Annotated in this window: 42 protein-coding genes and 1 pseudogene; 31 read left to right on the forward strand and 12 right to left on the reverse strand. The window is 55.2% G+C overall.

Features of this window, described 5'->3' with window-relative positions; all coding sequences use genetic code 11:
* Window positions 1-108: 108 nt before the first annotated feature.
* The 4 genes and pseudogenes from EQV90_RS19210 to EQV90_RS19225 form a co-directional block, all read right to left on the reverse strand.
* Window positions 109-1,782, reverse strand: coding sequence for a hypothetical protein (locus EQV90_RS19210; RefSeq protein ID WP_240878551.1), 1,674 nt, complete (start codon window positions 1,780-1,782; stop codon window positions 109-111).
* Window positions 1,783-2,120: 338 nt separating this feature from the next.
* Window positions 2,121-2,333 carry a hypothetical protein gene (locus EQV90_RS19215; RefSeq protein WP_240878552.1) on the reverse strand — a complete coding sequence of 71 codons (213 nt, stop codon included), beginning with the start codon at window positions 2,331-2,333 and terminating at the stop codon, window positions 2,121-2,123.
* 69 nt (window positions 2,334-2,402) lie between these two features.
* Window positions 2,403-4,061 carry a recombinase family protein gene (locus EQV90_RS19220; RefSeq protein WP_240878553.1) on the reverse strand — a complete coding sequence of 553 codons (1,659 nt, stop codon included), beginning with the start codon at window positions 4,059-4,061 and terminating at the stop codon, window positions 2,403-2,405.
* Between the two features lie 45 nt (window positions 4,062-4,106).
* Window positions 4,107-4,784 (reverse strand): annotated as a pseudogene (locus EQV90_RS19225) (DNA-processing protein DprA); the annotation flags it as partial.
* 396 nt (window positions 4,785-5,180) lie between these two features.
* On the opposite strand from EQV90_RS19225, the gene def reads away from it, so the two are divergent.
* The 5 genes from def (at window position 5,181) to EQV90_RS19250 (ending at window position 9,883) form a co-directional block, all read left to right on the forward strand.
* Window positions 5,181-5,687 (forward strand): peptide deformylase, encoded by a 507-nt coding sequence (gene def, locus EQV90_RS19230; RefSeq protein ID WP_003437949.1) that lies wholly within the window; start codon window positions 5,181-5,183, stop codon window positions 5,685-5,687.
* Window positions 5,688-5,898: 211 nt separating this feature from the next.
* On the forward strand, window positions 5,899-6,858 hold the full coding sequence (gene fmt, locus EQV90_RS19235) for a methionyl-tRNA formyltransferase (protein WP_003437951.1): 960 nt from the start codon (window positions 5,899-5,901) through the stop codon (window positions 6,856-6,858).
* On the forward strand, window positions 6,855-8,165 hold the full coding sequence (gene rsmB, locus EQV90_RS19240) for a 16S rRNA (cytosine(967)-C(5))-methyltransferase RsmB (RefSeq protein ID WP_240878554.1): 1,311 nt from the start codon (window positions 6,855-6,857) through the stop codon (window positions 8,163-8,165). Before fmt ends, rsmB begins: the two co-directional genes overlap by 4 nt.
* Window positions 8,166-8,184: 19 nt before the next feature.
* Window positions 8,185-9,561: a Trk system potassium transporter TrkA gene (trkA, locus tag EQV90_RS19245; protein WP_003437955.1), complete on the forward strand. Its 1,377-nt coding sequence runs from the start codon at window positions 8,185-8,187 to the stop codon at window positions 9,559-9,561.
* A 10-nt stretch (window positions 9,562-9,571) separates the two neighbouring features.
* Window positions 9,572-9,883, forward strand: coding sequence for a hypothetical protein (locus EQV90_RS19250; RefSeq protein WP_003437958.1), 312 nt, complete (start codon window positions 9,572-9,574; stop codon window positions 9,881-9,883).
* A 72-nt stretch (window positions 9,884-9,955) separates the two neighbouring features.
* Here EQV90_RS19250 and EQV90_RS19255 read toward each other — a convergent pair whose 3' ends face one another.
* Window positions 9,956-10,843 carry a lysophospholipid acyltransferase gene (locus tag EQV90_RS19255; protein ID WP_003437960.1) on the reverse strand — a complete coding sequence of 296 codons (888 nt, stop codon included), beginning with the start codon at window positions 10,841-10,843 and terminating at the stop codon, window positions 9,956-9,958.
* 76 nt (window positions 10,844-10,919) lie between these two features.
* Window positions 10,920-11,477, reverse strand: coding sequence for a DNA-3-methyladenine glycosylase I (tag, locus tag EQV90_RS19260; RefSeq protein ID WP_240878555.1), 558 nt, complete (start codon window positions 11,475-11,477; stop codon window positions 10,920-10,922).
* 81 nt (window positions 11,478-11,558) lie between these two features.
* Here tag and glyQ point away from each other — a divergent pair, with 81 nt between their 5' ends.
* The 4 genes from glyQ (at window position 11,559) to EQV90_RS19280 (ending at window position 15,968) form a co-directional block, all read left to right on the forward strand.
* Entirely contained in the window at window positions 11,559-12,512 is a 954-nt protein-coding gene (gene glyQ, locus EQV90_RS19265) for a glycine--tRNA ligase subunit alpha (protein WP_003437964.1), read from the forward strand.
* Window positions 12,509-14,563 (forward strand): glycine--tRNA ligase subunit beta, encoded by a 2,055-nt coding sequence (glyS, locus tag EQV90_RS19270; protein ID WP_010656725.1) that lies wholly within the window; start codon window positions 12,509-12,511, stop codon window positions 14,561-14,563. Before glyQ ends, glyS begins: the two co-directional genes overlap by 4 nt.
* A gap of 8 nt (window positions 14,564-14,571) precedes the next feature.
* Window positions 14,572-15,108 (forward strand): D-glycero-beta-D-manno-heptose 1,7-bisphosphate 7-phosphatase, encoded by a 537-nt coding sequence (gene gmhB / locus EQV90_RS19275; RefSeq protein WP_029612713.1) that lies wholly within the window; start codon window positions 14,572-14,574, stop codon window positions 15,106-15,108.
* Between the two features lie 77 nt (window positions 15,109-15,185).
* On the forward strand, window positions 15,186-15,968 hold the full coding sequence (locus EQV90_RS19280) for a lysophospholipid acyltransferase family protein (RefSeq protein ID WP_003437968.1): 783 nt from the start codon (window positions 15,186-15,188) through the stop codon (window positions 15,966-15,968).
* A gap of 232 nt (window positions 15,969-16,200) precedes the next feature.
* Here EQV90_RS19280 and EQV90_RS19285 read toward each other — a convergent pair whose 3' ends face one another.
* From EQV90_RS19285 to dnaA, 6 genes are all read right to left on the reverse strand, one after another.
* A complete protein-coding gene (locus EQV90_RS19285) occupies window positions 16,201-17,823 on the reverse strand; it encodes an MFS transporter (RefSeq protein ID WP_240878556.1) in 1,623 nt (540 codons plus the stop codon).
* A gap of 95 nt (window positions 17,824-17,918) precedes the next feature.
* Entirely contained in the window at window positions 17,919-19,574 is a 1,656-nt protein-coding gene (locus EQV90_RS19290; RefSeq protein WP_010656724.1) for a GMC family oxidoreductase N-terminal domain-containing protein, read from the reverse strand.
* A 358-nt stretch (window positions 19,575-19,932) separates the two neighbouring features.
* Window positions 19,933-22,350 carry a DNA topoisomerase (ATP-hydrolyzing) subunit B gene (gene gyrB, locus EQV90_RS19295; RefSeq protein ID WP_003437974.1) on the reverse strand — a complete coding sequence of 806 codons (2,418 nt, stop codon included), beginning with the start codon at window positions 22,348-22,350 and terminating at the stop codon, window positions 19,933-19,935.
* A gap of 5 nt (window positions 22,351-22,355) precedes the next feature.
* Window positions 22,356-23,459, reverse strand: coding sequence for a DNA replication/repair protein RecF (recF, locus tag EQV90_RS19300; RefSeq protein WP_003437976.1), 1,104 nt, complete (start codon window positions 23,457-23,459; stop codon window positions 22,356-22,358).
* Between the two features lie 21 nt (window positions 23,460-23,480).
* Entirely contained in the window at window positions 23,481-24,584 is a 1,104-nt protein-coding gene (gene dnaN, locus EQV90_RS19305) for a DNA polymerase III subunit beta (protein ID WP_003437977.1), read from the reverse strand.
* 38 nt (window positions 24,585-24,622) lie between these two features.
* A complete protein-coding gene (gene dnaA / locus EQV90_RS19310; RefSeq protein WP_003437978.1) occupies window positions 24,623-26,131 on the reverse strand; it encodes a chromosomal replication initiator protein DnaA in 1,509 nt (502 codons plus the stop codon).
* Window positions 26,132-26,694: 563 nt separating this feature from the next.
* On the opposite strand from dnaA, the gene rpmH reads away from it, so the two are divergent.
* The 22 genes from rpmH to glmS all read left to right on the forward strand — a co-directional run bounded on the left by rpmH (window position 26,695) and on the right by glmS (window position 48,783).
* The gene (gene rpmH / locus EQV90_RS19315) at window positions 26,695-26,829 is read left to right on the forward strand and encodes a 50S ribosomal protein L34 (RefSeq protein ID WP_003213577.1); all 135 of its coding nucleotides are present in this window, start codon (window positions 26,695-26,697) and stop codon (window positions 26,827-26,829) included.
* A 16-nt stretch (window positions 26,830-26,845) separates the two neighbouring features.
* Window positions 26,846-27,247, forward strand: a complete 402-nt coding sequence (gene rnpA / locus EQV90_RS19320; protein ID WP_029612709.1) for a ribonuclease P protein component — start codon at window positions 26,846-26,848, stop codon at window positions 27,245-27,247.
* Window positions 27,240-27,485: a membrane protein insertion efficiency factor YidD gene (yidD, locus tag EQV90_RS19325; RefSeq protein ID WP_003437980.1), complete on the forward strand. Its 246-nt coding sequence runs from the start codon at window positions 27,240-27,242 to the stop codon at window positions 27,483-27,485. The genes rnpA and yidD overlap by 8 nt, the downstream gene beginning before the upstream one ends.
* Before the next feature lie 2 nt (window positions 27,486-27,487).
* On the forward strand, window positions 27,488-29,173 hold the full coding sequence (yidC, locus tag EQV90_RS19330) for a membrane protein insertase YidC (protein ID WP_003437981.1): 1,686 nt from the start codon (window positions 27,488-27,490) through the stop codon (window positions 29,171-29,173).
* 80 nt (window positions 29,174-29,253) lie between these two features.
* On the forward strand, window positions 29,254-30,630 hold the full coding sequence (gene mnmE / locus EQV90_RS19335) for a tRNA uridine-5-carboxymethylaminomethyl(34) synthesis GTPase MnmE (RefSeq protein WP_003437982.1): 1,377 nt from the start codon (window positions 29,254-29,256) through the stop codon (window positions 30,628-30,630).
* Between the two features lie 190 nt (window positions 30,631-30,820).
* Window positions 30,821-32,437: an ABC-F family ATP-binding cassette domain-containing protein gene (locus tag EQV90_RS19340; RefSeq protein ID WP_240878557.1), complete on the forward strand. Its 1,617-nt coding sequence runs from the start codon at window positions 30,821-30,823 to the stop codon at window positions 32,435-32,437.
* 502 nt (window positions 32,438-32,939) lie between these two features.
* Window positions 32,940-34,832, forward strand: coding sequence for a tRNA uridine-5-carboxymethylaminomethyl(34) synthesis enzyme MnmG (gene mnmG, locus EQV90_RS19345; RefSeq protein WP_010656722.1), 1,893 nt, complete (start codon window positions 32,940-32,942; stop codon window positions 34,830-34,832).
* A complete protein-coding gene (gene rsmG, locus EQV90_RS19350) occupies window positions 34,829-35,473 on the forward strand; it encodes a 16S rRNA (guanine(527)-N(7))-methyltransferase RsmG (protein WP_003437989.1) in 645 nt (214 codons plus the stop codon). The genes mnmG and rsmG overlap by 4 nt, the downstream gene beginning before the upstream one ends.
* An 18-nt stretch (window positions 35,474-35,491) precedes the next feature.
* Entirely contained in the window at window positions 35,492-36,283 is a 792-nt protein-coding gene (locus EQV90_RS19355; RefSeq protein WP_003437990.1) for an AAA family ATPase, read from the forward strand.
* 9 nt (window positions 36,284-36,292) lie between these two features.
* Window positions 36,293-37,165: a ParB/RepB/Spo0J family partition protein gene (locus EQV90_RS19360; protein WP_003437992.1), complete on the forward strand. Its 873-nt coding sequence runs from the start codon at window positions 36,293-36,295 to the stop codon at window positions 37,163-37,165.
* 148 nt (window positions 37,166-37,313) lie between these two features.
* Entirely contained in the window at window positions 37,314-37,721 is a 408-nt protein-coding gene (locus tag EQV90_RS19365; RefSeq protein WP_003437994.1) for a F0F1 ATP synthase subunit I, read from the forward strand.
* Between the two features lie 16 nt (window positions 37,722-37,737).
* Window positions 37,738-38,607 carry a F0F1 ATP synthase subunit A gene (gene atpB, locus EQV90_RS19370; protein ID WP_161719247.1) on the forward strand — a complete coding sequence of 290 codons (870 nt, stop codon included), beginning with the start codon at window positions 37,738-37,740 and terminating at the stop codon, window positions 38,605-38,607.
* Between the two features lie 119 nt (window positions 38,608-38,726).
* On the forward strand, window positions 38,727-38,984 hold the full coding sequence (atpE, locus tag EQV90_RS19375; protein WP_002555987.1) for a F0F1 ATP synthase subunit C: 258 nt from the start codon (window positions 38,727-38,729) through the stop codon (window positions 38,982-38,984).
* Between the two features lie 57 nt (window positions 38,985-39,041).
* Window positions 39,042-39,512: a F0F1 ATP synthase subunit B gene (locus EQV90_RS19380; protein ID WP_003437998.1), complete on the forward strand. Its 471-nt coding sequence runs from the start codon at window positions 39,042-39,044 to the stop codon at window positions 39,510-39,512.
* Window positions 39,513-39,524: 12 nt separating this feature from the next.
* Window positions 39,525-40,061 (forward strand): F0F1 ATP synthase subunit delta, encoded by a 537-nt coding sequence (locus tag EQV90_RS19385; RefSeq protein WP_003437999.1) that lies wholly within the window; start codon window positions 39,525-39,527, stop codon window positions 40,059-40,061.
* Between the two features lie 21 nt (window positions 40,062-40,082).
* Window positions 40,083-41,627, forward strand: coding sequence for a F0F1 ATP synthase subunit alpha (gene atpA / locus EQV90_RS19390; protein ID WP_003438001.1), 1,545 nt, complete (start codon window positions 40,083-40,085; stop codon window positions 41,625-41,627).
* 50 nt (window positions 41,628-41,677) lie between these two features.
* Window positions 41,678-42,538, forward strand: coding sequence for a F0F1 ATP synthase subunit gamma (gene atpG / locus EQV90_RS19395; protein ID WP_003438003.1), 861 nt, complete (start codon window positions 41,678-41,680; stop codon window positions 42,536-42,538).
* 27 nt (window positions 42,539-42,565) lie between these two features.
* A complete protein-coding gene (atpD, locus tag EQV90_RS19400) occupies window positions 42,566-43,945 on the forward strand; it encodes a F0F1 ATP synthase subunit beta (RefSeq protein ID WP_003438005.1) in 1,380 nt (459 codons plus the stop codon).
* A 56-nt stretch (window positions 43,946-44,001) separates the two neighbouring features.
* Window positions 44,002-44,421 (forward strand): F0F1 ATP synthase subunit epsilon, encoded by a 420-nt coding sequence (locus EQV90_RS19405; RefSeq protein ID WP_003438007.1) that lies wholly within the window; start codon window positions 44,002-44,004, stop codon window positions 44,419-44,421.
* Window positions 44,422-44,535: 114 nt separating this feature from the next.
* Window positions 44,536-45,903, forward strand: coding sequence for a bifunctional UDP-N-acetylglucosamine diphosphorylase/glucosamine-1-phosphate N-acetyltransferase GlmU (gene glmU / locus EQV90_RS19410; protein WP_003438009.1), 1,368 nt, complete (start codon window positions 44,536-44,538; stop codon window positions 45,901-45,903).
* A gap of 267 nt (window positions 45,904-46,170) precedes the next feature.
* The gene (locus EQV90_RS19415; protein ID WP_003438010.1) at window positions 46,171-46,938 is read left to right on the forward strand and encodes a DeoR family transcriptional regulator; all 768 of its coding nucleotides are present in this window, start codon (window positions 46,171-46,173) and stop codon (window positions 46,936-46,938) included.
* A gap of 9 nt (window positions 46,939-46,947) precedes the next feature.
* Window positions 46,948-48,783: a glutamine--fructose-6-phosphate transaminase (isomerizing) gene (gene glmS, locus EQV90_RS19420; RefSeq protein ID WP_003438011.1), complete on the forward strand. Its 1,836-nt coding sequence runs from the start codon at window positions 46,948-46,950 to the stop codon at window positions 48,781-48,783.
* The last annotated feature ends 152 nt before the right edge of the window (window positions 48,784-48,935 follow it).

Here is a 48,935-nt window from a genome sequence, read left to right on the forward strand (position 1 = left end):
AAGGTGCTCTTCCGCAAAAAATAGTGAACTGACAGGAGGAAAGGTCTGTTTTTCGATTAAGTCGGTGTTTTTTGAACCTCAGACAGCTAGACCGTTAAAAACGGCTGCTTACTTCAGACCTTCCTTAAAGGCTTGCGTAATAGGCTCTTTCGGAATCAAAAAATCCGTCTCGATAAATGCATCTAAGATTTCATTGGTACTGAGTTTTACGAGAGTTGCAGTCCTATTGTCAAACTCGTTCAAATCATCGGGTGCTCCTTTCATTTTCTTGTCGAACAATCCAAATGTGAATTTATCTTTCCCCCACGCTTGTAACCCCCACATGACGCTTAAAATATTACGAATGCCTTCGAATATTTGTTTTTTTGCACTATCTACAATAGCGTTATAACTATCCGATAAATTATTATAACGATGTTCTATCTCAGCAAGAGCGTCTGAAATTTCGTTGTAATAGATTGCATTAGGTAGTAACTCATTATTTTTACGTTGAAGTTCATCATTGTCGTTCGCAAGAGTTTCTTTTTCACTTCGAAGCGCTGGAAGAATATTATTTAATGCGGCAGTTTCACTTTGCGCATCGAGTAATTGTGTCGTCGCTGCTGCAAGGTCTTTCTTCTTCTGTTCTAGTCTCTTGTCGATTACCTCTTCTTCTTTAAGAGCATTAGAAGCATTTATTTGAGCACGTTCGTAATTGCCACTGAGGCGAATTGTCTCAGCATTATAAAAACTAAACTGTCTTTCAATTTTCGGCTTTTTAGCATCTTCTTCAATCAAGCGCATACGTGCGTTATTCTCTTTTGTTTTTTCAAGTTTCTTTGCTTCAACATCATATTTTGCAAGCATCTCGTTAGAATGTTGATAAAACAAAGTTTGAAAATATTGAGCCTGCACTTTTTTGGCAGAGTATGCGCGATTAGAAAAATCAAGAGGTATAGAATTAGGGTATTCGTCTTTTAATTTTTCGATATTTGCATTTACGAATTTCTTTTGAGCAGTGAGTAAATCATATTTGCCTGTACGCTTGTTTTTTGCATCTACAAATATGTGCGGGTGATTACCAATCTCGTCGCCGTGAAAGACAATTAATTTGATGGGGTAGTCAGGGAAGTTAACTTTATAAAAGGAGTGAATGTTAGATATTAAGTCAGTAGTGGATATTTCAACATTATTGCGCGATGGGATTTTGAAGAAAGCCTCTTGAATAAAAATCTTGTTTCGAGAAATATCAGATTTGTTTTCAAGTACTTTGTTGTGAAGCTCTAAAAACTTCTTAACCGTTTCTGTCTTTTGATTTTTACGTGCGAACTCAAATTGAGTTAATGTATTAATCTCACTTTCAACATCTATAAATTTCTTTTCTTCGAGAATTTTCGAAAGAAATATTCTCAGTGGGTCGCTATCATCTGTGATTGAGTTGAGCCATTTATTGACTTTGGCTTTGTACTTTCTTAGCGTGTCGAGTGTGTCAGAGTTTTTGTCTTTTGACTTCTGTTCGTCATTAATTTTTTCAAAAAAACTATTCTGGATTTTTATTTTTTGCTCTTCGTCAAGGCTGTCTAATCGAATCGGCTTAGAACCTAAATCGGGAGAGTAAATCAAATTTTTATGAGCGAGATTTTCGTCCCACTCCAATTTTTTGGTCGGGCTTATTTTGTTTTTTTCAGTTGGAGAAATACGTAACGAGTGAGCAAGGGACTTAAAAAGTTTGGCCTTTCCGTTACCATCATTTTGAAAATTTAGATGTTTGTAAATCATTGTTATTGTTTTTTTTGTAGCCATTATCTTCACCAGTATTTTGTTTTTTGTTTTCCTTTTGTGATTGGATTTAGAAAAAATTAAGAGCGATATAGCGATATTTTTTGTAAAGCCTTTCGAGAATTTGACTAAAAAATAATGAGGATTCCGATATTTTTTGGTCAGGTTCGTGTGATGGTTTTGCTCTTCGCTTTTGCTTTTGATTTTGCTTCTGTCTCCGACAGGACGAGTGAAACTTGGAGACTCATCTTTTGCGTAGCAAAAGTGTGGCGGAAAGTGTAGCGAGTTACTTATAACATCACATAAATAGAATAACATATTGGAATGACTAAACAGGGCATTAGCAAGAATTAGATATCTGACTATATGACTACAAACTTATAGCCAATGCTGTTCAATGCTTTTCGTATCGAATTGAAATCACTATCAAGATTGAGTTCAATGCTTTTGCTTCTTGCTATGGCTCTGATGCACTCGATAAATCCCTCCTGAGTTCCTTCATTGATGCAGACATTCAAGAGTGCTTGAATGTCTGCATCATCGTTTAGATAATCTTCAATTTGAAAGTCTTTCACAGGTTGCACTCCTAAAAACTGAGCCCTCTTAAATCGGAATTTCAATTCTGATTTAAGAGGGCTACGTGATTAATTAACTGTAAGGTCGAACATAGTTTGTAAATCGCCAAGCCCGAATTTTCCCAGAATATTTTTTAAAGGATAAGTTTTTATAGACCGTGCAACTCTCTCTCCTTTTGAATTGCGCATCTCAAAGTTTGTTTGCTTTGTAGATTTATCATGACTAACAAAAAATGAAATCTCATGATGCTTGAAGAACATATTTAGTTTTGCTCGGCCGTCGTCTGTCATGAACAAATCGATTATACTTTGACTGCTTTCAATCTCTAAACTTTCCACTTCGACGCTGGCTGTAAGAAGGTCTAACTCTATTTTTAATTTTTCTATTCGTACTTCTAGGTTAGAAATTTCTTTGAGCATTATCTGTGGAAGTTTGAAATCTGCCTCACTCAAAATAGCATTCAAACTGCTTAATTTTGTCCGGCATGATGTTAATTCATTTTGCTTTTTCTCGAATTCTATATCTTGGCTTGTATCAGATGATGCTAAGAGGTTTTCAACTCTTGAATTCAAGAATATCGCTTGCGTAGAAATTCCTTTATAGTCATTAGGGAAGTCATTTGCCAACCGATTAGCCATATTTATACATTCTAATAAAGAACCAAACACATACTCAAACCTAATATTGTCTACTGTGCAAATATGTTTTTGAATTCGAGCATTATCACATTTGAAAAACGGATATATTTTATCTTTGTATCTGCTGCCCCTGTGGTCATAGTAAAGCTTACCTCCACACTCAGAGCAGAATATGCAATGTTTAAAAATATTAAAATCTTGTTCCGTTCTCCGTCCTGACCAGTTTTTTTGCTTTCGGTTGCTCATAACGTCAATTACTTTATAGAACAAACTTGGCTTAATTAAGTTTGGGTAATAGTTTTCGATATAGCCAGTTAGGATTTTTCTGGCTTTCCCCTCTTGGGTGTATTCAATGCGATGCGTAGCCATACAGCCAATGACAGTTTTATTTTTGATGATTTTGTTTAGAGACCCGTTGCTCCATTTTCTATTGGATGTCTCATTTATTTTTGTTAGGGCGGTATTCATACCAAACTTCAACAAAAGTTCAAAAAGTTGCTTTATTTCTTTTTGTTCTTCTTCATGAATAACAAACTCATCATTTTCAACGCGCAAGCCATACGGTACGGACTTACCTTTCTTTATAATTATTTCTCCATTGGCTGCCTTTACCTTGCGCGCTTTCCAAGCAGACAAAAGACGATTAGATTTTGTTTCACTCTCTTCATTAGCCCGTTTCGCAATCAGGCTAATCATCAGCAGATTTTCAAAATCTCTTGAAGGGTCATTATATGAGTACGTTTTTTTATCTACGGTGGTGTAAATATTAATGCCTTTCTTCAAAATTCCTTGCAGTAGTTCTACGCCGTCAAGCACACGTTGGCGGGTTATCCGGTCGATGCTCTCCACGACAAGATAATCGCCTTTGTGGATAGCGCCACTCCCCATCCGGTCAAGCATCTCTTTAAAATTGCCAGAGCGAGCATTGTCGCCTCTGAATGCAGATTTACCCTTGTCGTATATGACTTCTACGACTTTCGTGCCTGTCGCGGTTTCAAAGAGGTCAAGGGCGGTCAACTGGCGGTTTTCGCTGTCGCCGGTGGCTTGAATTGCACTGGAATAGCGTACATACGCATAGGCTTTGGGCATGATAAAGCGTCTCAGAAATTCACTCTGAAAACTATATCACCCAATCATAATGCGGTTACGGCGCGGGAAGTTGGCCGGCAGTGGCCCGGCGTCCAGAGGGAACTCCGAAACCACCGCGCTGCCACTGGCAATCATCGCATCGGCCAGGGCGCGATGGCGCTGTGGATAAAGTTTTTCCAGGCCGGTGCCCAACACCCCCACAGTCTGCCCGCCAATGCCCAGCGCCGCTTCATGTGCAGCAGCATCGATGCCCGCCGCCAGCCCGCTGGTAATCACAAATCCGGCCCCGGCCAGACAGCGGGAAAAGGCCGCAGCAGTGTCCAGACCCGGCCTTGATGCACGTCGGCTACCGACCATCGCCAATTGCGGTTTTTCCAGAATGCCCGGATCTCCCGCCACGAACAGCAACGGTGGCGCATCGCTGAGTTCCCCCAACAGGGCCGGATAATTTGCCCGGTCGTGCAGCAGCACATGCTGGCTGGAGCTCTCAAGCCAGCGCAATGCAGCGCTGGCACCGTCACGAACTTGCGGGCTGCGCCTGGCCTGGGCACAGCCCGCCGGCAACCCCAGGGCGGACCAGGCACTGGCGGGCGCGCTCAGCGCCGAGCTGGCCGAACCGAATGCACTGAGCAGGGTGTAAAAACGCCGGGGCCCGACCTCGGGCAAACGATGTAAACGCAGGCGGGCTTCGAGTTCGGCAGGGGAAATTTCAGGCAGCGGCATGGGATCATCCTTGATCGGTTTGAGCGCCTTCAAAGACAGCACAACCTGTGGATAAGTCTGTTGACAAGTTGTTTGGAAAACGCCTGGAAAGACCCTCCTGAACGGCCGGTCTGCCCTTGAAATAGCACGTGGAAACCCAATTTTAGTGAAGTGACTGGCAGAGCCGGCGGCCATAGGTTTCAAACTGCGACACACCTTGGCCCGGGCCAGTCGCGGGCAGCCCGGCAGCTAGTCGTTTCATCCGTTGCTGAATCCCTTTATTATGTGCGTTCGCGTGAAACGCCAGAGCCCGAGCGGGCTATCTCTGAAGGAGACGTTTTGCACAGGTTGCCCGATGTCCTCAGGACCACCTGACAACCGTTTTTGAATCTTTCACACAGTGCATCAATCAAACTTATGGCTATTTTAAACATCCTCGAATTCCCAGACTCGCGTCTGCGCACCATCGCCAAACCCGTGGCGGTTGTGGACGACGAAGTCCGTCAGTTGATCGATGACATGTTTGAAACCATGTACGAGGCGCCGGGCATTGGCCTGGCCGCGACTCAGGTCAACGTGCATAAACGCATTGTCGTCATGGACCTGAGCGAAGACCGCAGCGAACCGCTGGTGCTGATCAACCCCGAGCTTGAAATGCTCACCGACGAGATGGGCCAGTATCAAGAAGGCTGCCTCTCGGTACCGGGTTACTACGAAAACGTTGACCGCCCGCAGCGGGTAAAAATCAAGGCGCTGGACCGTGACGGCAAACCTTTCGAAATGATCGCCGAAGGCCTGCTGGCCGTGTGCATCCAGCACGAATGCGACCACCTCAATGGCAAGCTGTTCGTCGATTATCTGTCTACGCTCAAGCGTGACCGGATCAAGAAGAAGCTGGAAAAACTGCATCGCCAGAACGCTTGATAGTCCTTATCTCAATTCTGTAGTCGCTGCCCAGGCACTAAGGCTGCGATCGGGCAGAGCCCGTAAAGCCAGCTATTCCCAAGTGCCTGGCATACCGAAGTTGAGTGATTGACGAGAGCTGCGTCGAACCTGATCGCAGCCTCGTACCTCGACAGCGACTACAGGCATCTATCGGGATTACTCCCGCCCCCCCATTCCAAGTGAGTAATTCATGACTGAGCCACTGCGCATCGTATTTGCCGGCACCCCGGAATTCGCCGCGGAACACCTCAAGGCGCTGCTCGACAGCCCTTACGAGATCGTCGCGGTCTACACCCAGCCGGATCGCCCGGCCGGGCGCGGGCAAAAGCTGATGCCGAGCCCGGTCAAGCAACTGGCGCTGGAACACCACATCGCTGTCATGCAGCCGCCCACGCTGCGGGCTCCCGAGGCTCAAGCCGAGCTGGCAGCCCTCAAGCCCGACTTGCTGGTGGTGGTGGCCTACGGTCTGATCCTGCCGCAAGTGGTGCTGGATATTCCGCGCCTGGGCTGTATCAACAGCCATGCCTCCTTGCTGCCACGCTGGCGCGGGGCGGCGCCGATTCAGCGGGCCATCGAGGCCGGCGATAGCGAAAGCGGCGTGACCGTGATGCGCATGGAGGCGGGTCTGGACACCGGCCCGATGCTGCTCAAGACCGTCACCCCGATCACCGGTGCAGACACAGGTGGCAGCCTGCACGACCGTCTGGCCGAACTGGGCCCACCTGCGGTGATTGAAGCAATCGCAGGCCTGGCAGCAGGCACGCTGCAAGGCGAAGTGCAGGACGACAGTCTGGCCACCTACGCCCACAAGCTGAATAAAGACGAGGCGCGCATCGACTGGAGCCGCCCGGCAGTGGAGCTGGAGCGTCTGGTTCGGGCTTTCAATCCGTGGCCGATTTGCCACAGCACACTCAATGGCGAAGCTCTGAAAGTACTGGCCGCCACTGTCGCCGACGCCCGGGGCGCACCAGGACAAATCCTCGCAGCGAGCAAAGACGGCCTGATCGTCGGCTGCGGTGAAGGCGCGTTGTGCCTGACACGTCTGCAATTGCCCGGCGGTAAAGCGCTGAACTTCAGCGATTTTTTCAACAGTCGCCGTGAGAAATTCGCCGTCGGCATTACCCTCGGTCAAACGGAAAGCGCGCAATGAATCCTCGTCTGGCCGCCGCCAAGGCACTGACTGCAGTACTGAACGGCAAAGCATCACTCAACAGCTCGTTGCCGCTGCAACTGGACAAGGTTGAGGCCCGTGATCGCGGCCTGACCCAGGATCTGGCATTCGGTACTGCCCGCTGGCAGCCACGCTTGTCGGCGCTGGCCAACAAGCTGCTGCAAAAGCCGTTCAAGGCGGCCGACGCCGATGTCGAGGCGCTGCTGCTGGTGGGTCTGTATCAACTGCTGTACACCCGCATTCCGGCCCACGCCGCCATTGGCGAAACCGTGGGCTGTGCTGACAAGCTGAAAAAACCCTGGGCCAAAGCCCTGCTCAACGCCGTGCTGCGTAATGCACAACGCGAGAGCGAAGCCCTGCTGACCGAGCTGGAGCACGACCCGGTGGTGCGTACCGCACACCCGCGCTGGCTGCAAAAATCCCTGAAAGCTTTCTGGCCGCAACAATGGGAAGCCATTTGCGCCGCCAACAACGCGCATCCGCCAATGATTCTGCGGGTCAACCGGCGCCATAAAACCCGTGATGCCTACCTGCAACTGCTGGTCGAGAGCGGTATCGAAGCTCAGCCCTGCGTGTTCAGCCAGGACGGCATTGTGCTGGCGGAACCCTGCGATGTACGCAACCTGCCGGGCTTTGCCGAAGGCTGGATCAGCGTGCAGGACGAAGCCGCACAACTGGCCGCCGACCTGCTGGACCTGGCGCCGGGCCAACGGGTACTCGATGCCTGCTGCGCCCCGGGCGGCAAGACCTGCCACATTCTTGAGGTCGAGCCAGAACTGGCCGGCGTAGTGGCGGTGGATCTGGAAGCCAAGCGCCTGGTACGGGTGCGGGAAAACCTTGAGCGTCTGGGCCTGAGCGCCGAACTGATTGCTGCCGATGGCCGTGACACCGCCACCTGGTGGGACGGCAAGCCTTTCCAGCGCATTCTGCTCGATGCACCGTGCTCGGCGACCGGGGTGATTCGTCGTCACCCGGACATCAAGCTGACCCGCCAACCGGATGACATTGCCGAACTCGCCACCCTGCAAGGTGAATTGCTGGACGCGATGTGGCCAACCCTGGAAGTCGGCGGCATCCTGCTCTACGCCACCTGCTCGACGTTACCGACCGAAAACACCGAGGTGATCGAGGCGTTCCTGGCCCGTACGCCGGGTGCGCGGGAGCTGGATATCGCCGGTCAGTTCGGCATCAAGCAGCCCCATGGCCGCCAGTTGCTGGCCCAGGAGGGCGGGCACGATGGCTTCTATTACGCCAAACTGATCAAGATCGCAGCCGCCCGCGGCTAATCGACAAAGGACTGACGGCATGAAAATCATCATCCTCGGCGCAGGTCAGGTCGGCGGCTCGCTGGCCGAGCATCTGGCCAGCGAAGCCAACGACATTACCGTGGTCGATACCGATGGCGATCGCCTGCGGGATCTGGGCGACCGGCTCGACATTCGTACTATTCAGGGCCGCGCCTCGCTGCCCAATGTGCTGCGTCAGGCCGGGGCCGATGATGCCGACATGCTGGTGGCAGTGACCAACAGTGACGAAACCAACATGGTGGCGTGCCAGGTGGCCTACACCCTGTTTCACACCCCGACCAAAATCGCCCGGGTACGTGAAGCCGCCTATCTGACACGGGGTGGCGAACTGTTCGATAACGACGCGATCCCGGTGGACGTGTTGATCAGTCCCGAGCAAGTGGTGACCAACTACATCAAGCGCCTGATCGAACACCCCGGCGCATTGCAGGTTATCGACTTTGCCGAAGGCAAAGCCCAGCTGGTGGCGGTCAAGGCGTACTACGGCGGCCCTCTGATCGGCCAGCAGTTACGCCAGTTACGCGAACACATGCCGAATGTGGATACGCGGGTAGCGGCAATTTTCCGACGTGACCGTCCCATTACGCCCCGGGGCGACACGGTCATCGAGGCAGACGATGAAGTGTTTTTCATCGCCGCCAAAGCCAACATTCGCGCAGTGATGAGCGAAATGCGCCGCCTCGATGAAAGCTACAAACGCATTGTGATTGCCGGTGGCGGGCAGATCGGCGAACGCCTGGCCGAAGCCATTGAAAACCGTTATCAGGTCAAGATCATCGAGATGAACCCGGCGCGTTGCCGGTATCTGTCAGATACCCTGGACAACACCGTAGTCCTGCAGGGCAGCGCTTCGGATCGCGACTTGATGCTCGAAGAGAACATCGCCGATGCCGACCTGTTTTTGGCCCTGACCAACGACGACGAGGCCAACATCATGTCCTCGCTGCTGGCCAAACGCCTGGGCGCGAAGAAGGTGATGACCATCATCAACAACCCGGCCTACGTGGACCTGATCCAGGGCGGTGAAATCGACATCGCCATCAGCCCGCAACTGGCGACCATCGGCACCTTGCTGGCCCACGTGCGGCGTGGCGACATTGTCAGCGTGCACTCATTGCGCCGGGGCGCAGCGGAGGCCATCGAAGCGATTGCCCACGGTGATTCGAAGTCGAGCAAAGTGATTGGCCGCCGGATCGGCGAAATCCACTTGCCGCCGGGCACCACGATTGGCGCAATCATTCGCGACGAAGAAGTGCTGATTGCCCACGACTCCACTGTGATCAATGCCGGCGACCACGTGATTTTGTTCCTTGTGGATAAAAAGCATATTCGCGACGTGGAGAAGCTGTTCCACGTGGGCCTGAGTTTTTTCTAAGGAGTCACGGATGCTCGAATCACTGGAAAAAATGCTGGCCAAGGGTGTGGATAACTCACTGCTGCGCTTCGGCCTGGGCAAGGGTTATCTCGACCTTGGGGAAAACCTCAAGGCGGCGGAGCATTTACAGCGCTGTGTGGAGTTTGATCCCAAATATTCCGCGGCCTGGAAATTGCTGGGCAAGGCGCATCTGGCGGCAGGGGATCGCGGGGCGGCCCGCACGGCGTGGGAGCAGGGGCTTGAGGCAGCCCGTGCCCATGGCGACAAACAGGCCGAGAAAGAAATGACCGTGTTTTTGAAGAAGCTGGATAAACAGCTTTAACACCACTGATCTGCGTAGGAGCGAGCTTGCTCGCGAGCCCTTCGCACAGCTCGCTCCTACAGATACAGCGGTCTAGTACCAGCGCGCCTCGCCAGGCGGACGCTTTTTGAAGCGCTTCATGCTCCACATGTACTGGCTCGGGTAAGCCCGTACATACTTCTCCACCACCTGGCTCATGGCTGCACACGAAGTTTCAGTGTCGGTGCTGTACATGGCTTCAGGGGCCGCCTCGAGAATCACCTTGAAACCCGAACCGTCCGGCAGGCGCAATGCGTGCAGGAATACCCCCACCGCTTTGCCACCCGCCAGCATGTTCGGCACGAACTTGCTGGTCAGGGCCATGGTGCCGAGGAATGGCACGAAAATACCGGCCGACTCAGCGGGTTCCGGGTCTGCCGGAATGCCTACCTGCCCCCCTTTGCGCACTTCCTTGATGACACTCAAAATGCCTTCTTTGGTCGACGCGGCCACGCGGTTGCCCAGCTGCACGCGCTGCTTGCGCAACAGTTCGTCTACCGCCTTGAGCTTGGGCGGACGGTAGAAAATGATCGGCTTGCACTGGCTGCAATAGAAGTGGTTGAGCACTTCCCAGTTGCCCAGGTGGCTGGTGATGCCGACGACACCTTTACCTGAGGCAAGGGCCTGCTTGAGCACGTCCAGGCCTTCGACTTCACGCACCAGGTCAATCGAACGCTGGGCGGGCCAGATCCAGGCGCAAGCGCTCTCGGTCAGGCTCTTGCCGATATCCTTGAGGCTTTGTCCCACCAGTTGTTCACGGGCCACCGGGTCCATCTCGGGGAAGCATTTGGCCAGGTTGATGCGCACCACCTCGCGCGAGCGATTGGGCAGTTTCCACATCAGCCAGCCGATACCGGAGCCGACCCGTTGAACCGCACTCCACGGGAGCATGGCGAATAACCGCAGAGCCCCGACCAGCAGGGCGCCTTTAAACTTTTCCACAGGGTTTTCTCTTTAAAAAAACGTTTTCTGCAGGGGCGAGCAAGCTCGCTCCTGCAGGTCTGTATTGGGCAGCATTCTAACCGCCGTTCGCCAGCTGAGCGTAGCGGTCACAGGTGGTGGCGTGATCCATGACCATGCCACTGGCCTGCATGAAGGCATAACAAATGGTCGGTCCGACGAACGTGAATCCGGCTTTTTTCAACCCTTTGCTCATGGCTTCAGCCTCGGCGGTGACGGCCGGAAACTCATGGCGTTCAGTGAAGTGGTTGATCTTCGGTTTGCCGCCCACAAAGGACCATAGATACTCGACCGGGTTATCCAGCGCCAGCCAGGCCCGGGCGTTACGCCTTGCCCCGGTAATTTTCAGGCGGTTACGGATAATCCCGGGATCGAGCATCAAGGCCTCGATTTCGGCATCGGTCATGGCTGCCAGACGCTGCACATCAAAGCCGAACATGACCTTGCGATAGTGCTCGCGTTTGCGCAGAACAGTGATCCAGGACAAACCGGCCTGGAACCCTTCGAGCAATAACAACTCGAAGAGCCCATGTGCGTCGCGCAACGGCACGCCCCACTCTTGATAGTGGTACGCCGCATACAGCGGGTCTTCTGGACACCAGAAACAACGTGGCATATAGGCTCCAAGGGGTGGAGGCGCGACCGAATCGGGTATACTCCCGCTCTTTAAATCGCAGCCCAAGAAACAGGTGAATTTGTGAGCCAGCCTACGCCAGCAGTGCGTACCTTCCAAGACTTGATCCTCGCCCTCCAGCAATACTGGGCCGAGCAAGGTTGTGTGGTGCTTCAGCCCTACGATATGGAAGTGGGCGCCGGCACATTCCATACCGCCACGTTTCTGCGCTCTCTGGGCCCGGAAACCTGGAACGCCGCTTATGTGCAGCCCAGTCGTCGTCCGACTGACGGCCGCTACGGCGAAAACCCGAACCGTCTGCAGCATTACTACCAGTTCCAGGTAGTACTCAAGCCCAATCCGCCTAATTTTCAGGAGCTGTACCTGGGCTCGCTGAAGCACATCGGCCTGGATCCGCTGGTGCACGACATTCGTTTCGTGGAAGACAACTGGGAATCGCCGACACTGGGCGCCTGGGGTCTGGGCTGGGAAATCTGGCTCAACGGCATGGAAGTCACGCAGTTCACTTACTTCCAGCAAGTAGGCGGCATCGAGTGCTACCCGGTAACCGGCGAAATCACCTACGGCCTCGAGCGTCTGGCGATGTACCTGCAGGGTGTGGATTCAGTCTACGACCTGGTATGGACTGACGGCCCGTTCGGCAAAGTGACCTACGGCGACGTGTTCCACCAGAACGAAGTCGAGCAGTCGACTTACAACTTCGAACACGCCAACGTCGACAAACTGTTCGAACTGTTCGATTTCTATGAAAGCGAAGCCAAGCGTCTGATCGAACTCGATCAACCGCTGCCGCTGCCAAGCTACGAGATGGTGCTCAAGGCATCCCACACGTTCAACCTGCTGGATGCGCGCCGGGCCATTTCGGTCACTGCACGCCAGCAGTACATCTTGCGTGTGCGGACCCTGGCGCGCTCGGTGGCCCAGGCGTATCTCGAAGCCCGCGCCAAGCTCGGCTTCCCGATGGCTCCACCTGATTTGCGTGATGAAGTGTTGGCTAAGTTGGAGGCTGCACAATGAGTGCTCAAGATTTTCTGGTTGAACTGGGCACTGAAGAACTGCCGCCAAAAGCCCTTAATACCCTGGCCGAAGCTTTCCTGGCCGGGATTGAAAAAGGCCTGCAAAGCGCAGGTTTGAAATTCAGCGCGAAAAAAGTTTACGCCGCGCCCCGTCGTTTGGCCGTGCTGCTGACTCAGCTCGAAACCCAGCAACCGGATCGCAGCATCAACATCGACGGCCCGCCACGCCAGGCCGCCTTCGATGCTGAAGGTAACCCGACCCAGGCGGCCCTCGGGTTTGCCAAGAAATGTGGCGTTGAACTGAGCGAAATCGATCAGAGCGGTCCAAAACTGCGTTTCAGCCAGGTCATCGTCGGCAAGCCGACCGCCAGCCTGCTGCCGACCATCGTTGAAGACTCGCTGAACGATCTGCCTATTCCCAAGCGCATGCGCTGGGGTGCCCGCAAGGTCGAGTTCGTGCGTCCGACCCAATGGCTGGTGATGTTGCTGGGCGATGAAGTCATCGACTGCACGATCCTGGCTCAGAAATCCGGTCGCGATTCCCGTGGTCACCGCTTCCACCACCCGGAAAATGTGCGTATCAGCGCTCCGGCCAACTACCTCGAAGACTTGCGCCAAGCCCACGTGCTGGCGGATTTCAACGAGCGTCGCGAGTTGATTTCCAAGCGTGTGGCCGAACTGGCAACCATGCAGGAAGGTACCGCAATCGTGCCGCCAGCCCTGCTGGACGAAGTGACCGCGCTGGTTGAATGGCCGGTACCGCTGGTGTGCTCTTTCGAAGAGCGCTTCCTCGATGTGCCGCAAGAAGCCCTGATCACCACCATGCAGGACAACCAGAAGTATTTCTGCCTGCTGGACGTTGATGGCAAGTTGCTGCCGCGTTTCATTACTGTGGCCAACATCGAGAGCAAAGACCCGCAGCAGATCGTCTCGGGTAACGAGAAAGTGGTTCGCCCGCGCCTGACCGACGCCGAGTTTTTCTTCAAGCAAGACAAGAAGCAGACTCTGGAAAGCTTCAACCTGCGCCTGCAAAACGTAGTGTTCCAGGCGCAACTGGGCAGCGTTTACGACAAGGCGGTGCGGGTTTCCAAGCTGGCAGCGTTGATTGCTCCGCGCATTGGTGGCGACGCACAGCGCGCAGCCCGTGCCGGCCTGCTGTCCAAGTGCGACCTGGCCACTGAAATGGTCGGCGAGTTCCCGGAGATGCAAGGCATTGCCGGTTACTACTACGCCCTCAACGATGGCGAGCCGCAGGATGTTGCGCTGGCATTGAACGAACAGTACATGCCACGCGGTGCTGGCGCCGAGTTGCCGGGTACACTGACCGGCGCGGCAGTGGCCATTGCTGACAAGCTCGACACCCTGGTCGGTATTTTCGGCATCGGCATGCTGCCTACCGGTAGCAAAGACCCCTATGCACTGCGTCGTGCAGCGCTGGGTATCTTGCGGATACTGATCGACAAGAAACTCGACCTCGACCTGACCGAAGCGGTGAACTTCGCTGTCAGCGCATTCGGCGCCAAGATCAAGTCGGCCGGCCTGGCTGACCAGGTGCTGGAGTTCATCTTCGACCGCCTGCGTGCGCGTTACGAAGATGAAGGCGTGGACGTCGCCACTTACCTTTCGGTACGTGCGTTGAACCCGACCTCGGCACTGGACTTCGATCAGCGTGTGCAAGCAGTACAGGCCTTCCGTCAATTGCCGGAAGCCGCCGCCCTGGCCGCGGTGAACAAGCGCGTATCGAACCTGCTGAGCAAAGTTGAAGGCACGGTTTCGACCCATGTCGAGGCGCGTTATTTCGATAATGCCAGTGAGTTCTCGTTGTTCTCGGCCATCCAGAAAGCCGACGAAGCAGTACAGCCAATGGCAGCTGCCCGCCAGTACAACGAAGCGCTGACACGTCTGGCATCGTTGCGCGAGCCTGTGGATGCGTTCTTCGAAGCGGTCATGATCAACGCTGAAGACCCGAGTGTGCGGGCTAACCGCTATGCACTGCTGGCGCGCTTGCGCGGTCTGTTCCTGGGCGTTGCCGACATTTCGCTGCTGGGCTAAGGGGTTTACTGTTGAAACTGCTGATTCTCGATCGGGACGGAGTGATCAATTATGACTCCGACGCTTACATCAAGTCTGTCGAGGAGTGGCTCCCGCTCCCTGGCGCGATCGAGGCCATTGCGCAGTTGAGCAAGTCGGGCTGGACCGTCGCGGTCGCGACCAACCAGTCCGGCATTGCCCGCGGCTACTACAGCGTCGCGACCCTGGAGGCCATGCATGAGCGTTTACGGGCGCTCGTGGCCGAGCAGGGTGGCGAGGTCGGCTTGATTGTTTACTGCCCTCACGGCCCCGACGAGGGTTGCGCTTGCCGCAAGCCAAAACCGGGCATGTTGCAGACCATTGCCGAGCATTACGGTGCTGATTTGGCCGAATGTTGGTTTGTCGGCGACAGTTTGGGTGACTTGCAGGCCGCACAAGCCGTCGATTCTCAGCCAGTTTTGGTAAAGACCGGAAAAGGCCTGCTGACTTTGGCCAAGAAGTTACCGGTCAATACCCTAATATTTGACGATCTGGCGGCAGTTGCCGCAGAACTTATCCACAAATAAAGCACCCCCGAACACCCGCCTGAACCCTAGGTGCAGGCCGGTTAAGCGGTGCTTTATCCGCAACGGTAAAAGTCGCTATGTCGATACTGCAGGCCATCAGAACCTTCTTCTTTTACCTGCTGCTGGGCACCAGCGCCCTGCTGTGGTGCTCACTGAGCTTTTTTGTCGCCCCGTTCCTGCCGTTTCGTGCGCGTTACCGGTTTATTAACGTGTACTGGTGCCGCTGCGCTCTGTGGCTGACCCGGGTGTTTCTTAACATTCAGGTTGAAGTGAAGGGTGCTGAAAATATTCCGCAACAGCCTTGCGTGATCCTGGCCAACCATCAAAGTACCTGGGAGACGTTTTTTCTCTCGGCCTACTTTCAGCCGTTGAGTCAGGTACTCAAGCGCGAGCTGCTGTATGTACCGTTCTTTGGCTGGGCGATGGCGATGCTGCGCCCGATTGCCATTGACCGCGACAACCCCAAGGCGGCGCTCAAGCACATCGCCAAAAAGGGCGACGAGCTGCTCAAGGACAACATTTGGGTGCTGATCTTTCCGGAAGGCACACGTGTGCCATTCGGTCAGGTGGGCAAGTTTTCCCGAGGCGGTACCGCACTGGCCGTAAACGCCGAGTTGCCGGTATTGCCGATAGCCCACAATGCCGGCAAATACTGGCCCAAGACAGGCTGGGCGAAAAAACCCGGCACCATTGAGCTGGTGATTGGCGAACCGATGTACGCCAATGGCACTGGGCCCCGGGCAATTGCAGAGCTCAATGACCGGGTGCAAGCCTGGAACGAGAGCACTCAGCGCGAAATGGGTTCACTGCCACCGGTGACGGCACCCACTGCAACCACAGACCAGGCAAATTGTGGATAACTTGTGCACAAGTTTTGGATTATCTTCATAAAACATCCGTAACTTAATGATTTATATACTTATTTCGCGGCATGACTTTTCAATGAAAAACGTGCATAAGTTTTTCCAGGCACTAAAAAAACCGGCTGATTAGCCGGTTTTTTTGTGCCTGACATATACCTGTCCTGTGTAGGAGCGAGCTTTTCAAGGGCTCGCAAGCAATCGAGCGTCGCTCCTGCAGGGTAATCGCCGTTTATATCTTGTCGATATCCACGTTTCGGGTTTCCTTCAGGCAGAGCATGCCCACTACCAGGCTGACCCCGGTGATCACCACCGGGTACCACAGCCCGTAGAAGATATCCCCGGTGTAGACCACCAGGGCAAAGGAGACGGTGGGCAAAAAGCCGCCGAACCAGCCATTGCCAATGTGATACGGCAGGGACATGGAGGTGTAGCGGATCCGGGTCGGGAACAGTTCCACCATCACTGCAGCCAGTGGGCCGTAGGTCATGGTTGCGATGAGCGTCAGCAGAACCATCATCAGCACCACCATCGGCTGGTTGACCGCACTCGGATCTGCCTTGGCGGGGTAGCCCGCTTCGTTGATCGCAGCGCGCATGGCCGCTTCGTCAAAGCCTTTGATCTGCGTCTCACCCACCGACACCTGGACATCAGTGCCCGGCGCCACGGCCTGGGAGGTGTAAGGCAGGCCCTGTTTGACCAGGAAGGTCTTGACCTTGTCACAGGGGCTGTCAAAACGCGCCTTACCCACCGGATCGAACTGGAAGGTGCAGGTTGCCGGGTCAGCCATCACTACAATCGGCGACTGACGGCTGGCCGTATCGATTTGCGGGTTGGCATAGTGGCTCAGGCCTTTGAACAGCGGGAAATACAGCACCGTGGCCAGCAACAGCCCGAGCATCAGAATGGGTTTACGACCTACGCGGTCCGACAGCCAGCCGAAAAAGATAAAGAACGGGGCGCCGATAACCACACTGATGATGAGCAGCATATTGGCCTGGGCCGGGTCCATCTTGAGCATCTGGGTAAGGAAGAACAGTACGTAAAACTGTGCCGTGTAAAAGGTCACGGCCTGGCCGGCGTTGATGCCGAACAGTGCAATCAGCACGATCTTGAGGTTTTCCCACTTGCCGAACGATTCCCGGATCGGCGATTTACTGGTTTTGCCTTCAGCCTTCATTTTCACGAAGGCCGGGGACTCATGCATGCTCATGCGGATCCAGGTCGAGATGCCCAGCAGCACGATGGACAGCAGGAACGGCAGGCGCCAGCCCCAGACTTCAAACTGGTCACCGGTCAGGTAGCGGCAGCTCAGTACCACCACCAGCGACAGCAGCAGCCCCAGGGTGGCAGTTGATTGAATCCAGCTGGTATTGAAACCGCGTTTGCCGGGCGCTGCGTGCTCCGCCACGTAGGTCGCCGCGCCGCCGTATTCACCGCCCAACGCCAGCCCCTGGAGCATGCGTAACAGCACGAGCATGATCGGTGCCGCAATGCCGATGCTGGTGTAAGTGGGTAGCAGCCCCACGGCAAAGGTCGATAAACCCATCAGAATGATGGTCATGAGGAAGGTGTATTTACGCCCGATCATGTCGCCCAACCGGCCAAATACCAATGCACCGAAGGGTCTCACCAGAAAGCCGGCGGCGAAGGCCATTAAGGCAAAAATGAACGCTGTGGTGTCGTTGACCCCGACAAAAAACTGTTTGCTGAGAACGGTCGCCAAAGCGCCATACAAGAAAAAGTCATACCACTCGAAAACCGTCCCGAGGGATGACGCAAAAATGATCTTTCGTTCTTCACGGCCGGTTGTTCCCTTGGCAGAAACAGCCTGTTGTGCAATTGAGTCTGACATGTGCAATGCCCTCAGCCCCATGAATGGGGCCACAGTGATTATTGTTGTTGTCCACTGTCGGTTGCGGATGACTGCGTCCGAAACCACGATCGCATTCAGGCGACCGGTGCTGCTTGTGTGCGGGTGTTTTCTGTTTCTCGTGTGTGAACAGGCGCCGCAAGAATCAGCTGCGCGGCCTTTTCGCCAATCATCAAGGTTGGTGAGCAGGTATTGCCTGAAACGATGAAGGGCATGATCGACGCGTCTGCCACCCTTAAGCCTGGCACCCCGTGTACCCGCAACTCGGCATCGACCACCGCGTCTGCGTCCTGCCCCATGCGGCAAGTGCCCACAGGGTGAAAGATCGTGGTGCCGATGCGCGCGGCAGCCTCATAGAGCTCCTGCTCGGTCTGCAACGCCTGACCCGGGAGGTATTCCTCGGGTGAAAAGACTTGCAGGGCAGGGCTGGCCACGATGCGGCGGGTCATGCGAATGGCATCTGCCGCGACCTTTAGATCATCGGGGTGGCTCAGGTAATTGGGATCGATAAGCGGCGCGTCGTCCGGGTTGGCCGAGCGGATATCAACCCGGCCACGGCTTTTGGGGCGCAAGTTGCACACCGAAGCGGTGAAAGCCGGGAAGCTGTGCAGCGGCTCGCCAAAACGCTCAAGGGACAGCGGCTGCACATGGTATTGCAGGTTGGCCGAAGGTTGATCCGCAGCGGATTTGACGAAAGCCCCCAATTGACTCGGTGCCATGGCCAGTGGACCACTGCGGTCGTAGGCATATCGCAGGCCCATGCCGATCTTGCCCCACAGGCTATTGGCCACCTGGTTAAGGGTGCGCGCCCTGGTCAGTTTGAAGATCAGACGCAGTTGCAGGTGGTCCTGCAGGTTACCGCCGACGCCGGGCAGTGCGTGCTGCACAGTTATCCCCAGGCTTTCCAGGAGCGGGCGAGGGCCGATGCCCGAGCGCTGCAAGATACCCGGAGAACCAATGGAGCCGGCACACAGGATGATTTCGCGACGGGCGGTAAAGGCCTGTTCGATACCTTGCCTGCGGGCGTTGACCCGGGTGGCGCGACCTTGATCAAGTACGACTTTGTCGACCTGCACATCGGTCAATACGGTCAGGTTAGGCCGTTTGAGTACTGGCCGTAAAAATGCCTTGGAAGCATTCCAGCGCACACCGGCCCGCTGGTTAACCTGAAAATATCCACAGCCCTGATTGTCGCCGCCGTTGAAATCGTCAACGGTGGCAATGCCGCTTTGCTCGGCGGCATCACGGAACGCATCCAGAATCGGCCACGAGTAGCGCTGTTGCTCGACCCGCCACTCGCCGTCAGCACTGTGCAAATCCGAGTTGCCGGCAAAGTGTTTTTCACTGCGTTTGAACAGCGGCAGTACGTCTTTCCAGGCCCAGCCCGGATTGCCCAGCTCGGCCCAGCGGTCGTAATCGCTCGACTGGCCACGCATATAAATCATGCCGTTGATCGACGAACTGCCCCCCAGCACCTTGCCCCGTGGATAACTCAGGCTGCGGCCTTGCAAACCGGCCTGGGCCTCGGTTTTGAAGCACCAGTCGGTACGCGGGTTACCAATGCAATAGAGGTAGCCCACGGGGATGTGAATCCACGGGTAGTTATCCTGGCCGCCCGCTTCGAGCAGCAGCACGCTATGACGGGGATCGGCAGACAGCCGATTCGCCAGCACTGAACCCGCAGGTCCGGCGCCCACCACGATAAAGTCGTACACCTTGCTGGCTGATGTCATGCATCACCTTTTTATTGTTCTTGTCCTGCACCATCGTATTGATTAATTCCGAGTTTGAAACGCGTGATTTCGCCCATGGCTTGTGCGTTTTTGCACTGCCCCCTCAAAAGTGCCGGGACGGGTATTGCGCTTCCCCAACTGCATGACCCGCAAAAGTCGCTGCAACCCAGCGACTGGATACTGGATACTGGATCAGCACCCGGTGCACCTTGCACAAATCTGTAAGGCTGCGGGTAGTGGGGATGTTTGCTGGAATTCTGTGTAACTGAGCATGGACTGTTATTGGCGCCACAGGATTTTTTCCCATAAAAAAAGCCAACGCTAAGCGTTGGCTTTTTTTGTACTGCTCGCTACACCATCAGAAGTCCAGGTTGGACACTGCCAGTGCGTTGCTCTCGATGAATTCACGGCGCGGTTCTACGGCGTCGCCCATCAAGGTGTTGAAGATCTGGTCGGCACCGACCGCGTCTTCGATGGTGACTTTCAGCATGCGACGCACGCTTGGGTCCATCGTGGTTTCCCAGAGCTGATCCGGGTTCATTTCGCCCAGACCTTTGTAGCGCTGGATGGTATGACGCTTGGTGCTTTCGGCCATCAACCAGTCCAGTGCTTCCTTGAACTCGGTCACGGCTTTTTTGCGCTCGCCACGCTGGATGTAAGCGCCTTCGTCCAGCAGAGTGCTGAGTTGAGCGCCCAGGGTCACAACGGTTTTGTAGTCGTTGCTGCCGAAGAAGTCACGGTTGAAGGTGATGAAGGTCGAGTGGCCGTGGGAGATCAGTTCGACTTCCGGCAACCAGACATTACGCTCGCGATCTTCGCGCAGGCTGGCCTTGTAGACCAGACCCGACTTCTCGACCAGACGCAGGCGGGCTTCGTATTTCACCATCCACTCCTGCATGGCAGCGTGGTCACCCAACTGCTCGAGGGTAACGGCCGGCAGGTAGATGAAGTGCTCGGTCAGCTCCTGTGGGTACAGGCGCGACAAACGCTTGAGCGTCTTCATTACCATGCGGAAGTCGTGTACCAGACGCTCCAGCGCTTCTCCGGAGATGCCAGGGGCATCTTCGTTCAAGTGCAGGCTCGCATCTTCAAGGGCCGACTGGGTCATGTACTCTTCCATGGCCTCGTCGTCTTTGATGTATTGCTCTTGCTTGCCCTTTTTCACTTTGTACAACGGCGGCTGAGCGATGTAGATGTAGCCACGCTCGATCAGTTCCGGCAGCTGACGGAAGAAGAAGGTCAGCAGCAGGGTACGGATGTGGGAACCGTCGACGTCAGCATCGGTCATGATGATGATGTTGTGATAACGCAGTTTTTCGATGTTGTACTCGTCGCGGCCAATACCGCAACCCAGTGCAGTGATCAAGGTGCCCACTTCTTGCGAAGAGATCATCTTGTCGAAACGCGCTTTCTCAACGTTAAGAATCTTGCCTTTCAACGGCAGGATCGCTTGGGTACGGCGGTTACGTCCCTGCTTGGCGGAACCGCCAGCAGAGTCACCTTCCACGAGGTACAGTTCGGACAGCGCCGGATCTTTTTCCTGGCAGTCGGCCAGTTTGCCCGGCAAGCCTGCGATGTCGAGCGCGCCTTTACGACGGGTCATCTCACGGGCTTTACGTGCTGCTTCACGGGCACGTGCCGCGTCGATCATCTTGCCGACGATCAGCTTGGCTTCGTTCGGGTTTTCCAGCAGGAAGTCGGAGAAGAAGCGGCCCATTTCCTGTTCAACAGCGGTCTTCACTTCAGAAGAAACCAGCTTGTCTTTGGTCTGGGAGCTGAACTTCGGATCCGGCACTTTCACCGAGATGATCGCGGTCAGGCCTTCACGGGCGTCATCACCGGTGGTGGCGACCTTGTGCTTTTTGGCCAGACCTTCTGCTTCGATGTAAGTGTTGAGGTTACGCGTCAGGGCAGAGCGGAAGCCCACCAGGTGCGTACCGCCATCGCGCTGCGGAATGTTGTTGGTGAAGCACAACAGGTTCTCGTTGAAGCTGTCGTTCCACTGCAGGGCGATTTCTACGCCGATGCCGTCTTCACGTTGAACACTGAAGTGGAACACCTGGTTGACCGGAGTCTTGTTGGTGTTCAGGTAATCGACGAATGCACGCAGACCGCCTTCGTACTTGAACAGCTCTTCTTTACCGCTGCGCTCATCCTTGAGGACGATGCCGACACCGGAGTTCAGGAAGGACAGTTCACGAATCCGCTTGGCCAGGATGTCCCAGCTGAAGTGGATATTTTTGAAGGTCTGATCAGACGGCTTGAAATGGATCTGGGTGCCGGTGGTCTCGCTCTCGCCAACGATAGCCATCGGAGCTTGAGGCACGCCGTGAACGTAGGTCTGTTCCCAGATTTTGCCGCTACGACGTACAGTCAGTACCAGCAATTCGGAAAGGGCGTTTACAACAGACACACCTACACCGTGCAGGCCGCCGGATACTTTGTAGGAGTTGTCATCGAATTTACCGCCAGCGTGCAGCACGGTCATGATGACCTCGGCTGCAGAAACGCCTTCTTCTTTATGCACATCTACCGGAATGCCGCGGCCGTTGTCGCGCACGGTGATGGATTCATCCGGGTGGATGGTGATGGTGATGTCGTCGCAATGGCCAGCCAGCGCTTCGTCGATGGAGTTGTCGACTACTTCGAACACCATGTGGTGCAGACCGCTGCCATCGTCGGTGTCACCAATGTACATACCGGGACGTTTGCGTACGGCATCAAGGCCTTTCAGCACTTTAATGCTCGTTGAGTCGTACGTGTTTTCTTCGCTCAATGCCTTCACTCCCGATGGTCGTGGGTCTGGGTGATACAGCCCTGTTCCACGTGGAACAGGGCAACTGGCGTTTCCGTCTGCCAGCCTTCCCTCAATAATTCGTGATCTACACAGGTAATAAATACCTGGCAGCGTAAGTCTTCCAACAAGCGACACAAGGCGTTGCGATGTTGCTCGTCCAGCTCGGACGGCAAATCATCCACCAGATAAATACATTGGCCGCGTCGGGCCTGGCTAACCAAGTGCCCTTGAGCAATACGCAATGCACAGACCACTAACTTCTGCTGCCCCCGCGACAGGATCTCTGCTGCGTTGTTTGAGCCCAACTTAAGGCGCAAATCAGCACGTTGTGGTCCGGCCTGGGTGTGACCCATTTGCTGGTCCCGGTGGACGGACGCGGCGAGTACGGCACTCAGCTCACGGTCTTTGTCCCAACCACGGTAATAGCTCAGCGTTAAGCCTTCGAGTTGTAGCAACTCGCTTAAGGTCTGCTCAAAGACTGGTTTCAAGGCTTTGATGTAGGCGCGGCGGTATTCATCAATTTCGGCACTGGCCAGGCACAGTTCCCGGTCCCAGGCCGCTTGTGAAACGGCGTCGAGTGTACCATGCCGCAGCCATGAGTTCCGCTGCCGCAGGGCCTTCTGTAGCCGCTGCCAGGTCGACATGAAGCGCGGTTCCACATGGAACACACCCCAATCGAGAAACTGCCTGCGGATCTTGGGGGCGCCTTCCAGCAAGCGGAAGCTGTCCGGGTTGATCAATTGCAGCGGCAGGATCTCGGCCAGCTGCGCCGCACTGCGTGCGTTCTGGCCGTCGATCCGAATTTGAAACTCCCCTTGCCGGTCCCGGGAGATACCCAGCGCGCTGTGCCCGCCCTCAGCCAGCTCGACCTGGCCAAAAACTGTACAGCTCTGTTGCTCGTGGGCAATTACCGGATTGAGCCGCACGCTTCGAAACGAACGCGCCAGCCCCAACAAGTGAATGGCTTCAAGCACGCTGGTTTTTCCGCTGCCGTTGGCGCCGTACAAGATATTGATGCGGGGGGAAGGGGAGAAGGTCACCGGGTGCAGGTTACGCACCGCGGTGACTGTGACACGACTGAGGGACATCTAGCTTGGGCTGTGCATAAGTTACAGGCGCATCGGCATAACAACGTAGGCCGAGTCGTCGTTGTCAGACTCTTGCACCAGGGCACTGCTGTTGGAGTCAGACAGGATCAGTCGCACTTGTTCAGTGGTCATTACGCCCAGCACGTCCAGCAGATAGCTTACGTTAAAGCCGATTTCCAGCGAGCCGCCGTTGTAGTCAACGCCCACTTCTTCTTCCGCTTCTTCCTGTTCCGGGTTATTGGCCTGAATCTTTAGCTGGCCATTGGCCAGTTGCAGGCGGATACCACGGTATTTCTCGTTGGACAGGATCGCGGTACGGCTGAACGCTTCACGCAGTGCCTGGCGATCACCAATCACGATCTTGTCACCGCCTTTGGGCAGCACACGCTCGTAGTCCGGGAACTTGCCGTCTACCAGCTTGGAGGTGAAGGTGAACTCGCCGGTGGTGGCACGGATGTGGTGAGCACCCAGAACGATGCTGACTTCACCATCCGGTTCGGTCAGCAAGCGCGCCAGCTCAAGGATACCCTTGCGCGGGACAATCACCTGGTGACGGTCCGGCTGGCCGATATCGGCTTTCATCGAGCACATGGCCAGACGGTGACCGTCAGTGGCCACGGCACGGATGATGCCGGCCGATACTTCCAGCAGCATGCCGTTGAGGTAGTAACGCACGTCCTGCTGGGCCATCGCGAAGCTGGTGCGCTCGATCAGGCGTCGCAGTTTGCTTTGCTGCAAGTTGCAGGTCAGCGAACCCGGGCCTTCTTCTACAGTCGGGAAATCGTTGGCTGGCAAGGTGGACAACGTAAAGCGGCTACGCCCGGCCTTGACCACCAGCTTGTTGTCGTCGAGCTTGATGTCGATCAGGGCATCGTTGGGCAAGCTTTTGCAGATATCCATCAGCTTGCGAGCAGGCACGGTGATTTCGCCTGGCTCAGCCGGCTCTTCCAGCTGTACCCGACCGACCAGCTCGACTTCAAGGTCGGTACCGGTCAGCGACAGTTGCTGGCCATCGACAACCAACAGCACGTTGGACAATACCGGCAAGGTCTGGCGGCGTTCAACAACGCCTGCGACCAGTTGCAGGGGTTTCAACAGGGCTTCGCGTTGAATGGTGAAATGCATGGTCTAGTCCCTTGCCTTAATAAGCTGCGCTGGTGTCATCAGGTTGTCAGAGTTCGCAGCAGGTTCTTGTAGTCCTCGCGGATGTCCGCGTCGGATTCCTTGAGTTCGTTGATCTTGCGGCATGCGTGCAAGACCGTGGTGTGATCGCGACCGCCAAACACGTCGCCGATTTCCGGCAGACTGTGGTTGGTCAGTTCTTTGGACAGTGCCATGGCGACCTGACGTGGTCGCGCCACCGAGCGCGAACGGCGCTTGGACAGCAGGTCCGAAATCTTGATCTTGTAGTACTCGGCCACTGTGCGCTGGATGTTATCCACAGAGACCAGTTTGTCCTGTAGCGCCAGCAGGTCTTTAAGGGATTCGCGAATCAGCTCGATGGTGATGTCACGGCCCATAAAGTGCGAGTGAGCGATGACACGCTTGAGCGCACCTTCGAGCTCACGCACGTTGGAACGAATGCGCTGGGCAATGAAGAACGCTGCGTCGTGAGGCAGGTCGACCTTGGCCTGATCGGCTTTCTTCATCAGGATCGCGACCCGGGTCTCAAGCTCCGGCGGTTCAACAGCAACCGTCAGGCCCCAGCCAAAGCGCGACTTGAGACGCTCTTCAAGACCTTCAATTTCTTTCGGATAACGGTCACTGGTGAGGATGACTTGCTGGCCGCCTTCAAGCAGGGCGTTGAAGGTATGGAAGAACTCTTCTTGCGAGCGCTCTTTGCGTGCGAAGAACTGAATATCATCGATCAGCAAGGCGTCCACCGAACGGTAGAAGCGCTTGAATTCGTTGATTGCGTTGAGCTGCAAGGCCTTGACCATGTCAGCTACAAAACGCTCGGAATGCAGGTACACGACCTTGGCATTCGGGTTCTTCTTCAGCAGGTGGTTACCCACCGCGTGCATCAAGTGAGTCTTACCCAGGCCAACGCCGCCATAAAGGAAGAGCGGGTTGTAACCGTGCTTGGGGTTATCCGCCACCTGCCACGCCGCAGCGCGGGCCAGTTGGTTGGACTTGCCTTCTACGAAGTTTTCGAAGGTAAAGGTGCGGTTCAGGTAGCTGGTGTGCTTGAGCGCACCTTCAACCTGAACAGTTCGCTGCTCGGCGCGTACAGGCGCCTGTTGCGAACTGGCACCCGCCATCGGGTCGAAGCTGGCACGCGAAGGTTCTTCGCTTGCTTGAGCCGACTGTTTAGGTGCGGGCGCTGACGCAGGAGCCGAGGCAGTCGGTGCGCTCGCCGGGGCCGGGGCTTGTTGAGAAGCCGCGGCCGCCAGCGGCGCATTGGGTGCTGCACGAGGAGCTGAACTGCGTTTGCTGCCTATTAATAAGGACAACGCAGGCGCCATGCCATTGCTGTGCTCATTCAACAGTTCGAGCAAACGGCTCAGATACTTCTCGTTGACCCAGTCGAGAACAAAGCGGTTGGGTGCATACACACGCAACTCGTCGCCTTCGGCTTCGACCTGTAGTGGACGGATCCAGGTGTTGAATTGCTGGGCAGGCAGTTCATCGCGCAAAAGCTCTACGCACTGCTGCCAAAGTTCCACTGACACGGATATCCCCTAAGTTGAAAGCCGGTGAGGCAAAAACAGGCGCCATTGTAGCGAGCACTCGCCCACTTATCCACATGTAGGTTGCCTGCCTATAAGGGGAGATTCGCCTTTTTGCTGTGAACAAAGCGACAAATGGTATGTGCATAAGGTCTGTGGATAAGCGGGCCTAAGCTCGTTGCACAAGTGGGGTCGAAACTCTGTGCATAACTGGCCTGTGGATAAATAGCCCTTTCGTGCACAGCTTATCCGAGGGTGCAGCACAGGCAGAGCACGGCTTCTCGACAGTGTTGTCATCCTCTGAGAACGTTGATTTATCTAGCCTCGAGCGAGTTATCCACAGAAGATGGCTTCCCTAAGTTTAATAAGCTTTATAAAAGAGCTTTAAATACTTCGTTTCTTTATTTTTATAGTTGGCTGGTGAAAGGGCTGTGCAAAAGGCCAAACATCTATTTAGCAGTAAACGTTGGTTGGAAATTGACCTATCGGCTTGCTTTCTCTAGAATCGCCGGTCTCTTAAAACGGGGGCCATTCCGGCCCGTTGTGGACGAACCAGGTAGCACGACATGAAACGTACTTTCCAACCAAGCACTATCAAACGCGCCCGCACTCACGGTTTCCGTGCTCGCATGGCAACCAAAAACGGCCGTGCAGTCCTGTCGCGTCGCCGCGCCAAAGGCCGTGCACGTCTGGCAGTTTGATAATCAGACAATGGTGGTGAGTCAGGACTTCAGTCGGGAAAAGCGGTTACTCACTCCCCGACATTTCAAGGCAGTCTTTGACTCCCCCACCGGCAAGGTTCCGGGGAAAAATCTCCTGCTCCTTGCGCGCAGCAACGATCTCGATCACCCCCGTTTGGGGTTAGTGATCGGTAAAAAGAGCGTAAAGCTCTCCGTTGAGCGCAATCGCCTTAAGCGTTTGATGCGTGAATCGTTTCGTCTCCACCAGGATTTACTGGTTGGTTGGGATATCGTTATCGTCGCGCGCAAAGGTTTGGGTGACGTAGAGAACCCCGAATTGATTCAGCATTTCGGCAAACTCTGGAAGCGTCTGGCCCGTAACGCGCCAGTTCCAGCGGTTAAAACCGAAACTGTAGGGGTAGGCAGTCCTGATGCGTAAACTGGTGCTCGTTCCGATCCAGTTTTATCGTTATGCCATTAGTCCTTTGATGGCCAGCCACTGCCGTTTCTACCCCAGTTGTTCCTGCTACGCGTTGGAAGCCATCGAAAATCATGGCGTTCTTCGCGGCGGCTGGCTGACCTTTCGTCGTTTAGGTCGCTGTCACCCGTGGAATCCCGGTGGTTACGACCCGGTTCCACCTATCCCTACCTCCCGTTCTTCTTCGATGGCCGAGTAATCATGGATATTAAACGCACGATCCTGATCGTCGCTCTAGCAGTCGTGTCCTACGTTATGGTCCTGAAATGGAACCAGGACTACGGCCAAGCTGCACTGCCGACTCAGAATGTTGCCGCCAGCAGCACCACCGCGCCGGCTTTGCCCGACACGGCTTCAGGTAACAACGCTTCCAACAGTGCCGATGTACCCAGCGCCAATGGCGATACCAGCACACCGACTGAAACTCCGGTTGCTGCAAGCAAAGATCTCATCCACCTGAAAACGGATGTTCTGGACATTGCGATTGATCCACAGGGTGGCGACATTGCCCAGTTGCGTCTGCCGCTTTATCCGCGCCGTCAGGACCACCCGGATGTTCCTTTCCAGTTGTTCGATAACGGCAACGAACGCACCTATCTGGCTCAAAGCGGCCTGACAGGTGTTGATGGACCGGATGCCCGCCCTGCAGGTCGCCCGGTTTTCAGCACAGATAAAAAGACTTATGAACTGGCTCCAGGCCAGGATCAGTTGGTCGTTGACCTGAAATTCAGCGAAAACGGGATCAACTACATCAAGCGTTTCACGCTCAAGCGTGGCCTGTACGATGTTCAAGTCAGCTATTTGATTGATAACGAGAGCGGCAAGCCGTGGAACGGCAACCTGTTCGCGCAATTGAAACGCGACAACAGCTCCGATCCTTCTTCCAGCACCGCCACCGGCACTGCGACTTACCTGGGCGCCGCCCTGTGGACAAGTTCTGAGCCGTACAAAAAAGTGTCGATGAAAGATATCGACAAGGGCCAGCTGAAAGAAACCGTTCAAGGTGGCTGGGTTGCATGGCTGCAACACTACTTTGTAACCGCGTGGATTCCTCAGAAGGGTGATTCCAACGTAGTTCAGACCCGTAAAGACAGCCAGGGCAACTACATCATCGGTTTTACCGGTCCAACCTTGACCGTTGAGCCGGGCAAAACAGGCGAAACCAGCGCTACCTTGTACGCCGGTCCGAAAAGCCAGGGTGTGCTCAAAGAGTTATCCCCAGGCCTGGAACTGACTGTCGACTACGGCATCCTGTGGTTCATTGCCCAGCCTATTTTCTGGCTGCTGCAACATATCCACAGCCTGGTAGGTAACTGGGGCTGGTCGATCATTTTCCTGACCATGCTGATCAAGGGGATCTTCTTCCCTCTGTCGGCCGCCAGCTACAAGTCGATGGCCCGCATGCGCGCTGTGGCACCAAAACTGGCCGCTCTGAAAGAGCAGTTCGGTGATGATCGCCAGAAAATGTCGCAAGCGATGATGGAGTTGTACAAGAAAGAGAAGATCAATCCGCTGGGCGGCTGCTTGCCGATTCTGGTGCAGATGCCGGTCTTCCTGTCCTTGTACTGGGTACTTCTGGAAAGTGTTGAAATGCGCCAGGCGCCGTTCATGCTCTGGATTACCGACCTGTCGATCAAGGACCCGTTCTTCATTCTGCCGATCATCATGGGCGCAACCATGTTCATCCAGCAGCGTCTGAACCCGACTCCTCCGGATCCGATGCAGGCCAAGGTGATGAAGCTGATGCCAATCATCTTCACCTTCTTCTTCCTGTGGTTCCCGGCTGGTCTGGTGCTGTACTGGGTTGTGAACAACTGCCTGTCCATCGCCCAACAGTGGTACATCACACGTAAGGTCGAAGCTGCTACCAAAAAAGCAGCCGAGTAACTTACTCTGGTGAGCACCACTCAAAACGCCCCCTAGTGGGGCGTTTTGCTTTCCATCACTTTTGTTTTGAGGCCTGTTTTATGAGTGTTGCTGCTGAAACCATTGCCGCTGTGGCAACTGCCCAAGGCCGAGGTGGTGTGGGTATCGTGCGTATCTCCGGCCCGCTCGCAAGCATCGCAGCCAAAGCATTCAGCGAGCGCGAATTGAAGCCGCGCTACGCCCACTACGGTCCGTTTTATGGGGAAAACCGCGAAGTACTCGATGAAGGCATCGCGCTGTACTTCCCGGGCCCCAACTCTTTTACCGGCGAAGACGTGCTGGAACTGCAAGGTCACGGCGGCCCCATTGTTCTCGATATGTTGCTGCAACGCTGTATTCAACTGGGTTGCCGCCTGGCACGCCCGGGCGAGTTCAGTGAACGCGCATTTTTGAATGACAAGCTCGATCTGGCCCAGGCCGAAGCCATTGCCGACCTTATCGAGGCCAGCTCTGCACAGGCGGCACGCAATGCCTTGCGCTCCTTGCAGGGAGCGTTTTCGCAGCGTGTGCATAACTTGACCGAACAATTGATCGGTTTGCGCATCTACGTCGAAGCTGCGATTGATTTTCCGGAAGAGGAAATCGACTTTCTGGCCGATGGCCACGTGCTGGGGATGCTCGACAAGGTTCGCCAAGAGTTATCCACCGTGATGCGCGAGGCAGGCCAGGGCGCATTGTTGCGGGACGGCATGACAGTAGTGATTGCCGGCCGGCCCAATGCAGGAAAGTCCAGCTTGCTCAACGCACTGGCCGGACGCGAAGCCGCAATTGTTACTGAAATTGCCGGCACCACCCGTGACGTATTGCGTGAACATATCCACATCGATGGCATGCCGTTGCACGTGGTAGACACTGCAGGTCTGCGCGACACCGATGATCAAGTCGAAAAAATCGGTGTACAACGAGCCCTCAAGGCCATTGGTGAAGCTGACCGGGTGTTGCTGGTGGTGGATGCGACTGCACCAGAGGCTGATGACCCCTTTGCCCTGTGGCCCGAGTTTTTGCAGCAGCGTCCGGACCCGGCCAAAGTAACCTTGATCCGCAACAAGGCTGACCTGACCGGAGAGGATATTCGTCTGCAGGTCTGTGACGATGGCCACGTGACCATCAGCTTGAGTGCCCGCTCCACAGATGCCGGAGATGGCCTCGAGTTGCTGCGCGATCATCTCAAGGCCTGCATGGGCTACGAGCAGACCTCTGAGAGCAGCTTCAGTGCACGCCGTCGTCACCTGGAGGCATTGCGCCATGCAAGTGATGCCCTGGAGCACGGCAGGGCACAGCTGACCCTGGCGGGTGCTGGTGAGTTGCTGGCGGAGGATTTACGTCAGGCCCAGCATTCCCTCGGCGAGATTACCGGGGCATTCAGCTCGGATGATCTGCTGGGACGGATCTTCTCCAGCTTCTGTATCGGTAAATAGACAAGATCCCTGTAGGAGCGAGCGGTTAAAAGATAGCGAGCAAGCTCGCTCCTACAGTTTTCGGTATAGTTTCCATTCCCCACATCCACAGAGGTGTTAGTCCAATGCGTCATTGATGCCGCCGCGATTCTTGCGGCCAGTTCTTATTCCCCTCACAGCAGGGGCAGTTCTGGGCATCTTTGGAGTGCATATGACTCACGTTCCCTATGTGACGCTGGAAAGCGTTTCTTATCAGCTACCCGACGGTAGCCCGCTGTTTTCTGACCTTGATTTGCACCTCGACCAACGCCCCACAGGCCTGATCGGGCGCAATGGCGTGGGCAAAAGTATCCTGGCGCGTCTAATCGCAGGGGATCTCTTGCCTGCCTCAGGTCGCTGTCTGCGCAACGGATCGGTGTATTACCTGGCACAGCAAGTCAGCCTTGAATCAGAGCGGACCCTGGCCGATCTGGCAGGCGTGCAGCCCATCCTCTGTGCCCTTGAGCGTATCGGGCAAGGCAGCACTGCCCAAGCGGACTTTGACTGCGTAGGAGAGCAGTGGAACATTCGTCAGCAATTGCTCGACCAGCTGCAGCAAAACGGACTCGCCCACCTGAATCCTTCGACCCCTGCTTCGGCGCTCAGTGGTGGCGAAGCCATGCGCGTAGCTTTGATGGGCGCTTTTTTGTCTGAAGCCGACTTTTTGATACTGGATGAACCCTCCAATCATCTCGATCGTCAGCACCGACAGGCTTTGTATCAACAACTGCAACGTTGGCCCGGCGGTCTGCTGGTGATCAGCCATGACCGCGAATTGTTGGAGTGCATGGAACGCATCGTGGAACTCTCATCCCTGGGACTCACCAGCTATGGCGGCAATTTCTCGTTTTATGCACAGGCCAAAGACCAGCAGCAACAGTCGGCCCTGCAACGACTGGAATCAGCCAAGGTTGAACGCAAACGCGAGGAGCATGCCCTGCGTGAGCAAAGGGAGCGCCTTGAGCGCAGGCAAGCCCGAGGCAAGCAACAGGCCAGTGGCAGTAACCAGGCGAAGATCCTGCTGGATCGGCAAAAGGAACGCAGTCAGACCAATAGCGGCAAACTGCGGCTGCAACAAAACGCTGCACATCAGGCCTTGTCTGCCAAGGTCCACCTGGCTGCAAGCCAGGTAGAAGACCAACAGAGCATTTTTGTGTATCCACCTGTACGCAGCCAAAACGTACCTTTGCAAATCGCAGAGCTGATAGATGCCCGTTTGCCCCGGGGGGCTGAGCCTCTGCAGCTGGTCAACCTGACCCTGAGTCGGGGCCAGCGAGTCGCCCTTGTGGGGCCAAACGGTTGCGGCAAGTCGACCTTGCTCAAGGTTTTGGCCGGGCAGCTTCCTATCATATCGGGCCAGGCTCACACCTTTGTGACAGCGGCTTATCTCGACCAGCATCTGACATTGCTGGAGCCCGGGCTGTCAGTGCTTGAGCAATTGCGCGCTCTGAACCAGGAGCTCAATGACAGTGAATTGCGTACGCGGCTGGCGCAATTAGGCCTTGACGCTAACCAGGTAAACCAGACTTGTGCACAGCTCAGTGGGGGTGAGCGGGTGAAAGCGGCAATGGCATGTGTGCTTTATGCACAACAGCCAGCACAGCTTTTATTGCTGGATGAACCGGCCAATCATCTCGATTTGCCCTCTATCCGGGCCCTGGAATCGATGCTCCAGCAGTACCGGGGGACTTTGATCGTGACCTCCCACGATGAAGCGTTTGTGGACGCTATCGGAATTACCCACAGGCTTGAGGCCTCGACCTCAGGCTGGCTGAATATCTCCGTCTGAAGGGGTTAATTTCAGGCATTTTTCGCTTTACCCAGCTACCGATCGTCAGGCCGCTTGATGAAACAGCCATTCGAGCGGCCTTCGGCTGCCTGTTTATTGGCTGGATTGCACAATAAACATGAAATAAGCCCTGTGCATAACCGCCCCTCAGCTCGGTGGGTAAGTAGGCCTGAAAACTGAAGATAACCACCCCTGTGGATAAGAGAGGTCTTTATCCACAAGCTTAAAGCACTTATCCAAACCCCTCATTGGCACCTAACCACAGATTTTTGAATCTCTGTACAGTATGAGTTTAATGGCCTTCAGCAATCTATCCACAGATAGGTCGCTCAGTAGTAATAAACATAAAAACAAAGCTTTATAAATTTCTTCTCTATTTATTTATCTATCTGGCCTTATCCACAGCTGGTTAAATTTTGTGCAAAGGGTTCTTTAAGAAGGGCGAAGTCCCTATACTTTGCGGTCTATCCAAAAACCCCTAGAAACAGGCACGAGGTGCGTGGTGAATTTCCCTTCCCGTTTTGCAGTGATCGTCATCGGCGGCGGTCACGCCGGAACCGAGGCTGCACTTGCTTCAGCACGTATGGGCGTAAAAACCCTGCTGTTGACCCACAACGTGGAAACCCTCGGGCAAATGAGCTGCAATCCTGCGATTGGCGGGATTGGTAAAAGCCATCTGGTTAAAGAAATCGATGCCCTCGGTGGCGCGATGGCGATTGCCACCGATAAAGGCGGTATCCAGTTCCGTGTACTCAATGGCCGCAAAGGCCCGGCAGTGCGTGCAACCCGTGCACAGGCCGACCGCATTCTGTACAAGGCGGCAGTACGGGAAATTCTGGAAAACCAGCCCAACCTGTGGATATTTCAACAAGCGGCTGATGACCTGATCGTTGAACAGGATCAGGTCCGTGGCGTAGTAACCCAGATGGGTCTGCGTTTCATGGCCGATGCCGTGGTTTTGACCACAGGCACTTTCCTCGGTGGACTTATCCACATCGGAATGCAGAACTATTCAGGCGGCCGGGCCGGTGATCCACCTTCGATCGCCCTGGCACAGCGCCTGCGTGAACTGCCATTACGGGTCGGTCGCCTGAAAACCGGTACACCACCGCGTATTGATGGTCGTTCAGTGGATTTTTCGGTCATGACCGAACAGCCTGGCGATACCCCGATTCCAGTGATGTCGTTCATGGGCAACAAGCAACAGCATCCGGCGCAAGTCAGTTGCTGGATCACCCATACCAACGCCCGCACCCACGAAATCATTGCTGCCAACCTTGATCGTTCACCGATGTATTCGGGTGTTATCGAGGGCATTGGTCCGCGCTATTGCCCGTCCATCGAAGACAAGATTCATCGCTTTGCCGACAAGGAAAGCCACCAGGTCTTTATCGAACCTGAAGGTTTGACGACCCACGAGCTGTACCCGAACGGGATTTCCACTTCCTTGCCGTTCGATGTGCAGATCCAGATTGTGCAGTCGATCCGCGGTATGGAAAACGCCCACATCGTGCGTCCAGGTTATGCCATCGAATACGACTATTTCGATCCCCGTGACCTGAAATACAGCCTCGAAACCAAGGTGATCGGCGGTTTGTTCTTTGCCGGACAAATCAACGGCACCACCGGTTACGAAGAAGCCGGAGCACAAGGTTTGCTCGCCGGCGCCAACGCGGCATTGCTTGCACAGGGCAAAGACAGCTGGTGCCCTCGTCGCGACGAGGCCTACATCGGGGTCCTGGTGGACGATCTGATCACCTTGGGAACTCAAGAACCGTACCGGATGTTCACCTCCCGGGCCGAGTACCGCCTGATCCTGCGTGAAGACAACGCCGATATGCGTCTGACCGAGAAAGGTCGCGAGCTTGGCCTGGTCGACGACGCCCGCTGGGCTGCGTTTTGCACCAAGCGCGAAAGCATCGCGCAGGAAGAACAGCGCTTGAAGAGCACCTGGGTTCGCCCGGGCACCGAACAGGGTGAAGCGATTGCAGCCCGGTTCGGTACGCCTTTGACCCACGAATACAATTTGCTGAATCTGCTGACCCGTCCCGAAATTGATTACGTCGGTCTGATCGAAGTGACAGGGCAGGGTGCAACCGATCCGCTGGTGGCCGAGCAGGTTGAAATCAAGACCAAATATGCCGGTTACATCGATCGTCAACAGGATGAGATTGCTCGTCTGCGGGCCAGTGAAAATACCAAACTGCCTGTGGATATCGATTACACGAACATCTCCGGACTGTCGAAAGAGATCCAGAGCAAGCTGGGTGCTACGCGTCCCGAGACGCTGGGCCAGGCTTCGCGCATTCCCGGTGTGACACCGGCTGCGATCTCCCTGTTGATGATTCACCTGAAAAAACGCGGCGCTGGCCGCAAGTTGGAGCAAAACGCTTGAGTTCGCTGGTTACCGCACAACATGCTGAAGAGTTATCCACAGGTGCACGCCAGCTGGGCGTCGATCTGACCGAGGCCCAGCACCAGCAGTTGCTGGGTTATCTCGCCCTGTTGATCAAATGGAACAAGGCCTACAACCTTACGGCTGTGCGTAACCCCGACGAAATGGTGTCGCGCCATTTGCTCGACAGTCTGAGCGTGATGCCTTTCATCGAAAACGGCCGCTGGCTGGATGTCGGTAGTGGCGGCGGCATGCCGGGGATTCCCTTGGCCATCCTGTTTCCCGGTTCGCAAGTGACCTGCCTGGACAGTAACGGCAAGAAAACCCGCTTCCTGACCCAGGTCAAACTCGAGCTCAAGCTGGATAACCTGCAAGTTATCCACAGTCGAGTCGAGGAGTATCAGCCTGCGCAACCGTTCACTGGAATTGTGTCCAGAGCTTTCAGCAGTATGGAAAACTTCAGCAACTGGACGCGTCACCTTGGTGACAGCGAAACGCGCTGGTTGGCAATGAAGGGCGTTCATCCGGCCGATGAGCTGGTAGCATTGCCGTCTGATTTTCGTCTCGATGGCGAACACGCCTTGACCGTTCCGGGTTGCCAAGGCCAACGCCATCTGCTGATACTGCGCCGCACGGCATGATTGGGAACGCAAGCAAGAATGGCTAAGGTATTCGCAATAGCGAACCAAAAGGGTGGTGTGGGTAAAACCACCACCTGTATCAACCTCGCAGCATCGTTGGTCGCGACCAAGCGCCGCGTACTGCTGATCGACCTCGATCCACAGGGCAACGCCACCATGGGTAGCGGTGTGGATAAGCATGGTCTCGAGAATTCAGTCTATGACCTGTTGATCGGTGAGTGTGATCTGGCCGAGGCCATGCACTACTCCGAACACGGTGGTTACCAGTTACTGCCAGCTAACCGCGATCTGACCGCGGCTGAAGTCGTACTGCTCGAAATGCAGATGAAGGAAAGCCGTCTGCGTACTGCACTGGCCCCGGTCCGTGAGAGCTACGACTACATCCTGATCGATTGCCCGCCGTCACTGTCGATGCTGACCCTGAACGCTCTGGTCGCTGCCGACGGGGTGATTATCCCCATGCAGTGCGAGTACTTCGCGCTCGAAGGCTTGAGCGACCTTGTGGATAACATCAAGCGTATCGCTGAGCTGCTGAACCCGAACCTGAAAATCGAAGGCTTGCTGCGGACTATGTACGATCCGCGTCTGAGCCTGATGAACGATGTCTCGGCCCAGCTCAAGGAACACTTTGGCGAGCAGCTCTACGACACCGTGATTCCGCGCAATATCCGTCTGGCTGAAGCGCCAAGCTATGGCATGCCTGCCCTGGCCTATGACAAAAATTCCCGTGGCGCGATTGCTTACCTTGCCCTGGCGGGCGAGCTGGTTCGTCGTCAACGTCGTACCTCCCGCACTGCTCAGCCAACTTAAGGAAATCCCATGGCCGTCAAGAAACGAGGTCTCGGACGCGGACTGGATGCTCTTCTGAGTGGTCCTACGGTCAGCTCGCTGGAAGAACAAGCGGTCAAGGTTGATCAAAGCGAACTGCAGCATTTGCCCCTGGACTTGATCCAGCGCGGTAAATACCAGCCTCGTCGCGACATGGACCCCCAGGCACTTGAAGAGCTTGCGAGTTCGATCAAGTCTCAGGGCGTGATGCAGCCGATCGTGGTGCGTCCGATCGCTGGCGGGCGTTTTGAGATCATTGCCGGTGAGCGCCGCTGGCGTGCAAGTCAGCAAGCGGGCAAGGACACCATCCCGGCGATGGTCAAAGACGTACCGGATGAAACTGCCATTGCAATGGCGCTGATCGAAAACATCCAGCGTGAAGACCTCAATCCGATTGAAGAAGCCGTGGCCTTGCAGCGTTTGCAGCAAGAGTTCCAGCTGACTCAGCAACAGGTGGCCGATGCTGTGGGTAAGTCCCGAGTGTCTGTGGCTAACTTGTTACGGTTGATTTCACTGCCGGAAGTGATCAAAACCATGCTGTCCCATGGTGACCTGGAAATGGGTCATGCCCGGGCACTCCTGGGTTTGCCTGAAAATCAGCAGGTTGAAGGGGCGCGACACGTTGTCGCACGTGGTTTGACCGTGCGTCAGACCGAAGCCCTGGTTCGCCAGTGGTTGAGTGGCAAGCAAGAGCCTGCCGAACCGGTCAAAACCGATCCGGATATCACCCGGCTCGAGCAGCGTCTGGCCGAGCGCCTAGGCTCTGCGGTGCAGATTCGCCACGGTAAGAAGGGAAAGGGTCAGTTAGTCATTGGTTACAACTCTCTGGATGAGCTTCAAGGAGTGCTTGCTCACATCCGCTGAAACATTTCCTCATGTAGCGCGCAGTCGGAAATCACTACCTGACAGTTGAATAGGGGCTTAAGCGCCCCTATACTCTGCGCGCATTTTGTCGGCACAAATTATGCCAAGTTTTTTTCTTTTGGCAGCCGACCTTTGAGGAGCAGTTGTGATGGAAACCCGCACGCCAAACCGCTTGCCGTTCCATCGCTTGGCGGTATTTCCAGTTTTACTGGCTCAATTTGTCGTTTTATTGCTGGCTGCTCTGGGGCTCTGGCAATGGCATGGAGTCGTAGCCGGATATTCAGGACTCTGCGGAGGCCTGATAGCTTTGCTACCCAATGTGTATTTTGCTCACAGGGCTTTCCGGTTTTCCGGCGCCCGAGCAGCGCAAGCCATCGTCCGGTCGTTTTACGCTGGCGAGGCAGGCAAATTAATTTTGACGGCAGTGCTGTTCGCGCTGACGTTTGCAGGTGTGAAGCCATTGGCGCCGCTAGCTGTATTCGGCGTCTTCGTGCTGACCCAACTGGTCAGTTGGTTCGCTCCCCTGCTAATGAGAACAACACTTTCGAGACCTTAGGGCGTTTGAGGCAACCATGGCAGAAACAACCGCTTCGGGCTATATCCAGCACCACTTACAGAACCTGACCTTCGGGCAGCTACCTGATGGTGGCTGGGGCTTTGCTCACACCGTTGCAGAAGCTAAATCAATGGGCTTTTGGGCGTTCCATGTCGATACTCTCGGCTGGTCGCTGTTTGTCGGTCTGATTTTCATCCTCGTATTCCGCATGGCGGCCAAGAAGGCAACTTCCGGTCAACCAGGCGCACTGCAAAACTTCGTAGAGGTTTTGATTGAATTCGTTGATGGCAGTGTGAAAGACAGCTTCCATGGTCGCAGTGCCGTCATTGCACCACTGGCGCTGACCATTTTCGTCTGGGTATTCCTGATGAATGCCATCGACCTGGTACCGGTTGACTGGATTCCTCAGTTGGCGATGCTGATCACTGGCGACCCGCACATCCCTTTCCGTGCCGTACCGACGACAGATCCAAACGCGACCATGGGCATGGCCCTGTCGGTGTTTGCACTGATCATCTTCTACAGCATCAAAGTCAAAGGCATCGGCGGTTTCATCGGTGAACTGACCCTGCACCCGTTTGGCAGCAAGAATATCTTTATTCAGGCACTGCTGATTCCGGTGAACTTCCTGCTCGAATTCGTGACGCTGATTGCCAAGCCAATCTCGCTGGCTCTGCGTCTGTTCGGCAATATGTATGCTGGCGAACTGGTATTTATCCTGATCGCCGTAATGTTCGGCAGCGGCCTGCTTTGGCTTAGCGGTCTGGGCGTGGTGCTGCAATGGGCGTGGGCTGTATTCCACATCCTGATCATCACCTTGCAAGCGTTCATCTTCATGATGTTGACCATCGTCTACTTGTCGATGGCACACGAAGATAACCACTAAGACCCGTCTCGGCGAGTCTGGCGCCCCCTGCTCCGGCATGGGGGTGTCGCAAAATGATTTTGTTTTACCGCTTTAATCTAAAAAACCTAAACCATACGACGTAAAAGTCGGGAGGAAAGATGGAAACTGTAGTTGGTCTAACCGCTATCGCTGTTGCACTGTTGATCGGCCTGGGCGCACTGGGTACCGCAATTGGTTTCGGCCTGTTGGGCGGCAAGTTCCTGGAAGGCGCAGCGCGTCAGCCAGAAATGGTTCCAATGCTGCAAGTTAAAATGTTCATCGTTGCCGGTCTGCTCGACGCCGTAACCATGATCGGTGTTGGTATTGCACTGTTCTTCACCTTCGCGAACCCCTTCGTTGGTCAACTCGCTGGCTAATCACTCGAATTTTCGAGTTGATTAGAGTGATGGACAACGAACGAGCGAGGTGTTGGCGTGAACATTAATGCAACCCTGATTGGCCAGTCCGTTGCGTTCTTCATTTTTGTACTGTTTTGCATGAAGTTCGTGTGGCCTCCGGTCATCGCGGCATTGCAAGAACGTCAGAAGAAGATTGCGGCTGGACTGGACGCTGCTAACCGAGCAGCTCGCGACCTGGAGTTGGCCCAAGATAAAGCGGGTCAACAACTGCGCGAAGCTAAGGCTCAAGCAGCTGAAATCATTGAGCAAGCCAAGAAACGCGGTACTCAGATCGTAGACGAAGCCCGTGAACAGGCTCGCGTTGAAGCTGACCGTGTGAAGGCTCAGGCTCAGGCCGAGATCGAACAGGAAATCAACAGTGTCAAAGACGCGCTGCGCACCCAATTGGGTAGCCTGGCCGTTGAAGGCGCTGAAAAGATCCTGGGTGCCACAATCGATCAAAACGCGCACGCGGAGCTGGTTAATAAACTGGCTGCTGAAATTTAAGCGAGGGCGATCATGGCAGAATTGACCACGTTGGCCCGACCTTACGCTAAGGCAGCCTTCGAGCACGCCCAGGCCCACCAGCAACTGGCCTCTTGGTCAGCCATGCTCGGCCTGGCTGCAGCAGTGTCGCAAGACGACACTATGCAGCGCGTGCTCAAGGCCCCGCGACTGACGAGCGCAGAAAAGGCCGCCACGTTTATTGACGTGTGCGGCGACAAGTTCGATGTAAAAATGCAGAACTTCATCAACGTCGTTGCCGAAAACGACCGTCTCCCGCTATTGCCGGAGATCGCCGCTCTGTTTGACCTGTACAAGGCTGAACAAGAGAAGTCGGTAGACGTAGAAGTGACCAGTGCTTTTACATTGGACCAAGAACAGCAAGACAAACTCGCCAAGGTTCTCAGTGCACGACTCAACCGGGAAGTGCGCCTGCAAGTTGCGGAGGATGCCAGCCTTATAGGTGGTGTCATCATCCGCGCCGGCGACCTGGTTATCGATGGCTCGGTTCGCGGAAAACTCGCAAGCCTTGCCGAAGCATTGAAATCTTGAGTTTGAAGGGGCAGCAGAGCAATGCAGCAACTCAATCCTTCCGAAATAAGTGAAATTATCAAGGGCCGCATCGAAAAACTCGATGTGACCTCCCAAGCCCGTAACGAAGGCACCATCGTCAGCGTATCTGACGGTATTGTGCGGATTCACGGTCTGGCCGACGTAATGTACGGCGAGATGATCGAGTTTCCGGGCAGCGTCTTCGGCATGGCCCTCAACCTGGAGCAAGACTCTGTAGGTGCTGTTGTATTGGGCGCATACACGACTCTGGCTGAAGGCATGAGCGCCAAGTGCACTGGCCGCATCCTGGAAGTTCCGGTTGGTAAGGAACTGCTGGGTCGCGTAGTCGACGCACTGGGTAACCCAGTTGATGGCAAAGGTCCGCTGAACAACACCGAGACTGATGCAGTCGAGAAAGTTGCTCCAGGCGTGATCTGGCGTAAGTCGGTAGACCAGCCTGTACAGACTGGCTACAAGGCTGTCGATGCCATGATCCCTGTCGGCCGTGGCCAGCGTGAGCTGATCATCGGTGACCGTCAGATCGGTAAAACCGCTCTGGCGATCGACGCGATCATCAACCAGAAGAACAGCGGCATTTTCTGTGTATACGTAGCGATCGGTCAGAAGCAATCGACCATCGCCAACGTGGTTCGCAAGCTGGAAGAAAACGGCGCGTTGGCTAACACCATCGTCGTTGCTGCCAGTGCTTCCGAATCCGCAGCGCTGCAGTTCCTGGCACCGTACTCCGGTTGCACCATGGGCGAATACTTCCGCGACCGCGGTGAAGACGCACTGATCGTTTATGACGATCTGTCCAAGCAAGCAGTGGCTTACCGCCAGATTTCCCTGCTGCTGCGCCGTCCACCAGGCCGTGAAGCTTACCCGGGCGACGTGTTCTATCTCCACTCCCGTCTTCTGGAGCGCGCATCCCGCGTATCCGAAGAGTACGTAGAGAAGTTCACCAACGGCGCAGTGACCGGCAAAACCGGTTCCCTGACCGCACTGCCGATCATCGAAACTCAAGCTGGCGACGTTTCCGCGTTCGTTCCGACCAACGTGATTTCCATCACTGACGGTCAGATCTTCCTGGAATCGGCCATGTTCAACTCCGGGATCCGTCCTGCAGTGAACGCCGGTGTTTCGGTATCCCGTGTGGGTGGTGCCGCTCAGACCAAGATCATCAAGAAGCTGTCCGGTGGTATCCGTACCGCTCTGGCTCAGTACCGTGAACTGGCGGCATTCGCCCAGTTCGCATCTGACCTGGACGAAGCGACCCGTAAGCAACTTGAGCATGGTCAGCGCGTTACCGAGCTGATGAAGCAGAAGCAATACGCACCAATGTCGATCGCTGACATGGCGCTGTCGCTGTATGCCGCTGAGCGTGGGTTCCTGACTGACGTCGAAATCACCAAGATCGGTAGCTTTGAACAAGCGCTGATTGCTTACTTCAACCGCGATCACGCCGAGCTTATGGCGAAGATCAACGTTAAAGGTGACTTCAATGACGAAATCGATTCTGGCATCAAAGCCGGCATCGAGAAGTTCAAGGCCACCCAAACCTGGTAAGCCGCAGCGGGAGCCGCAAGGCTCCCGCTTGCTAACCTGATAGGTGTTACATGGCAGGCGCAAAAGAGATTCGCAGTAAGATTGCGAGCATCAAAAGCACGCAAAAGATTACCAGCGCCATGGAAAAAGTGGCGGTCAGCAAAATGCGCAAGGCACAAATGCGCATGGCTGCTAGCCGTCCTTATGCGGAGCGCATCCGCCAGGTTATTGGGCATTTGGCCAACGCCAACCCGGAATACCGCCACCCTTTCATGATCGACCGCGAAGTTAAGCGTGTGGGTTATGTGGTTGTGAGCAGTGACCGTGGCTTGTGCGGTGGTTTGAATACCAACCTGTTCAAGGCTTTGGTCAAGGACATGGCGGTAAACCGTGAAAACGGCGTCGAGATTGATCTGTGCGTGGTCGGCAGCAAAGGTGCGGCTTTTTTCCGTAACTTCGGCGGTAACGTCGTCGCTGCAATCAGCCATCTGGGTGAAGAACCGTCGATCAATGATTTGATCGGCAGCGTTAAGGTGATGCTGGATGCTTACCTGGAAGGCCGTATTGATCGCCTGTCCGTGGTGTCCAACAAGTTTATCAACACCATGACGCAACAGCCTACTGTGGAGCAATTGATTCCACTGGTGGCGACCCCGGATCAAGAACTCAAGCACCACTGGGACTATCTCTACGAACCGGACGCCAAAGAGCTGCTAGACGGCTTGATGGTTCGTTACGTGGAGTCGCAGGTGTACCAGGCGGTGGTCGAGAACAGTGCAGCTGAACAAGCTGCGCGGATGATCGCGATGAAGAACGCCACTGATAACGCCGGTGATTTGATCAGCGATTTGCAGCTGATCTACAACAAGGCGCGTCAGGCTGCGATCACCCAAGAGATCTCGGAAATCGTCGGCGGCGCTGCCGCGGTTTAACGGTTCAAATATTCAGAGGATCCAGCTATGAGTAGCGGACGTATCGTTCAAATCATCGGCGCCGTGATCGACGTGGAATTTCCACGCGAAAACGTACCGAGCATCTACAACGCGCTGAAAGTACAAAGCGCGGCCGGAACCACTCTGGAAGTTCAGCAGCAGCTGGGCGACGGCGTGGTTCGTACCATTGCGATGGGTTCCACCGAGGGCTTGAAGCGCGGTCTGGAAGTCACCGACACTGGCGCAGCCATCTCCGTACCGGTCGGTAAAGCGACTCTGGGCCGGATCATGGACGTTCTGGGCAACCCGATCGACGAAGCTGGTCCGATTGATACCGAAGAGCGCTGGGGCATTCACCGTCCTGCACCGTCCTTCGCTGATCAAGCGGGCGGCAACGACCTTCTGGAAACCGGCATCAAGGTTATCGACCTGATCTGCCCGTTTGCAAAAGGCGGTAAGGTTGGTCTGTTCGGTGGTGCCGGTGTAGGCAAAACCGTAAACATGATGGAACTGATCCGTAACATCGCCATGGAACACAGCGGTTACTCTGTGTTTGCTGGTGTGGGCGAGCGTACCCGTGAGGGTAACGACTTCTACCACGAGATGAAGGACTCCAACGTTCTGGACAAAGTGGCACTGGTTTACGGTCAGATGAACGAGCCGCCGGGTAACCGTCTGCGCGTAGCACTGACCGGCCTGACCATGGCCGAGAAGTTCCGTGACGAAGGTAACGACGTACTGTTGTTCGTTGACAACATCTACCGTTACACCCTGGCCGGTACTGAAGTATCCGCACTGCTGGGCCGTATGCCTTCCGCAGTAGGTTACCAGCCGACCCTGGCTGAAGAGATGGGTACTCTGCAAGAGCGCATCACTTCGACCAAGAACGGTTCGATCACTTCGATCCAAGCGGTATACGTACCTGCGGATGACTTGACTGACCCGTCGCCGGCGACCACCTTCGCCCACTTGGACGCCACTGTCGTACTGTCCCGTGACATCGCATCCCTGGGTATCTACCCGGCGGTGGATCCACTGGATTCGACTTCGCGCCAGCTGGACCCGATGGTAATCGGCCAGGAACACTACGACACCGCTCGCGGCGTTCAGTACGTGTTGCAGCGTTACAAAGAACTGAAGGACATCATTGCGATCCTGGGTATGGACGAGCTGTCGGAAGTCGACAAGCAGTTGGTATCCCGCGCTCGTAAGATCCAGCGTTTCTTGTCTCAGCCGTTCTTCGTGGCAGAAGTCTTCACTGGCGCTTCGGGTAAATACGTTTCCCTGAAAGACACCATTGCTGGCTTCAAAGGCATCCTCAACGGTGACTACGACCACCTGCCAGAACAAGCGTTCTACATGGTCGGCGGCATCGAAGAAGCGATCGAGAAAGCCAAGAAACTGTAATTCCGGCGCCCGGTAACGGGCGCTAATCAGGTTGAGGCAATCAGATGGCTAATATGATGACAGTCCATTGCGATATCGTCAGTGCGGAAGGAGAAATCTTTTCCGGTCAGGTCGAGATGGTGATTGCGCACGGCAGCCTGGGTGATCTTGGTATCGCTCTGGGTCACGCTCCGCTGATCACTGAACTCAAGCCAGGTCCGATCCGCCTGATCAAAATGGGTGGAGAAGCCGAGGTGTTTTACATCTCTGGTGGTTACCTCGAGGTTCAGCCGAACATGGTCAAGGTTCTTGCCGACACCGTGCAACGTGCTGCCGACCTGGATGAAGCCTCCGCTCAGGCCGCCGTCAAGGCAGCCGAGAAGGCACTGAACGAGAAAGGCGCAGATTTCGATTACGGATCTGCTGCTGCACGTCTGGCCGAGGCCGCAGCTCAGCTGCGCACCGTCCAGCAAATCCGCAAAAAGTTCGGCGGCTAAGCCTCCTGCTTCATTGTGTGATTGATTAAAAAGGGTAGCCTCGGCTACCCTTTTTCTTTTTCCGCGAATTACTTCTGGTCGCAGCCGCTGACCACCCAGGATTGGTAGCCAGTCATGTCTCTCGATATCGTTATTCTCGCTGCAGGTCAGGGCACCCGCATGCGTTCGGCCCTGCCCAAGGTTCTGCATCCCGTCGCCGGAAACTCCATGCTCGGGCATGTTATCCACAGCGCCCGGCAACTCAAACCGAGAGGCATCCACGTGGTCATCGGGCACGGGGCCGAATTGGTCCGTGAACGCCTGGCGGCCGATGATCTGAACTTTGTATTGCAAGACAAGCAGCTGGGCACAGGGCATGCCGTCGCCCAGGCGCTGCCATTTCTGACCGCGCAGAACGTACTGATTCTGTACGGCGATGTACCCCTGATCGAGGTGCCGACCCTGGAGCGCCTGCTGAAACAGGTAGGCCCGGAGCAGCTGGGTTTGTTGACCGTTAACCTGGCGGACCCGACCGGCTATGGCCGCATCGTGCGTGACGCCGAAGGCAAGGTCTGCGCCATTGTCGAGCACAAGGACGCCACCGAGGCTGAACGTGCGATCACTGAAGGCAATACTGGCATTCTGGCATTGCCCACTGGACGTCTGGCTGACTGGATGAGCCGGCTGTCGAATAACAATGCACAGGGCGAGTACTACCTGACCGATGTGATCGCGATGGCAGTTGCTGATGGTCTGGTGGTGGCCACTGAGCATGCCCACGACCCGATGGAAGTGCAGGGCGCCAACGACCGTAAACAACTCGCGGAGTTGGAGCGTCATTACCAGCTACGTGAAGCCCGTCGCCTGATGGCCCTGGGTGTGACCCTGCGTGATCCGGCGCGCTTCGATGTGCGCGGTGAAGTCACGGTCGGGCGCGATGTCATGATTGATATCAACGTGATTCTCGAAGGCCGTGTGGTCATCGAAGATGACGTGGTGATTGGTCCCAACTGTGTGATCAAAGACAGCACCCTGCGTAAAGGGGTGGTGGTCAAGGCCAATAGCCATATCGACGGTGCCGTGATGGGCGAGGGCAGCGATGCCGGTCCTTTTGCCCGTTTGCGTCCGGGTAGCGTGCTTGATGCCCGCGCCCATGTGGGTAACTTTGTAGAGTTGAAAAACGCCCACCTCGGCGAAGATGCCAAGTGCGGTCACCTGACTTACCTGGGCGATGCCGAAGTTGGGGCGCGTACCAACATCGGCGCGGGCACCATCACCTGCAATTACGATGGCGCCAACAAATGGAAGACCGTGTTGGGAGCCGACGTATTTATTGGTTCGAACAACTCGTTGGTGGCACCTGTGGATATCTCCAGCGGAGCCACCACGGCAGCCGGATCGACCATTAATCAGGACGTAGCCGTCGAACAGCTGGCCGTTGGTCGGGCACGGCAACGCAATATCGATGGCTGGAAGCGCCCGGTAAAGCTGCCAAAGCCTTGATTTGAAGTTATCCACAAGCGAAAACAGTGTTTTTGTGGGTAAAACAGGTTGTCGTATAACTGTTTAAAATCAGCAAGTTAGCAAAAGCCTTATCCACTGCCTGTGGATAAGGCTTTGTTTTATCCGCGTCTATATCAGCCAATCGCCCCGCCCTGCGCCAGCTCAGCGAGTTATTCACTGCTTAAAAGCTACAAAAAATTGTTGACGCTGATTACGGGATCGGGTCTCATTGCTTTCGTTATCTTTCGAAACGAAACTTAGGCTCTCATGTCGAAACGCAATACGCCTCAACGCCGCCACAACATCCTGGCTTTGCTTGCGCAGCAAGGTGAAGTCAGTGTGGATGAGCTGGCCAAGCGCTTCGAAACTTCCGAAGTGACGATCCGCAAGGATTTGGCCGCACTCGAAAGTAACGGTCTGCTGCTGCGTCGTTACGGTGGTGCCATCACCATGCCGCAAGAGTTGGTGAGTGATCCCGCCCAGCCCGTTTCTCTTTATAAGCAAGCCATTGCCCGTGCGGCGGTTGGCCTGATTCGGGAACATGCGCGCATCATCATCGACAGCGGCACCACCACCGCTTCGATGATTCCACAATTGGGCCAGCAACCTGGTCTTGTGGTAATGACCAATTCGTTGCATGTCGCCAGGGCCCTGAGCGAACTCGAACATGAACCCGTGCTGTTGATGACCGGCGGTACCTGGGACCCTCATTCCGAGTCCTTCCAGGGCCAGGTGGCTGAGCAGGTGCTGCGTTCATACGATTTCGATCAATTATTTATCGGCGCTGATGGCATCGATCTGTTGCGTGGCACCACAACTTTTAACGAATTGTTGGGCCTGAGCCGAGTCATGGCCGAGGTCGCGCGTGAAGTGATTGTGATGGTCGAGTCCGACAAAATTGGTCGCAAGATACCCAACCTGGAACTGCCCTGGAGCAGCGTCCATACCCTTATTACAGATGATCGCTTGTCCATGGAGGCACGCGAACAGATTCAGGCCCGGGGCATAACACTGTTATGCGCCGCCCTAAGCTAGGAGAATATTATGTGTGGAATCGTTGGCGCAGTCGCTGAACGCAATATCACGGCCATTCTGCTTGAAGGCCTGAAACGTCTTGAATACCGGGGCTACGACAGCGCCGGTGTAGCAGTGTTTACCCACAACGGTACGCTGGAACGCATGCGCCGCAATGGCAAAGTGGCCGAGCTGGAACAAGCTCTGGCCGGTGAGCCGCTGATGGGGCGCCTGGGCATTGCCCACACCCGTTGGGCGACCCATGGTGCACCCAGCGAGCGTAATGCTCACCCGCATTTTTCGGGTTCCGACCTGGCTGTCGTGCACAACGGCATCATTGAAAACTACGAAGCCCTGCGCGAACAGCTCAAAGGCTTGGGTTATGTGTTCACGTCGGACACCGATACTGAAGTGATCGCACACCTGCTCAATCACAAACTCAAAGATCAAAGCGACCTGACCGAAGCCTTGAAAGCCACGGTTAAAGAGCTGCACGGTGCATACGGCCTGGCCGTCATCAGTGCCAAACAGCCGGATCGTCTGGTTGCTGCACGCAGTGGCAGCCCGCTGGTGATTGGCCTGGGCCTGGGTGAAAACTTCCTGGCTTCCGATCAATTGGCATTGCGCCAGGTCACTGACCGCTTCATGTACCTGGAAGAAGGCGATATCGCTGAAATCCGCCGTGACAGCGTGCAAATCTGGGACGTGAACGGTAAAAGCGTGCAGCGTGAAACCGTGCAGTACCGTGATGGTGCTGAAGCTGCGGACAAAGGCGAATACCGTCACTACATGCTCAAGGAAATTCACGAGCAACCAGCGGTGGTGCAACGCACCCTGGAAAACCGCCTGGGCCAGGACCACGTACTGGTTCAGGCATTCGGTCCACAGGCTGCTGAATTGTTCGCCAAAGTGCGTAATGTTCAGATCGTTGCCTGTGGTACCAGCTATCACGCGGGGATGGTTGCCCGATACTGGCTCGAAAGTCTGGCCGGAATTCCGTGCCAGGTTGAAGTGGCCAGCGAGTTCCGTTATCGCAAGGTCGTGGTCCAGCCTGACACCCTGTTTGTTTCGATCTCGCAATCGGGCGAAACCGCAGACACCCTGGCTGCACTGCGTAACGCCAAAGAACTGGGTTTCCTCGCCAGCCTGGCGATTTGTAACGTTGGTATCAGCTCACTGGTACGTGAGTCTGACCTGACCCTGCTGACCCAGGCGGGTCGCGAAATTGGTGTGGCGTCGACCAAAGCCTTCACCACCCAGCTGGTTGGCTTACTGTTGCTGACCCTGTCTTTGGGGCAGGTGCGTGGCACTCTTGAAGCCGGTGTCGAAGCGCAACTGGTTGAAGAACTGCGCCGCCTGCCTGCGCGTTTGGGTGAAGCACTGGCGATGGATGCCACGATTGAGAAAGTCGCCGAACTGTTTGCCGACAAGCACCACACCTTGTTCCTGGGGCGTGGCGCGCAGTTCCCGGTAGCGATGGAAGGTGCTCTCAAGCTGAAAGAAATTTCCTATATCCACGCCGAAGCTTACCCGGCAGGCGAGTTGAAGCATGGTCCGCTGGCACTGGTGGATAACGACATGCCGGTGGTCACCGTGGCGCCGAACAACGAACTGCTGGAAAAACTGAAGTCCAACCTGCAGGAAGTTCGTGCCCGTGGCGGTGAACTGATTGTGTTCGCTGACGAGCAAGCAGGTATGACCAATGGCGAAGGCACCCATGTGATCAACATGCCGCACATCCATGATGTACTGGCGCCGATCCTCTACACCATCCCGCTGCAACTGCTGTCTTACTACGTTGCCGTGCTCAAAGGCACCGATGTGGATCAGCCACGCAACCTAGCCAAATCGGTCACCGTGGAATAAGCAGTTAGCGTTGAGCGTAATTGGATTTAGGGAAGGTCTGAAGTAAGCAGCCGTTTTTAACGGTCTAGCTGTCTGAGGTTCAAAAAACACCGACTTAATCGAAAAACAGACCTTTCCTCCTGTCAGTTCACTATTTTTTGCGGAAGAGCACC

The sequence above is a fragment of the Pseudomonas sp. TMW22089 genome (genome assembly GCF_022496645.1).
Taxonomy (GTDB): domain Bacteria; phylum Pseudomonadota; class Gammaproteobacteria; order Pseudomonadales; family Pseudomonadaceae; genus Aquipseudomonas; species Aquipseudomonas paraversuta.

What these genes read in the sequence shown, in the direction of transcription:
- EQV90_RS19210 (WP_240878551.1), bottom strand. Translation starts at nt 1,782, where the DNA reads ATGGCTACAAAAAAAACAATAACAATGATTTACAAACATCTAAATTTT.
- EQV90_RS19220 (WP_240878553.1), bottom strand. Translation starts at nt 4,061, where the DNA reads ATGCCCAAAGCCTATGCGTATGTACGCTATTCCAGTGCAATTCAAGCC.
- def (WP_003437949.1), top strand. Translation starts at nt 5,181, where the DNA reads ATGGCTATTTTAAACATCCTCGAATTCCCAGACTCGCGTCTGCGCACC.
- fmt (WP_003437951.1), top strand. Translation starts at nt 5,899, where the DNA reads ATGACTGAGCCACTGCGCATCGTATTTGCCGGCACCCCGGAATTCGCC.
- rsmB (WP_240878554.1), top strand. Translation starts at nt 6,855, where the DNA reads ATGAATCCTCGTCTGGCCGCCGCCAAGGCACTGACTGCAGTACTGAAC.
- trkA (WP_003437955.1), top strand. Translation starts at nt 8,185, where the DNA reads ATGAAAATCATCATCCTCGGCGCAGGTCAGGTCGGCGGCTCGCTGGCC.
- EQV90_RS19250 (WP_003437958.1), top strand. Translation starts at nt 9,572, where the DNA reads ATGCTCGAATCACTGGAAAAAATGCTGGCCAAGGGTGTGGATAACTCA.
- tag (WP_240878555.1), bottom strand. Translation starts at nt 11,477, where the DNA reads ATGCCACGTTGTTTCTGGTGTCCAGAAGACCCGCTGTATGCGGCGTAC.
- glyS (WP_010656725.1), top strand. Translation starts at nt 12,509, where the DNA reads ATGAGTGCTCAAGATTTTCTGGTTGAACTGGGCACTGAAGAACTGCCG.
- EQV90_RS19280 (WP_003437968.1), top strand. Translation starts at nt 15,186, where the DNA reads ATGTCGATACTGCAGGCCATCAGAACCTTCTTCTTTTACCTGCTGCTG.
- EQV90_RS19285 (WP_240878556.1), bottom strand. Translation starts at nt 17,823, where the DNA reads ATGTCAGACTCAATTGCACAACAGGCTGTTTCTGCCAAGGGAACAACC.
- EQV90_RS19290 (WP_010656724.1), bottom strand. Translation starts at nt 19,574, where the DNA reads ATGACATCAGCCAGCAAGGTGTACGACTTTATCGTGGTGGGCGCCGGA.
- recF (WP_003437976.1), bottom strand. Translation starts at nt 23,459, where the DNA reads ATGTCCCTCAGTCGTGTCACAGTCACCGCGGTGCGTAACCTGCACCCG.
- dnaN (WP_003437977.1), bottom strand. Translation starts at nt 24,584, where the DNA reads ATGCATTTCACCATTCAACGCGAAGCCCTGTTGAAACCCCTGCAACTG.
- rpmH (WP_003213577.1), top strand. Translation starts at nt 26,695, where the DNA reads ATGAAACGTACTTTCCAACCAAGCACTATCAAACGCGCCCGCACTCAC.
- yidD (WP_003437980.1), top strand. Translation starts at nt 27,240, where the DNA reads ATGCGTAAACTGGTGCTCGTTCCGATCCAGTTTTATCGTTATGCCATT.
- yidC (WP_003437981.1), top strand. Translation starts at nt 27,488, where the DNA reads ATGGATATTAAACGCACGATCCTGATCGTCGCTCTAGCAGTCGTGTCC.
- mnmE (WP_003437982.1), top strand. Translation starts at nt 29,254, where the DNA reads ATGAGTGTTGCTGCTGAAACCATTGCCGCTGTGGCAACTGCCCAAGGC.
- EQV90_RS19340 (WP_240878557.1), top strand. Translation starts at nt 30,821, where the DNA reads ATGACTCACGTTCCCTATGTGACGCTGGAAAGCGTTTCTTATCAGCTA.
- EQV90_RS19355 (WP_003437990.1), top strand. Translation starts at nt 35,492, where the DNA reads ATGGCTAAGGTATTCGCAATAGCGAACCAAAAGGGTGGTGTGGGTAAA.
- EQV90_RS19360 (WP_003437992.1), top strand. Translation starts at nt 36,293, where the DNA reads ATGGCCGTCAAGAAACGAGGTCTCGGACGCGGACTGGATGCTCTTCTG.
- EQV90_RS19365 (WP_003437994.1), top strand. Translation starts at nt 37,314, where the DNA reads ATGGAAACCCGCACGCCAAACCGCTTGCCGTTCCATCGCTTGGCGGTA.
- atpB (WP_161719247.1), top strand. Translation starts at nt 37,738, where the DNA reads ATGGCAGAAACAACCGCTTCGGGCTATATCCAGCACCACTTACAGAAC.
- atpE (WP_002555987.1), top strand. Translation starts at nt 38,727, where the DNA reads ATGGAAACTGTAGTTGGTCTAACCGCTATCGCTGTTGCACTGTTGATC.
- EQV90_RS19385 (WP_003437999.1), top strand. Translation starts at nt 39,525, where the DNA reads ATGGCAGAATTGACCACGTTGGCCCGACCTTACGCTAAGGCAGCCTTC.
- atpA (WP_003438001.1), top strand. Translation starts at nt 40,083, where the DNA reads ATGCAGCAACTCAATCCTTCCGAAATAAGTGAAATTATCAAGGGCCGC.
- atpG (WP_003438003.1), top strand. Translation starts at nt 41,678, where the DNA reads ATGGCAGGCGCAAAAGAGATTCGCAGTAAGATTGCGAGCATCAAAAGC.
- atpD (WP_003438005.1), top strand. Translation starts at nt 42,566, where the DNA reads ATGAGTAGCGGACGTATCGTTCAAATCATCGGCGCCGTGATCGACGTG.
- EQV90_RS19405 (WP_003438007.1), top strand. Translation starts at nt 44,002, where the DNA reads ATGACAGTCCATTGCGATATCGTCAGTGCGGAAGGAGAAATCTTTTCC.
- glmU (WP_003438009.1), top strand. Translation starts at nt 44,536, where the DNA reads ATGTCTCTCGATATCGTTATTCTCGCTGCAGGTCAGGGCACCCGCATG.
- EQV90_RS19415 (WP_003438010.1), top strand. Translation starts at nt 46,171, where the DNA reads ATGTCGAAACGCAATACGCCTCAACGCCGCCACAACATCCTGGCTTTG.
- glmS (WP_003438011.1), top strand. Translation starts at nt 46,948, where the DNA reads ATGTGTGGAATCGTTGGCGCAGTCGCTGAACGCAATATCACGGCCATT.